This is a genomic window from Pseudomonas sp. TE4620 (assembly GCF_056279045.1).
The window spans coordinates 4,078,772-4,135,200 of record NZ_JBWBQO010000001.1 but is presented as its reverse complement, the minus strand read 5'-3'; the positions used below and the strand labels follow the sequence as shown (position 1 = coordinate 4,135,200).

Sequence of the window (56,429 nt, the reverse complement as noted above, 5' to 3'; positions counted from 1 at the left end):
ATCTCGCCGGCGCTGCCCGGGGTGGTTACGCGGTAGTCGCAGTAAACGTCCATCTCGCTTAAGGTCGCTGGCGGCACTTCGTGGGCACGCACCGCATTGGTGCTGATGGAGGTGATCAGCGCGGGCTTGCTCAATTGGCGCGGGTCGAGCACCGGCGTGGCGCATGAGGTGCAGAGCATGATCACGTCGGCATCCAGCACCGCCTGCTCCAGGCTTTCGCTGAGCACCAGGCGCGGGTCGAGATTACTCAGGGCCTGACGCTGTTCGGTCGATTGCCGGCCCAGGCTTGGCGAGTACAGGCGGATGTCCTGCCATGGACGCAGGCTGCGGGCGTAATGCAGGTGGGCGCGGGCAATCGGGCCGCTGCCGATGATGGTCAGGCGCCGGGCCTCGCTGGCTGCCAGGGCATCGACGGCAACGGCGGTAGTGGCGGCGGTGCGCGCGGTGGTCAGTTCACCGGCATCGCACAGCAGCAGCGGCTGGCCGCTGTCCATGGACATCAGCAGGGTCCAGGCGGTGACCAGCGGTCCCTGCTCGCGGACGATATAGGGCGAGGTCTTGACCCCGTACACGCGCTGTTCGGCCAGCACGCCACCGTAGTTGATGAAGTCGCCTTTGCCGGCCGGGAATTCCACCAGTTGCTGGGGCGGTTGCACCGCTTGCCCGGCCGCCAGGTCACGGAACAGGTTGCGCAGGATCTGCGGAACATCCACCTGGGCGAGCAGTTGGCGAGCGTGCTGTTGATCGATGACGAGAGGCGCAGACATGCGAAGCTCCAAATGAACTATTTTGTCTATTATGGACTTTTAGTTTATTTGGGCAATATGCCGAGGTGTAAAAAGCATCGCGGGGCAAGCCCGCTCCTACAGGGTGGTGTAGGAGCGGGCTTGCCCCGCGATTGGTGTTACTGCACTCAGTGATGCTTGCGCGGTACCGGCTTGAGCAACTCGGTCGGCGGCATCTCGCAGCTGATCTTGCGCCCCAGCAGTTCTTCGATGGCTGGCAGCTGGTAGGAGTCATCCTCACCGGCGAAGCTGATCGACACGCCGCTGGTGCCGGCACGACCGGTACGACCAATGCGGTGCACGTAGTCGTCCGGGTCTTCCGGCAGGGTGAAGTTGATCACGTGGCTGATGCCGTCGATGTGGATACCGCGGCCAGCCACGTCAGTGGCTACCAGCACGGTGATGCGCCCTTCGCGAAAACTCTCGAGGGTCTTGATCCGCTTGTGCTGCGGCACGTCGCCCGACAGCTGGGCGGCGTTGACGCCATCGCGCACCAGGCGCTCTTCGATGCGTCGTACTTCGTCCTTGCGGTTGGCAAAGACCATCACCCGTTCCCACTTGTTCTCGGTCACCAGGTTGTACAGCAGCTTGTACTTGTCGCTGCCGGCCACGGCATAGACGTGCTGCTCGACGGTCTCGCTGGCGACGTTCTCCGGCTCGATCTCGACGATGGCAGGGTCGGTGGTCCACTGCTTGGCCAGGTTCATCACGTCTTCGGTGAAGGTTGCCGAGAACAGCAGGGTCTGGCGCTCGCTCTTGGGCGGGGTCTGGCGGATGATCTGCCGCACCTGGGGGATGAAGCCCATGTCGAGCATGCGGTCGGCTTCGTCCAGTACCAGCACCTCGACCATGTCCAGGTGTGCTTCGCCGCGCTGGTTGAAGTCCAGCAGGCGGCCCGGGGTGGCGACCAGGATGTCGCAGTGGCGGGCTTCGAGGGCCTTGAGCTGCTTGTCGAAGTCCATGCCGCCGACGAAGGTCATGACGTTGAGGCCGGTGTATTTGGTCAGCGCCGCGGCGTCCTTGGCGATCTGCACCACCAGCTCGCGGGTCGGGGCGATGATCAGCGCCCGTGGCTCGCCCATGTAGCGCTCTTTCGGCGGCGGGGTCTGCTGCAGCTGGGTGATGATCGAAATCAGGAAGGCTGCGGTCTTGCCGGTACCGGTCTGGGCCCGGCCAATGGCGTCTTTGCCACGCAGGGTGTAGCCCAGCACCTGGGCCTGGATTGGCGTGCAGTACGGGAACCCTAGGTCGTGGATCGCATGCATCAGCTCGGGCGAGAGCTTGAAGTCATGGAAGCGGGTCTTGCCTTCCTGCGGCTCGACGGCGAAGTCTTCGAGCTTCCAGGTGGAGGCGGCGGGCTTTGGCTTGCGCTCACGGCGCGGCTTGGCCTCGGCCGGTTTTTCGGCGCGTGCCGGGGCAGGGTCCACGGCTTCGGTCTTGAGCGGTGCCGACGGGGCAGGGGCCTGGGGTGCTGCGGGCGGCTGCTTCACGGGGGCAGCGGTTTCGGTGGCGAGTTGCTCAACCTCGCTCTTGCCGAACATCTTCTTGAGTGCTTTGAGCACGGTCATCTCATCAATTGGTTAAGGAATGTACGCCGGGCAGTGTAATGCAAGAATCGGGCGCGGCGTAGTGGATTGCACTGACAACTACAGGGAACGCTTCTTTTAGCGCAGGCGCTCGGCCAGCCAGTTGGAGATATCGCGAATTTCTTCCTGCAGCACTTCGTGCTCCATCGGGTACTCGGCCCACTTGGCGCTGACGCCCCAGTTCTTCAGGTGCTCGTAGGCGCTGCGCCCCATGGCCGGTAGCACGACCAGGTCGTACACACCGTGCAGGCACAGGGCCGGGGTGCGTTGCTGGCAGGCGCTCAGTTCGCGTGCCTCGGTGAAAGTCGGGGCATAGGTCGAAAGCGCCAGTACGCCGCCCAGGGCTTCTTGCCACTTTATATAGGCAGTGTGCAGCACCACGGCGCCGCCCTGGGAGAAGCCGGCGAGGATGATCCGCGACAGGGCCACGCCCTTGGCCTGCTCGGCCTTGATCAGTTCGATCACCTGTTCCGCCGATTCGTGCAATTGGTCTTCATCGATGGCCCGCGCCGGGCTCATGGCCTTGATGTCGTACCAGCTGGGCATGGCGTAGCCGCCGTTGATGGTCACCGGACGGGTGGGTGCCTGGGGCATGACGAAGCGGGTGGTCAGCAGAACTTCCTGCAGGGCCTCAGCCACCGGCATGAAGTCGTAACGATCGGCCCCCAGGCCGTGCAACCAGATCACACAGGCGTCTGCGGTTTTTTGTGGTTCGAGAATCAGCGGGTGGGTCATGACTGCTCCGAAAGTGTGCGCGCGCTCTTGTTTGCGTGCATGAAATGAAGGCGCGTCGGGTAAATCCGGGAAAAACCTGTCGCAAGGTTGCAAGTTTTCCTATTGACGTTAACTGAAACGCTTTAGCCCTTCAGTGTGGTACGCGCTTTGCTATGAAACTCCAGATGCGAGGTTACACGTTTTGGACGGTAACACCCGTTAGCGGTCCCCAAGGCTGTCACAGAACAGCGCATTGCGCCAATTGACCCAAAAACAAGCCAACACGGGTCGGATGCGCCTCATAAGGGTGCGGTGCAATCCCGGCTCACACAACAAGAGCAAAACTGGAGGTTTGAATGAAGATGTTGAAATCCACACTGGCAGTGGTTACCGCTGCTACCGCGTTGGGTATCAGCGGTTTCGCACAGGCAGGTGCGACCCTGGACGCAGTACAGAAGAAGGGATTCGTTCAATGTGGCGTCAGTGACGGCTTGCCGGGCTTCTCGGTACCGGATGCCAAGGGCAACATCGTCGGTATCGACGCCGACGTCTGCCGCGCGGTCGCCGCTGCGGTGTTCGGCGACGCCAAGAAGGTCAAGTTCAGCCAGCTCAACGCCAAGGAGCGCTTCACCGCGCTGCAATCGGGCGAAGTCGACGTGCTGTCGCGCAATACCACCTGGACCAGCTCGCGCGACGCCGGCATGGGCCTGGTGTTCGCCGGTGTTACCTACTACGACGGCATCGGTTTTCTGGTCAACAAGAAGCTCGGCGTTTCCAGCGCCAAGGAACTGGACGGTGCAACCATCTGCATCCAGGCCGGTACCACCACCGAACTCAACGTCTCCGACTACTTTCGCGCCAACGGCCTGAAATACACCCCGATCACCTTCGACACCTCCGACGAGAGCGCCAAGTCGCTGGAATCCGGCCGTTGCGACGTGCTCACCTCGGACAAGTCGCAGCTCTACGCACAACGCTCCAAGCTGGCCGCCCCGGCCGATTACGTGGTGCTGCCAGAGACCATCTCCAAGGAGCCACTGGGCCCGGTGGTGCGCAAAGGCGATGAAGAGTGGTTCAGCATCGTCAAGTGGACCCTGTTCGCCATGCTCAACGCCGAAGAGATGGGCATCAGCTCGAAAAACGTCGAAGCCGAAGCCAAGGCCACCAAGAACCCTGACGTGGCCCGCATGCTCGGCGCCGACGGCGAGTACGGCAAAGACCTGAAACTGCCGAAGGACTGGGTAGTGCAGATCGTCAAGCAGGTCGGCAACTACGGCGAAGTCTTCGAGAAAAACCTGGGCAAGGAAACCCCACTGCAAATCGACCGCGGTCTGAACGCCCTGTGGAACAACGGCGGCATCCAGTACGCGCCACCGGTGCGCTGACGGTTGCGGCCTGCGGCGGCATCCGGCCGCCGCAGGCTGTTCGGTTCCCTTCCTTGCGGGGCATTACATGCAAAATAATATCGGCGCACCCAAGGGACTATCCCTGAGCGATCCACGTGTGCGTGCGTGGCTGTTCCAGATTATCACCGTGGTCGCGGTGGTCGGTCTGGGCTGGTACCTGTTTCACAATACCCAGACCAACCTGCAACACCGCGGGATCACTTCGGGCTTCGACTTTCTCGAACGCAGTGCCGGTTTCGGCATCGCCCAGCACCTGATCCCCTATACCGAACAGGACAGTTATGCGCGGGTGTTCGTTATCGGCCTGCTCAACACCCTGCTGGTAACCTTCATCGGCATCATCCTCGCGACCCTGCTGGGCTTCATCATCGGTGTGGCACGACTGTCACCGAACTGGATGATCAGCAAGCTGGCCACTGTGTATGTCGAGACTTTCCGTAACATCCCACCGCTGCTGCAGATCCTGTTCTGGTACTTCGCGGTGTTCCTGACCCTGCCGGGACCGCGGGGTAGCATCAATCTCAACGACACCTTCTTTATCAGCAACCGGGGCCTGAACATGCCCGGTGCTGCCATGGCCGATGGATTCTGGCCATTCGTCGTCGCCGTCGCACTGGCAATCCTCGCCATTGTGGTAATGGTGCGCCTGGCCAACCGGCGCTTTGAGGCCACCGGCGAGCCGTTCCACAAGTTCTGGGTTGGCCTGTTCCTGTTCTTCGGCATTCCGGCGTTGTGCGTGCTGCTGTTCGGCGCGCCGGTGCACTGGGAGATGCCGCAGCTCAAGGGCTTCAACTTCGTCGGCGGCTGGGTATTGATCCCGGAACTGCTGGCGCTGACCCTGGCACTGACCATCTATACCGCAGCGTTCATCGCCGAAATCGTGCGTTCCGGCATCCGTTCGGTGAGCTACGGCCAGACCGAGGCGGCTCGCTCCCTGGGCCTGCGCGAAGGGCCGACGCTGCGCAAGGTGATCATTCCCCAGGCGCTGCGGGTGATCATCCCGCCGCTGACCAGCCAGTACCTGAACCTGGCGAAGAACTCTTCGCTGGCGGCCGGTATCGGCTACCCGGAAATGGTCTCGCTGTTCGCCGGTACCGTGCTTAACCAGACCGGCCAGGCCATCGAGGTGATCGCCATCACCATGAGCGTCTATCTGGCCATCAGCATCAGCATTTCCCTGCTGATGAACTGGTACAACAAGCGCATTGCGCTGATCGAGCGGTGAGGACAAGCGCATGAGTACCCATGTTTTCAAACCTGATATGCCGCCACCGGTCAAAGCCGTCGGCGTAATGGCCTGGATGCGCGCCAACCTGTTCTCCAGTTGGCTCAACACCCTGCTGACGCTGTTTGCCGTGTACCTGGTGTGGCTGATCGTGCCGCCGCTGCTGCAGTGGTCGATCTTCGACGCCAACTGGGTGGGCACCACCCGCGCCGACTGCACCAAGGAGGGCGCCTGCTGGGTGTTCATCCAGCAGCGCTTCGGCCAGTTCATGTACGGTTACTACCCGAGCGAGCTGCGCTGGCGTGTCGATTTGACCGTCTGGCTGGCGGTCATCGGCGCCGCGCCGTTGTTCATCTCGCGCTTCCCGCGCAAGGCGGTTTACGGCCTGGGCTTTCTGGTGCTGTACCCGATCATCGCCTACACCCTGCTGCACGGCGGCTACCTGGGCCTGGCCACGGTACCGACCAACCAGTGGGGCGGGCTGATGCTGACCCTGGTGATCGCCACCGTGGGCATCGTCGGGGCCTTGCCGCTGGGCATCCTGCTGGCGCTGGGGCGGCGTTCGAACATGCCGGCGGTGAAGGTGGTCTGCGTGACCTTCATCGAGTTCTGGCGCGGCGTGCCGCTGATTACCGTGCTGTTCATGTCCTCGGTGATGCTGCCGTTGTTCCTGCCTGAGGGCATGAGCTTCGACAAGCTGCTGCGGGCCATGATCGGGGTGATCCTGTTCCAGTCGGCGTACATCGCCGAAGTGGTGCGCGGCGGCCTGCAGGCTATTCCCAAGGGCCAGTACGAAGCCGCTGCGGCGATGGGCCTGGGCTACTGGCGCTCGATGGGCCTGGTGATTCTGCCGCAAGCCCTGAAGCTGGTAATCCCCGGCATCGTCAACACCTTCATTGCCCTGTTCAAGGACACCAGCCTTGTGATCATCATCGGCCTCTTCGACCTGCTCAACAGCGTCAAGCAGGCCGCTGCCGACCCGACCTGGCTGGGCATGGCGACCGAGGGCTATGTATTTGCCGCCCTGGTTTTCTGGATTTTCTGTTTCGGTATGTCCCGCTACTCCATGCATCTGGAGCGCAAGCTGGACACAGGCCACAAGCGTTAGGAGTGTTCCCATGAGTGAAGCGATCAAACAGCCTGTGAGCCCTGAAGGCATTATTCAGATGCAGGGCGTGAACAAGTGGTACGGCCAGTTCCACGTGCTCAAGGACATCAACCTGAACGTGCGCCAGGGCGAGCGTATCGTGCTGTGCGGGCCGTCGGGCTCGGGCAAGTCGACCACCATCCGCTGCCTCAACCGTCTTGAGGAGCACCAGCAAGGGCGCATCGTCGTCGATGGCGTGGAGCTGACCAACGACCTCAAGCAGATCGAAGCGATCCGCCGCGAAGTCGGCATGGTGTTCCAGCACTTCAACCTGTTCCCGCACCTGACCATCCTGCAGAACTGCACCCTGGCGCCGATGTGGGTGCGCAAGATGCCCAAGCGCAAGGCCGAGGAAATTGCCATGCACTATCTGGAGCGGGTGCGAATTCCGGAGCAGGCCAACAAGTTTCCCGGGCAGCTATCGGGTGGCCAGCAACAACGGGTAGCGATTGCCCGGGCGCTGTGCATGAAGCCGAAGATCATGCTGTTCGACGAACCGACCTCGGCGCTCGACCCTGAGATGGTCAAGGAAGTGCTCGATACCATGGTTGGCCTTGCCGAAGACGGCATGACCATGCTCTGCGTGACCCACGAAATGGGCTTTGCCCGCACCGTGGCGAACCGGGTGATCTTCATGGATAAAGGCGAGATTGTAGAGCAGGCGGCGCCGGACGATTTCTTCGACCGGCCGCAGAATGAGCGGACCAAGCTGTTCTTGAGCCAGATTCTGCACTGACCCCATCGCGGGGCAAGCCCGCTCCCACAGGTAAACCACAAAACCTGTGGGAGCGGGCTTGCCCCGCGATGCTGTTAACCCATCAGTTTTCTTCTTTGGCTGCCGGTGCCGGCGGTGGACGCAAGCCGATCTCGGCGGTCAGCTTGAGCTCCTTGCCGTTGCGCATGACCTGGATCGCCACCTTGTCATTGGGCTTGATCCGCGCCACCTGGTTCATCGAGCGGCGGCCATCGCCGGCCGGTTCGCCGTTGATGCTGAGGATCACGTCACCCAGCTCCAGGCCGGCCTTCTGTGCCGGGCCATCACGGAAAATCCCTGCCACGACAATGCCCGGGCGTCCCTGCATGCCGAACGACTCGGCCAGCTCCTGGCTCAGCGGCTGCACCTCGATCCCCAACCAGCCCCGAATCACCTGGCCGTGCTCGATGATCGACTTCATCACCTCCAGAGCGAGCTTGGTCGGGATGGCAAAGCCGATGCCTTGCGAGCCGCCGGATTTGGAGAAGATCGCCGTGTTGATGCCGGTGAGGTTGCCATTGGCGTCGACCAGCGCACCACCGGAGTTGCCCGGGTTGATTGCGGCGTCGGTCTGGATGAAGTCTTCGTAGTTGTTCAGGCCCAGCTGGTTGCGGCCGGTGGCGCTGATGATGCCCATGGTCACGGTCTGGCCGACACCGAAGGGGTTGCCGATGGCCAGGGCGACGTCGCCGATATGGATGTTGTCGGAGCGGCCGATGGTGATCGACGGCAGGTTCTTCAGGTCGATCTTCAGCACCGCGAGGTCGGTTTCCGGGTCGCTGCCGATCACCCGTGCCAGGGTTTCGCGGCCGTCCTTGAGCGCCACCACGATCTGGTCGGCACCGGAGGTCACGTGGTTGTTGGTCAGCAGGTAGCCTTCCGGGCTCATGATCACTGCCGACCCCAGGCTCGACTCCCAGCGGCGCTGCTTGGGCAGGTTGTCGCCAAAGAAGCGGCGGAACTGCGGGTCTTCGAACAGCGGGTGGGCGGTCTTGTTGACCACCTTGGTGGTGTACAGGTTGGCCACCGCGGGGGCGGCGATGCTCACGGCGTCGGCGTAGGACACCGGCCCCTGCATGATCCGCGTGGTTTGCGGGGCTTGCTGCAGGTTGACGTCCTGGCTGGGCAGGCCGACCCACTGCGGAAAGCGCTGGATGACCAACAGGGCGATCAGCACGCCGACCAGCAGCGGCCAGCCAAAGTAACGCAAAGCCTTGAACATTGAACGAATCCTGGGAGTTGGCAGAGGGCCGATGACAGCTGGGAGCGTAAACGCGCGCGATCATACTGCGCTGCGGCTTGTGCAGGAACTGTTAAATCGTCACGAAAACCAACAATGCCAGCCCCCAGGCAACTGCCGTCGGTTTCCCCAAACCCGGCGACGGCCCATAATGCCGCTCATTATACGGGGCCTTGGGCCGCGCTGAACTGCGAAATTGAGGAGTCTTTCCATGGCTGTTGCCTTGAGTACCCTGGTCGAGGAAGCCGAACGCTACCTCGGTAGCGCCAAAATCCAGGACTACTGCCCCAACGGCCTGCAGGTCGAGGGCCGCCCGCAAGTGACCCGCATCGTCAGTGGTGTGACCGCAAGCCAGGCGTTGCTCGACGCTGCAGTCGAAGCCGACGCCGACCTGGTACTGGTGCACCACGGCTATTTCTGGAAGGGCGAGAACCCGTGCATCACCGGCATGAAGCAGCGCCGGCTGAAAACCCTGCTGAAAAACGACCTGAGCCTGTTGTCCTACCACCTGCCGCTGGACCTGCACGCGGAAGTGGGCAACAACGTGCAGCTGGCGCGCCAGCTCGACATCACTGTCGAAGGCCCGCTGGACCCGCAGAACCCGCGCATTGTCGGATTGGTCGGCTCGCTCGCCGAACCCATGTCGGCGCGCGATTTTGCCCGCAAGGTGCAGGAGGTGATGGGCCGTGAGCCGCTGTTGATCGAAGGCGAGCAGATCATCCGCCGGGTCGGCTGGTGTACCGGCGGCGGCCAGGGCTATATCGACCAGGCGATTGCTGCCGGTGTCGACCTGTTCCTGAGCGGCGAAGCCTCCGAGCAGACCTTCCACAGCGCCCGCGAGAACGGCATCAGCTTCATCGCCGCCGGCCACCACGCCACCGAGCGTTACGGCGTGCAGGCGCTGGGCGATTACCTGGCCCGACGGTTTGCCCTGGAACACCTGTTCATCGACTGCCCGAACCCTATATAAAGCTAAAACGGCAGGGCATATTCTTATACTGTTTCGTTCTAGTTGGCTGCCTAAATAGAATCGGGCGCTGTGATAAAGTGGCCCGCTCGAACACGGCCCGCTGGCCGTCCATAAGATCGTATTTCCGTGAGTAGCCATGGTCGACAAACTGACGCATTTGAAACAGTTGGAGGCGGAAAGCATCCACATCATTCGTGAGGTGGCCGCCGAGTTCGATAACCCGGTGATGCTGTACTCGATTGGCAAGGACTCGGCCGTGATGCTGCACCTGGCGCGCAAGGCCTTCTTCCCGGGCAAGCTGCCGTTTCCGGTGATGCACGTCGACACCCAGTGGAAATTCCAGGAGATGTACAGCTTCCGCGACAAGATGGTCGAGGAAATGGGCCTGGAGCTGATCACCCACGTCAACCCGGACGGCGTCGCCCAGGGCATCAACCCGTTCACCCACGGCAGTGCCAAGCACACCGACATCATGAAGACCGAGGGCCTCAAGCAGGCGCTCGACAAGTACGGCTTCGATGCCGCCTTCGGTGGCGCGCGCCGCGACGAAGAGAAGTCGCGAGCCAAGGAGCGGGTCTACTCGTTCCGTGACAGCAAGCACCGCTGGGACCCGAAGAACCAGCGTCCGGAGCTGTGGAACGTCTACAACGGCAAGGTCAACAAGGGCGAATCGATTCGCGTGTTCCCGCTGTCGAACTGGACCGAGCTGGACATCTGGCAGTACATCTACCTCGAAGGCATCCCGATCGTGCCGCTGTACTTCGCCGCCGAGCGTGAAGTGATCGAGAAGAACGGCACCCTGATCATGATCGACGACGCGCGCATCCTCGAGCACCTCTCGGAGGAAGAAAAGGCCCGTATCGTCAAGAAGAAGGTGCGTTTCCGTACCCTTGGCTGCTACCCGTTGACGGGCGCGGTGGAGTCGGAGGCCGAAAGCCTCACCGACATCATTCAGGAAATGCTCCTGACGCGCACTTCCGAGCGCCAGGGCCGGGTCATCGACCACGATGGCGCTGGCTCCATGGAAGACAAAAAACGTCAAGGGTACTTCTAAGCTTCAAGTTACAAGCGGCAAGCTGCAAGTTAGAAGCAAAGTGCGTAGCTTCTGGGTTTTGTCGGCTGCCGCCCCATTGTGGGTGCGTGAAAGTGCTTAACAATGGACTTTGAGAAGCTTGCTGTTTGGCAGAGAAGCAAAGATTTGGCGGTAGCGATTTACACGCAGCAGAGGGTGTGCCGGGATCTTGGATTCAAGGATCAGATCACCCGGGCGGCACTTTCCGTTCCGTCGAATATCGCCGAAGGCATGGAGCGCAGAACGGCAAAAGAAAAGGTTCGCTATCTGTGTATTGCCAAGGCGTCCTGCGGTGAGTTGCGTACGCAGATCATCATCGGGGGAGAGGTAGGCTATCTGCCAAAGCCTTTGTCGAATGAGTGGATTACAGAGACTCGTGAGCTTTCAAGAATGCTGAGCGGGTTGATCAACAAAATTTCTGACTAGTTGTATGCCGACAAGCTTGCCGCTTGAAGCTTACAGCTTGGAGCTTGAATGTAATGAGCCACCAATCTGATCTGATCAGCGAGGACATCCTCGCTTACCTGGCCCAGCACGAACGTAAAGAGCTGCTGCGCTTCCTTACCTGCGGTAACGTCGACGACGGCAAGAGCACGCTGATCGGGCGCCTGCTGCACGACTCGAAGATGATCTACGAAGACCATCTGGAAGCCATCACCCGCGACTCGAAGAAAGTCGGCACCACCGGTGACGACATCGACCTGGCGCTGCTGGTCGACGGCCTGCAGGCCGAGCGCGAGCAAGGCATCACCATCGATGTGGCCTACCGCTACTTCTCCACCGCCAAGCGCAAATTCATCATCGCCGACACCCCGGGCCACGAGCAGTACACCCGCAACATGGCCACCGGTGCGTCGACCTGCGACCTGGCGATCATCCTGGTCGATGCCCGCTACGGTGTGCAGACCCAGACCCGCCGGCACAGCTACATTGCCTCGTTGCTGGGCATCAAGCACATCGTCGTCGCGGTCAACAAGATGGACCTCAAAGGCTTTGACGAGGGCGTGTTCGAGAGCATCAAGGCCGACTACCTGAAGTTCGCCGAAGCCATCAACATGAGCCCGAGCAGCCTGCACTTCGTGCCGATGTCGGCGCTCAAGGGCGACAACGTGGTCAACCGCAGCGAGCGTTCGCCGTGGTACACGGGCCCGGCACTGATGGAAATCCTCGAAACCGTCGAAGTCGCGGCCGACCGCAACTTCACCGACCTGCGCTTCCCGGTGCAGTACGTCAACCGGCCGAACCTGAACTTCCGCGGCTTCGCCGGTACCCTGGCCAGCGGCGTGGTGCACAAGGGCGATGAAATCGTCGTGCTGCCGTCGGGCAAGAGCAGCCGGGTCAAGTCCATCGTCACCTTCGAAGGCGAGCTGGAAAACGCCGGCCCCGGCCAGGCCGTGACCCTGACCATGGAAGACGAGATCGACATCTCCCGTGGCGACCTGCTGGTGCATGCCGACAACGTCCCGCCGGTGACCGACCAGTTCGACGCCATGCTGGTATGGATGGCTGAAGAGCCGATGCTGCCGGGCAAAAAATACGACATCAAGCGCGCCACCAGCTATGTGCCGGGCTCGATTGCCAGCATCGCCCACAAGGTCGATGTCAACACCCTGGAGCAGGGCGCCGCCAGTGCCCTGCAGCTCAACGAGATCGGCAAGGTCAAGGTCAGCCTCGATGCGCCGATCGCGCTGGACGGCTATGACAGCAACCGCACCACCGGTGCCTTTATTGTCATCGACCGCCTGACCAACGGCACCGTCGGTGCCGGCATGATCATCGCGCCACCGGTTGTGCCCCATGGCAGCGTTGGCCAGCACGGCAAACTGGCCCACGTGGACACCGCAGAACGTGCCCTGCGTTTCGGTCAGCAGCCAGCCACCGTGCTGTTCAGCGGCCTCTCGGGCGCGGGCAAGAGCACCCTGGCCTATGCCGTGGAGCGCAAGCTGTTCGACATGGGCCGTGCGGTGTATGTGCTCGATGGCCAGAACCTGCGCCACGACCTGAACAAAGGCTTGCCGCAGGACCGCGCCGGGCGCACCGAGAACTGGCGCCGTGCCGCGCACGTTGCGCGTCAGTTCAACGAAGCCGGCCTGCTGACCCTGGCCGCCTTCGTCGCCCCGGACGCCGAAGGCCGCGAACAGGCCAAGGCGCTGATCGGCAAGGAACGCCTGCTCACGGTCTACGTCCAGGCTTCGCCTCTGGCGTGCCGCGAGCGCGACCCGCAGGGCCTGTATGCCGCCGGCGGCGACAACATCCCGGGCGAGAGCTTCCCGTATGACGTACCGCTGGATGCGGACCTGGTGATCGACACCCAGAACGTCAGCCTGGAAGACGGCGTCAAGCAGGTGCTGGAGCTGCTGCGCAAGCGTGGCGCGATCTAAGCGCTGGCGCTGAACAAGAAGCCCCACTTCGGTGGGGCTTTTTGTTGGCCGAATTCACCGCACGGCAGGAGCGGGCTTGCCCCGCGAAGGGCCCTCATTCAGCCCACCTTCAGTCCAGGCCTGCCGTTGGCTACTCGCCACTCCAGGATCTGCTTCATAATTTTCTGCGGCGTTGGCTCCTGACCGCCAGCCGGGTAAAAAATCAGGTCCGAGCCCTCTGGATGTTGCGTCACAGCGATGAAGTGCTCAAGCAAGGTGTCCTGATAGAGCTCGGTGCCAGCGGCCTCGGCAGGTTGTCCAGGTCATACAGTGCACCGCCCTCGCTCGTTGGCACGATATGGCGCATTTCATAAGAACGGCGATTCTTGACCGTTTCTGAAAATGGCGCGCGGGGTGGGAGTTGGAGTCAGGATTTTCTGAGCAGCAAGAAATTTGCTTCCTACAGGGCGATGCAGTGGGAAAATCGCGGGGCAAGCCCGCTCCCACATTGTAGGAACGGGATTTGAATTCAGATGTGCTTTTCCGAAACCGGAATCACCCGCTTCTCCTTCACTGCCTTGAACGAGAAGCTCGAGTAAATCTCTTTCACCCCGGGCAAGGTCTGCAGCACTTCGCGGGCAAACTCACCGAATGACTCAAGGTCGCGGGCAAGGATTTCCAGCAGGAAGTCATAACGCCCGGAGATGTTGTGGCAGGCGACGATTTCGGGGATTTCCATCAGCCGCTGCTCGAAGGCGCGGGCCATTTCCTTGCTGTGCGAGTCCATCATGATGCTGACGAAAGCGGTTACGCCAAAGCCCAGCGACTTGGGCGAGAGGATGGCCTGGTAGCCGATGATGTAGCCGGCTTCTTCCAGTAGCTTGATCCGTCGCCAGCACGGCGAGGTGGTCAGTGCGACCTGGTCGGCCAGCTCGGAAACCGTCAAGCGCGCGTTGTCTTGCAAGGCCGCGAGCAACGCTCGATCGGTGCGATCGATGGTTGTAGGCATGTTTTACCCTCCGTGGTCTGAAATCGTTGTTTTTATGTCAATAACCTTCCGCAAGGACGGCTACATTTGGAAAAAAATCAGCACCTCAGTGGCATAAGCTTATAACAAACCACTAGAGGCTGTTTGCCATGAGCGGCTCCAATAAAAATTCAGGTTTTGCCACCCGCGCCATTCACCACGGTTACGATCCACTGGAACACAGTGGTGCCCTGGTGCCACCGATCTACCAGACCGCGACCTTTGCTTTTCCGACCGTCGAGTACGGCGCTGCCTGCTTCGCCGGTGAACAGGCCGGACATTTCTACAGCCGGATTTCCAACCCTACCCTGGCCTTGCTGGAACAACGCATGGCCTCGCTCGAAGGCGGCGAAGCTGGCCTGGCGCTGGCCTCGGGGATGGGCGCGATTACCGCGACCCTGTGGACCCTGCTGCGCCCCGGCGACGAGGTGCTGGTGGGGCGCACCCTGTACGGCTGCACCTTTGCCTTTTTACACCATGGTATCGGCGAGTTCGGGGTCAAGGTCCGGCATGTCGACATGAGCGACCTGCAGGCTGTCGCCGCGGCGATCAACGGCAATACCCGGGTTATTTATTTCGAAACCCCGGCCAACCCCAATATGCAGATGACCGATATCGCTGCCGTGGCCGCGCTTGCGCACCAGCACGATATCAGCGTGGTGGTCGACAACACCTACTGCACGCCGTACCTGCAGCGACCCCTGGAGCTGGGCGCCGACCTGGTGGTGCATTCGGCGACCAAGTACCTCAGTGGCCATGGCGATATCACTGCCGGCCTGGTGGTGGGGCGCAAGGCGCTGGTGGACAGGATTCGCCTGGAAGGCTTGAAGGACATGACCGGTGCAGTGATGTCGCCCCATGACGCCGCCTTGCTGATGCGCGGGATGAAAACCCTGAACTTGCGCATGGAGCGCCACTGCAGCAATGCCCAGGCCATTGCCGAATACCTCGAGCAACAGCCGGAAGTTGAAATGCTCAATTACCCCGGCCTGCCCGGCTTTGCTCAATATGAGCTGGCCCAGCGGCAGATGCGTTTGCCGGGCGGCATGATCGCCTTTGAACTCAAGGGCGGCATCACTGCCGGCAGGCGTTTCATGAATGCCCTGCAGTTGTTCAGCCGTGCCGTCAGCCTTGGCGATGCCGAATCGCTGGCCCAACACCCGGCAAGCATGACCCACTCCAGCTATACCCCAGAGGAGCGTGCGCAGTACGGCATTTCCGAAGGGCTGGTACGCCTGTCGGTGGGCCTGGAGGACATCGACGACCTGCTGGCGGATATTCAACAAGCGCTCAAGGCCTGCGCCTAACCTTTCACGGACGAGGTCAATGCAATGGTGGCAATGATGAACCTTGTGCCTGGCGAAGGTGTGCCGCGGCGCCCGGGCGATCCACAGCAGGACAGCGATCCGGGGGAAACCGCCGAATGGCTGGACGCACTGGATTCGACCCTGCTGCACTGCGGCCCGGAGCGTGCGCGGTTTCTGCTGCAGCAACTGCAAACCCATGCCCGCGAGTTGGGCCTGGAGCGCGGGGCCCAGGCCTTTTCGGCCTATCGCAATAGCTTGTCGGTGGAGCAGCAGGGCGTCTATCCGGGTGATCTGGAGCTCGATGAGCGCATCACCAGCATCCTGCGCTGGAACGCCCTGGCCATGGTCATGCGGGCCAACCACGCTTATGGCGACCTCGGCGGGCACATCGCCAGTTATGCCTCGGCCGCAGAGATTTTCGAAGTCGGTTTCCAGCACTTTTTTCGCGGTGAGGCCGGTGGCGAGCAACGCAGCGCTGACCTGGTGTTCTTCCAGCCGCATTCGGCGCCGGGCATTTATGCCCGGGCCTTCCTTGAAGGACGTTTGAGCGAAGAGCAACTGGCCAGCTATCGCCAGGAAGTGGCTGGCAAGGGCCTGTGCTCCTACCCACATCCGTGGCTGATGCCGGACTTCTGGCAGTTTCCGACAGGATCCATGGGCATCGGCCCACTCAACGCGATCTACCAGGCGCGGTTCATGCGCTACCTGCACAACCGCCAGTTGCTCGATACCAGTGCCCGGCACGTCTGGGGGGTGTTTGGCGATGGCGAGATGGACGAGCCGGAGTCGATTGCCGGCCTGACCCTGGCCGCCCGCGAGCAACTGGACAACCTGACCTTCGTGGTCAACTGCAACCTGCAGCGCCTGGACGGCCCGGTGCGCGGCAACGGCCAGATCATCCAGGAACTGGAGGCGCTGTTCAGTGGCGCCGGCTGGAACGTGATCAAGGTGCTCTGGGGCTCGGAGTGGGACGCATTGTTCGCTCGTGACACCGAGCACGTGCTGTTGCGCCAGTTGGCGGCGACCCCGGACGGGCAGTTCCAGAACCTTGGGGCCAAAGATGGCGCCTACAACCTCGAGCACTTTTTCAACCAGCAACCGGCCTTGCAAAAGCTGGTGGAGCACATGAGCTCGGCCGAGATCAATGCGTTGAAACGCGGTGGCCACGATTTTCGCAAACTGTACGCCGCCTTCGCCGCCGCCAAGGCCTGCAAGGGCCGGCCAACGGTTATTCTGGCCAAGACCAAGAAGGGCTACGGCATGAGCGCCGCCGGTGAATCGCGAATGACCGCGCACCAGGCCAAGAAGCTCGACGTGCAGGCCTTGCTGGCCTTTCGTGATCGTTTTCATTTGCCGCTGTCGGACGCGCAGGTCGAACAGTTGCAGTTCTATCGACCGGACCAAGACAGCGCAGAAATGCGCTACCTGCGCGAGCGGCGGGAAGCTCTGGGTGGGCCGCTGCCTGCTCGGCGCAGCGACGTACGCCCGGTGCCGGTGCCAGCGCTGGAAGCCATGGGCGGCTTCGCCCTGCAGGCCGACGGCAAGGAAATGTCCACCACCATGGCCGCCGTGCGCATGCTCAGCGCCTGGCTCAAGGCGCCGCAGCTGGGGCCGCGGGTGGTGCCGATAGTCGCCGACGAGGCGCGCACCTTCGGCATGGCCAGCCTGTTCCGGCAGATCGGCATCTACTCGCCCCAGGGGCAATGCTACGAGCCGGAAGACGCAGGGTCGTTGCTGTCCTACAAGGAAGCGCGCGATGGCCAGTTGCTGGAGGAAGGTATTACCGAAGCCGGGGCGATTTCTTCCTGGGTGGCGGCGGCAACGTCCTACGCGGTGCATGGCGAACCGATGCTGCCGGTGTACATCTATTACTCGATGTTCGGCTTTCAACGCGTCGGTGACCTGATCTGGGCCGCCGCCGACCAGCGCGCCCGTGGCCTGCTGCTGGGCGCCACTGCCGGGCGCACCACGTTGGGCGGAGAAGGGCTGCAGCATCAGGACGGTTCAAGCCTGGTGATGGCCTCGATGGTGCCCAACTGCCGGGCCTGGGAGCCGTGCTTTGCTGGCGAGCTGGCGGTGATCCTCGAGTACGCGGCGCGGCGCATGCTCACTGAACAGTGCGATGAATTTCATTATGTCGCGGTGATGAACGAAAACTATCCACAGCCGTCCCTGCCGGCGCAGGTGCATGAAGAGGTTTTGCGCGGCATGTACCGTTATGTCGAACAGCAGCTGCCGGCTGCCCAGGGGCGGGTGCGCCTGCTGGGCTCCGGGGCGATTCTGCGCGAGGTGATTGCTGCCAGTGAACTGCTGGCCAGCGACTGGCAGGTTGCCAGTGAAGTGTTCAGTGTCACCAGCTTCAGCGAGCTGGCGCGTGAGGCGCGGGATGTAGATCGCGCCGGCCGGTTGGGGCAGGGCAGTGCTGATCTGAGCCATGTGCAGCGCTGCCTGGACGGTGACGCGCCGGTGATTGCCGCAACCGATTACGTGCGGGCCTGGCCACAATTGATTGCTGAATATGTACAGGCACCTTATGTGACGCTTGGCACTGATGGCTTTGGCCGAAGCGATACCCGCCAGCAGCTGCGGCGCTTCTTCGAGGTCGATCGCTTCAGTATCGTTCTGGCAAGCCTGCACAGCCTGGTGCGCCAGGGTGGAGTTGAGCGGCGGGTGCTGGATGAGGCGCGGGAGAAGTACGGCTACCGGGAGGGGGAGGCGCCTTGGTATTGCTGAGGCTCATCACGGGGCAAGCCCGCTCCTGCAGGCTGCAACAGCAGCCATAATAAAAAACCCCGCCAGTTGGCGGGGTTTGCATTTTTAACGCTTGAGCCCGTAATGCTCATCGAGCATGCCCGGTGCGTTGGGCGCTTTCGGTGCGTAGTCGCGCGGCACCTCGGTGTCCTTCGGCGGGGTCAGGCGATCACGCGCAGGCTGCACGGCTTCGGAGTGCAGGGCGGCCAGCAGGCGCTGGCGGGTGAGTTCGTCCAGGGCCAGGCGGTTGGCGCCCTCGGCCAGGTGATCCTGGACGTCCTGGTAACTTTGGGTCAGCTTTTTGACCAGCGCAGCCGTACTGTTGAAGTGAGTAACCACCTCATTCTGGTAGCTGTCGAAACGTTCCTGGATATCATCCAGCTGACGCTGGGTGCTGCTCGGTGCGGCATTGGGCAGCAGGCGGGCGACCAGGAAACCAACGACGACACCCACGACGAGGGCCAGGGTCGGCAACAACCAAACTAAGAGCGAGAGTTCCACGAGTCCTTCCTCTATAAACGGCTTTGCTTTACGTTAACGGCTCGGACCTGCGCTGTATACCGCGAACGATCGCAAATATCTCAGACAGAATCATTCAGCTAGACGAGTCGACCCTTTCCGAGGTCACGGAGTTTATCCTTGCTTATCCGCGAAACCCCCGTATTCATCGATGGCCCGGTCGGCCAACTGGAAGCCTTGTACCTTGATGTTGCCGACGCCCGTGGCGTGGTGTTGCTGTGTCACCCTAACCCGGTGCAGGGCGGGACCATGACCAACAAGGTGGTGTCGATGCTGCAGCGCACCGCCCGCGATGCCGGTTACATCACCTTGCGATTCAACTACCGTGGTGTCGGTGCCAGCGCCGGTAACCATGACATGGGCAGCGGCGAAGTGGACGATGCTCAGGCGGCAGCAAGCTGGCTGCTGGAACAACATCCACAGCTGCCCCTGACCCTGATGGGTTTTTCATTCGGCGGCTTTGTTGCGGCCAGCCTCGGCGGGCGTCTGGAAGCAAACGGTATCGAATTGAAGCACCTGTTCATGGTTGCGCCAGCGGTGATGCGCCTGCAGGATCACGACACCTTGCCACAAGGCTGCGCGCTGAGCGTGATCCAGCCGCAAACCGACGAAGTGATCGATCCGCAGATCGTCTACGCTTGGTCCGGCGCACTGCCACGCCCCCATGAGCTGCTGAAAGTGGCAGAATGCGGACACTTTTTCCATGGCAAGCTCACCGACCTCAAGGAACTGGTGCTGCCACGCCTTTCGAACTGATACAAGCCTGATAAGCGATTACCCATGACTACGCGCATCCTTACCGGTATCACCACCACGGGCACGCCTCACCTGGGCAACTACGCCGGTGCCATCCGCCCGGCGATCCTCGCCAGCCGTGAGCCGGGTGTCGACTCGTTCTATTTTCTGGCCGACTACCACGCCCTGATCAAATGCGACGACCCGCAGCGCATCCAGCGCTCGCGCCTGGAAATCGCCGCGACCTGGCTGGCCGGTGGCCTGGACCCGGAGCGAGTGACTTTCTATCGTCAGTCCGACATCCCCGAGATTCCCGAGCTGACCTGGCTGCTGACCTGCGTTGCGGCCAAGGGCCTGCTCAACCGCGCGCACGCCTACAAGGCGTCGGTGGACAAGAACGTTGAGAACGGCGAAGACCCGGATGCCGGCATCAGCATGGGCCTGTACAGCTACCCGGTACTGATGGCCGCCGACATCCTGATGTTCAACGCCAACAAGGTGCCAGTCGGCCGTGACCAGATCCAGCACGTGGAAATGGCCCGCGACATCGGCCAGCGCTTCAACCACCTGTTCGGCCAGGGCAAGGAATTCTTCGCCATGCCCGAAGCGCTGATCGAAGAAAGCGTCGCCACCCTGCCGGGTCTGGACGGGCGCAAGATGTCCAAGAGCTACGACAACACCATCCCGTTGTTCACCAGCGCCAAGGACATGAAGGATGCCATCTCGCGCATCGTCACCGACTCCCGCGCCCCGGGCGAAGCCAAGGATCCGGACAATGCGCACCTGTTCACCCTGTTCCAGGCCTTCGCCACTGCCTCCCAGGCCGATGAGTTTCGCAGCGAACTGCTCCAGGGCCTGGGTTGGGGCGAAGCCAAGCAGCGCCTGTTCCAGTTGCTCGATGGCCAGCTGAGCGAGCCGCGCGAGCGTTATCACCAGTTGATCAGCCGCCCGGCCGACCTTGAGGACATCCTCCTGGCCGGCGCGCAAAAAGCCCGCAAGGTGGCCACGCCGTTCCTTGAGGAGCTGCGCGAAGCGGTCGGCCTGCGCTCGTTCCGTAACGTCGAGCAGGCCACTGCCCAGGTCAAGAAGAAGGCGGCCAAGACCGCGCGCTTTGTCAGCTTCCGCGAAGACGACGGCAGCTTCCGCTTCCGCCTGCTGGCGGCCGATGGCGAGCAACTGCTGTTGTCGCGCAACTTCGCCGACGGCAAGACCGCAGGTGCTGTGAGCAAGCAATTGCAACAGGGCGGCGAGCTTGACGTGCGCCACGAAGGCCTGGGCTTCAGCCTGTGGCTGGAAGGTGAGTGCGTTGGCGACGGCCCGCAGTTTGCCGACGGCGCCGCCCGCGACAGCGCCATCGAAACCCTGCGCGCGGCCCTGGTGCCCCAGCAGGACTGAACGGCTTATCGGAAGTCTGATTGCCATTATCCCGGGCCGTCGCTACAGTGACGGCCCGTTTTTGTTACCTTGCTAACGAATTATGACGCCCCTAGAACGATATCAAGCAGATCTGAAACGTCCCGAATTCTTCCATGACGCGGCGCAGGAAACTGCAGTGCGTCATCTGCAGCGCCTGTACGACGATCTGATCGCGGCGCAGAACAACAAGCCGGGTGTGTTCGGCAAGTTGTTCGGCAAGAAGGACCAGGCACCGGTCAAGGGCTTGTACTTCTGGGGTGGGGTAGGCCGCGGCAAGACCTACCTGGTCGATACCTTCTTTGAAGCGCTGCCGTTCAAGCAGAAGGTGCGCACGCACTTCCACCGCTTCATGAAGCGCGTCCACGAGGAAATGAAAACCCTCAAGGGCGAGAAGAACCCGCTGACCATCATCGCCAAGCGCTTCTCCGACGAGGCCCGGGTGATCTGCTTCGACGAGTTCTTCGTCTCCGACATTACCGATGCGATGATCCTCGGCACTCTGATGGAGGAGCTGTTCAAGAACGGCGTGACCCTGGTGGCCACCTCCAACATCGTCCCTGACGGCCTGTACAAGGACGGCCTGCAGCGCGCACGCTTCCTGCCGGCGATTGCCCTGATCAAGCAGAACACCGAGATCGTCAACGTCGACAGCGGCGTCGACTATCGCCTGCGGCACCTGGAACAAGCCGAGCTGTTCCACTTCCCGCTCGACGAAGCGGCCCACGAAAGCCTGCGCAAAAGCTTCAAGGCACTGACCCCGGAGTGCACCCAGGCGGTCGAGAACGATGTGCTGGTGATCGAGAACCGCGAAATCCGCGCCCTGCGTACCTGTGACGACGTGGCCTGGTTCGAATTCCGCGAACTGTGCGACGGCCCGCGCAGCCAGAACGACTACATCGAACTGGGCAAGATCTTCCATGCCGTGCTGCTCAGCGGCGTCGAGCAGATGAGCGTCGCCACCGACGACATCGCCCGACGCTTCATCAACATGGTCGACGAGTTCTATGACCGCAACGTCAAGCTGATCATCTCGGCCGAGGTTGAACTCAAGGACCTGTACACCGGTGGTCGGCTGACCTTCGAGTTCCAGCGCACCCTGAGCCGCCTGCTGGAAATGCAGTCCCACGAATTCCTGTCGCGGGCGCATAAGCCTTAAAAGCAGCTGCAAGTTTCAAGCTTCAAGCTGCAAGCAGGATCAAGAGCCGACCGCGTGCTGCTTTTGATCCTGCTCTTGCTCTTGCTCTTGCTCTTGCTCTTGCTTGCCGCTTGAAGCTTGAGGCTTGAAGCTGAGGAGGCCTTTCAGGCCTCCTGCATAAACTGCTGCCGATACTGATTCGGCGACAACTCTGTGTGCTGCCTGAACAACCGGGCAAAGAAACTCGCATCGTCATAACCAACTTCATAGCTGATGGTCTTGATGCTTTTGCGTGTGCCCGACAGCAAGCCCTTGGCCGTTTCGATCCGCAGCCGTTGCAGGTAGTGCAGCGGCTTGTCGCCGGTGGCGCTCTGGAAGCGGCGCATGAAGTTGCGGATGCTCATGCCGTGGTTGCGGGCCACGTCCTCGAAGCGGAACTTGTCGGCGAAATGCTCTTCGAGCCAGTGCTGGATCTGCAGGATGATCAGGTCCTGGTGCAGTTTCTGCCCGCCAAAGCCCATGCGCCCCGGGGTGTAGTTGCGCTGTACTTCGTAGAGGATGTCACGGGCCACCGCTTGCGCAACGTTTGCCCCGCAGAAACGCTCGATCAGGTAGATGTACAGGTCGCAGGCCGAGGTGGTGCCGCCGGCGCAATAGAGGTTGTCGGCGTCGGTCAGGTGCTTGTCCTGGTTGAGGCTGACCTTGGGGAAGCGCTCTTCGAACTGGCTGAAGAAGCGCCAGTAGGTGGTCGCCTCCTTGCCGTCGAGCAACCCGGCTTCGGCCAGCCAGAACACGCCGCTGGCCTCGCCGCAGAGCACGGCGCCGCGGGCGTGTTGCTCGCGTAGCCAGGGCAATACTTGCGGGTAGCGCTGGCAGAGGGCATCGAAATCGTCCCAGAACGCCGGCAGGATGATGATGTCGGCCTGCTCCAGGCCGCTGTCGACCGGCAGCATCACTTCGCTGAAGCTGCGCACAGGCTGGCCGTCAGGGCTCACCAGGCGGGTTTCGAACATCGGCTGCAGGCCCAGGCCCAACTGCTTGCTGTAGCGCAGGCTGGCGAGATGGAAGAAATCCTTGGCCTGCATCAGGGTCGATGCGAAGACATTGTCGATGGCCAGGATACTGACGCGCCGCAAGGACGCCGTGGGTTGGGTAAACATCATTTTCTTTATTCTTATAGGGTAGAGTGGTCAATCACCGGCTGGATCGTCTTATTTTTTGGCGATTGTGTCTACCCTCGGTTCCCACCTTGTTGATGGGAACCGGGATTGCGTCTCAGGGCGCGGGGTTGGGCTGGTCCTGATGGATGGCCTCGATGGCCGCCAGCAGCTCGTCGCTGAGCTTGAGGTCGGCGCTTGCCAGGTTGCTGTCCAGTTGCTCGAGGGTGGTGGCACCGATGATGTTGCTGGTCACGAACGGCTGGCGGGTGACGAAGGCCAGGGCCATTTGCGCCGGGTCCAGGCCATGGTCGCGGGCCAGCTTCACGTAGCGGCTGCAGGCAGCCACGGTTTGCGGGTTGGAGTAGCGCGAGAAGCGGCTGAACAGGGTCAGGCGGCCCGCGGCCGGGCGTGCGCCGTTTTCGTACTTGCCCGAGAGCATGCCGAAAGCCAGGGGCGAGTAGGCCAGCAGGCCGCACTGTTCGCGGATGGCGATTTCCGCCAGGCCCACTTCGAAGCTGCGGTTGAGCAGGTTGTAGGGGTTCTGGATCGACACCGCGCGGCTCCAGCCGCGGCTTTCGGCCAGTTGCAGGAACTTCATGGTGCCCCACGGGGTTTCGTTGGACAGGCCGATGTGGCGGATCTTGCCGGCCTTGACCTGCTCGTCGAGCACTTCGAGGGTTTCTTCCAGCGGGGTGAACAGGTCTTGCGGCGCATGCTGGTAACCCAGCTTGCCGAAGAAGTTGGTGCTGCGCTCTGGCCAGTGCAACTGGTAGAGGTCGATCCAGTCGGTCTGCAGGCGCTTGAGGCTGTCGTCCAGGGCGGCGACGATGTGCTGGCGGTTGTGCTTGAGCAGGCCGTCGCGGATATGGTTGATGCCGTTGCCGGGGCCGGCCACCTTGCTGGCCAGGATCCACTGGGCGCGATCGCCGCGCTGCTTGAACCAGTTACCGATCATGCGCTCGGTGGCGGCGTAGGTTTCCGGGCGGGGAGGGACGGGGTACATCTCGGCGGTATCGATGAAATTGATCCCGGCGGCCTTGGCCCGTTCGATCTGGGCGAAGGCCTGGGTCTGGTCGTTCTGCTCGCCCCAGGTCATGCTGCCAAGGCACAGGGCGCTGACGTTGAGGTCGGTTCGGCCCAGCTGGCGATAGTCCATTCGACTGCTTCCTGTCTAAAAGAAGCATAAAAGCAGGTTGAATTTTTTTTCGCAATCTGGATAATTCAGCCCCTCTCCGTGCAGCGGGAGTGATGCCCCGCTCCATAGAAGAACCCTGCCGAATATTGGACGCGCTGACCCGAGCCCCCGATAGCGTCCGTGTGCGGCTGTGTCCTTGACTTGTCAAGGTGCGCACTATCCAGTAAGATCTGCCGTCTTATTTTCGCTGGGCGGCCCCTGAGGCTATAAAGAATGAAAACTTTTACTGCTAAACCGGAAACAGTAAAGCGCGACTGGTTCGTCGTTGACGCTGCTGGCAAGACCCTGGGTCGTCTGGCCACTGAGATCGCGAGCCGTCTGCGTGGCAAGCACAAGCCAGAGTACACTCCTCACGTTGACACCGGCGACTACATCGTCGTCATCAACGCCGAGCAGGTTCGTGTCACTGGTGCCAAGACTTCGGACAAAATGTACTACTCCCACTCCGGCTTCCCGGGCGGTATCAAGGAAATCAACTTCGAGAAGTTGATCGCCAAGGCCCCAGAGCGCGTGATCGAGACCGCGGTTAAAGGCATGCTGCCTAAGAACCCACTGGGTCGCGACATGTACCGTAAGCTGAAAGTCTATGCGGGCGCTACTCACCCTCATACTGCTCAGCAGCCCCAAGAACTGAAGATTTAACGGAATAGTTCATTATGTCGGCGACTCAAAATTACGGCACTGGCCGTCGCAAGACCGCAACCGCTCGCGTTTTCCTGCGTCCAGGTACCGGTAACATCTCCATCAACAACCGTTCTCTGGACGTGTTCTTCGGTCGTGAAACCGCGCGCATGGTAGTACGCCAGCCGCTGGAACTGACCGAGACCACCGAAAAGTTCGACATCTACGTCACCGTTATCGGTGGTGGTGTCAGCGGCCAGGCCGGTGCAATCCGTCACGGTATCACCCGTGCACTGATGGACTACGACGAAACCCTGCGTGGCGCTCTGCGCAAAGCTGGCTACGTCACCCGCGACGCCCGTGAAGTCGAGCGTAAGAAAGTGGGTCTGCGTAAAGCACGTAAGCGTCCTCAGTACTCCAAGCGTTAATTTCGCTTCGGCGTTCAAAAAAAGCCCGGTTCCTGGTGGAACCGGGCTTTTTTTATGTCTTGAATAACTATGCTGTTGTTTACTGTGACAACTTGCCGCATAGACGCAAGTCAAGAGTTACAAGGGATAGCGGGGTGGCACAAGGCTAATCACCTTGTCAGAGAAGGGTCTTTTCATTACCATGCGGCAAATTTTTAGCAGTTCAGAAATTACTTAGTAGATGCCTGTTGCAACAGGCCATAAAGCTGATGGGAGAGGACTGAATGAGCAATGACGGCGTCAATGCAGGCCGGCGTCGCTTCCTCGTAGCAGCCACGTCCGTGGTGGGTGCTGCAGGAGCGGTGGGGGCTGCGGTCCCGTTCGTAGGGTCATGGTTCCCCAGTGCCAAGGCGAAAGCCGCGGGTGCACCGGTGAAGGTCAATATCGCCAAGGTAGAGCCTGGTCAGCAGATGATTGCTGAGTGGCGCGGCCAACCGGTGTTCATCGTCCGTCGTACCGAGGAGATCCTCGGTAACCTCAAGAAGATCACCGGCGACCTCTCCGACCCAGAGTCCAAGGCTTCGGTTCAACCCACTTACGTCGATCCGTCGAACCGCTCGATCAAGCCGGAAATCCTCGTGCTGGTCGGCCTGTGCACCCACCTGGGCTGCTCGCCGACCTTCCGTCCGGAAGTGGCACCTGTCGACCTGGGTCCGAAGTGGGTCGGTGGCTACTTCTGCCCGTGCCACGGCTCCCACTACGACCTGGCTGGCCGCGTCTACAAATCCCAGCCGGCGCCGCTCAATCTGCCAGTGCCGCCGCACTCTTATGAGTCGGACGACATCATTGTCGTCGGCGTCGATCAGGAGAACGCGTGATGAGTAAGTTCATGGATTGGGTTGACGCCCGCTTCCCCGCGACCAAGATGTGGGAAGACCATCTCAGCAAGTATTACGCACCGAAGAACTTCAACTTCTTCTATTTCTTCGGCTCCCTGGCCCTGCTGGTCCTGGTCAACCAGATCGTCACCGGCGTGTGGCTGACCATGAGCTTCACCCCTTCGGCCGAAGAGGCGTTCGCCTCGGTCGAATACATCATGCGTGACGTCGAATACGGCTGGATCCTGCGCTACCTGCACTCCACCGGCGCCTCGGCGTTCTTCATCGTCGTCTACCTGCACATGTTCCGCGGCCTGCTGTACGGCTCGTACCAGAAGCCTCGCGAACTGGTCTGGGTGTTCGGCATGCTGATCTACCTGGCGCTGATGGCCGAAGCGTTCATGGGCTACCTGCTGCCATGGGGCCAGATGTCCTACTGGGGTGCCCAGGTGATCATCTCGCTGTTCGGCGCCATTCCGGTGATCGGCGATGACCTGACCCAGTGGATCCGCGGTGACTACCTGATCTCCGGCATCACCCTGAACCGCTTCTTCGCCCTGCACGTGGTGGCCCTGCCGATCGTCATTCTCGGCCTGGTGGTGCTGCATATCCTGGCGCTGCACGAAGTCGGTTCGAACAACCCTGACGGTGTTGACATCAAGAAGCACAAGGACGAGAACGGCGTGCCGCTGGACGGTATCGCGTTCCACCCTTACTACACCGTGAAGGATATCGTCGGCGTCGTCGTGTTCCTCTTCGTGTTCTGCGCCATCGTGTTTTTCTTCCCGGAAATGGGCGGTTACTTCCTGGAAAAACCGAACTTCGAACAGGCCAACGCCTTCAAGACCCCTGAGCACATTGCCCCGGTCTGGTACTTCACTCCGTTCTACGCGATCTTGCGCGCCGTTCCGGACAAGCTGCTCGGTGTAATTGCCATGGGCGCCGCGATCGCCGTGCTGTTCGTCCTGCCGTGGCTGGATCGCAGCCCGGTCAAGTCCATGCGCTACAAGGGCTGGATGAGCAAGGTCTGGCTGCTGGTGTTCTGCATCTCGTTCGTGATCCTCGGTGTGCTCGGCGTTCTGGCGCCTACCCCGGGCCGTACGCTGCTGTCGCAGGTATGCACCTTCCTGTATTTCGCCTACTTCCTTCTGATGCCGTTCTACACCCGGCTCGAGAAGACCAAACCGGTTCCGGAAAGGGTGACTGGCTGATGAAAAAGCTATTTGCAGTATTGATTCTGGCAGTGATGCCCGCGTTCACCTTCGCCGCCGAACACGGCCTGGAGCTGGACAAGGTCGATATCGACCTGACCGACAAGGCCGCCATGCAGGACGGCGCACGCACCTTCGCCAACTATTGCATGGGTTGCCATAGCGCCAAGTTCCAGCGTTACGAGCGCGTGGCTGACGACCTGGGCATTCCTCACGAGCTGATGCTCGAGAAGCTGGTGTTCACCGGCGCCAAGATTGGCGACCACATGAAGATCGGCATGAAGCCTGAAGATGCCAAGACCTGGTTCGGTGCTGCGCCGCCTGACCTGACCCTGGTTGCCCGGGTCCGTGGTACCGACTGGCTGTACAGCTACCTGCGTAGTTTCTATGAGGACAAGTCGCGTCCGTACGGGGTGAACAACAAGGTTTTCCCCAACGTCGGCATGCCTAACGTGCTGGTTGGCCTGCAGGGCAACCAGGTGATTGGCTGCAAGCAAGTGCAGACCGTGGTCGATGGCAAGAAGCAATACGACCCGCTGACCGGCTCGCCTTTGACTCATGAAGCATGCGACCAGCTGACCGTGGAGCCGAAATCCGGTACCCTGACGCCAGAGCAGTTCGACGAGAAGGTCAAGAACCTGGTGACCTTCCTGGCCTACTCGGCTAACCCGGTCAAACTGGAAAGCCAGCGCATCGGTACCTATGTGCTGCTGTATCTGGCCTTCTTCTTCGTATTCGCTTATCTGCTCAAGCGCGAATACTGGAAGGACGTGCACTGATCACGCAGTAGTTTCTGGTAGTTGAACGCGCCCTGGGGCGCCTCTGGAATCACAGGGGCGCTCGCAGGGCGCGTTTGCATTTGCAGCATTTATAAATTCATACGCGAGGAGGACCACTATGGGCGTGACCAACCGGTTAGCCTGCTACTCCGACCCCGCTGACCATTATTCTCATCGGGTGCGCATCGTTCTCGCCGAGAAGGGTGTCAGTGTCGAGATCATCAACGTCGATCCTGGTCGCCTTCCGCCCAAGCTGGTTGAAGTGAACCCCTATGGCAGCGTGCCAACCCTGGTCGATCGCGACCTGGCGTTGTACGAGTCGACCGTGGTGATGGAATACCTCGATGAACGTTACCCGCACCCGCCATTGTTGCCGGTGTATCCGGTGGCGCGGGCCAACAGTCGCCTGCTGATCCACCGTATCCAGCGCGACTGGTGTGCGCTGGTCGACCTGATACTCGACCCGCGCAGCAAGGAGCCGGCACGGGTACAGGCGCGCAAGGAGCTGCGCGAGAGCCTGACCGGAGTGTCGCCGTTGTTTGCAGACAAGCCTTGTTTCTTGAGTGAGGAGCAAAGTCTGGTCGATTGTTGTCTATTGCCCATACTCTGGCGTTTGCCGGTGTTGGGTATCGAACTGCCGCGGCCGGCCAAGCCGTTGCTCGACTACATGGAGCGACAGTTTGCCCGCGAAGCCTTCCAGGCAAGCCTGTCCGCTGCTGAACGTGAAATGCGCTAGGTTTTAAGGAGCTGTCGATGAACTCCAGTCGCCCCTATTTGGTACGTGCACTCTATGAGTGGATCGTGGACAACGACTGCACACCGCATATGCTGGTCAACGCCGAATACCCGGCCGTCCAGGTACCCCAGAGCTTCGCCAGTGACGGCCAGATCGTCCTCAACATCTCACCCAGTGCCGTACGTCACCTGCACATGGATAACGAGGCTGTGAGCTTCGAGGGCCGCTTTGGCGGCGTTGCTCACACCCTGTTCGTGCCTGCCGGTGCCATCCTCGGTATTTATGCCCGGGAAAACGGCCAGGGTATGGTCTTCGAACTCGAGCCGCCGCTGCTCGATGATGAAGATGAAGAAGACGACAGCGTCGAGCCGGATGACGACGGTCCGCCTGCCGGCGGCCAGCCGCCGCGGCCAAGCGGGCGTCCGAGCTTGAAGGTGGTCAAGTAACAAAAAAGGCGATCCGCATGGATCGCCTTTTTTGTGTCTGCCGGCCTGGATTACAGGTCGGTGATGGTGCGGACCTGGTCCTTGTTGACCTTGATCACCTTGCCATCGAGCTGCTTGAACTCGTAGAAGCCGGCTGCGCGGTCGTAGTGCGGCGCGTCGACTGCCTGGAATTCGCGGCCGTCGTTGAGGGTGATCTGGGTTGGGGTGGAGCAGCCGGCCAGGGTGGCGAAGGCGCCAATCAGCAAGGTTGGCAGCAGGCCGTTTTTCATGGGGACTTCCTAAGGATGGTTGGATCGCGGGGCGCTTGCCCCGCGATGGGTTTATCAGTCGATGTATTCGAACAGCTTGACGATCTTCTGCACGCCCGACACGCCCTGCACCAGGTTGGTGGCGCGCGAGGCTTCCTGCTGGGTCAGCAGGCCGAGCATGTAGACGATGCCGTTTTCGGTGATGACCTTGATGCGCGAACCGGGAATGTTGCTGTCGGTGAGCATCTGGGTCTTGATCTTGGTGGTCAGCCAGGCGTCGTTGTTGCGCGCCAGGATCGAGGAGGGCGGCAGCACCTGCAGCTCGTTATGCACCTTTTTCACCCGCTGGACCTGGCCGGCAGCCTGTTCGGCCAGGCCCTTGAGGTCGGCGCGCGGGGTTTGCCCGGCGAGCAGGACGATGCCGTTGAAGCTGCTGACGACAATGTGCGAGTTCTTGTCCAGGTCAGGGCTGGCCTTGGCGACGTTCACCGCGACTTTGGTTTCGATCAGCGAGTCATCGATCTTGCTGCCGAAGGTGCGGGTGCCGCGGTCGTCCTCGATCGGCTTGTCGCGGGTGGCGGTGAGCACCGAGCTGCAACCGGTGAGGCTCAGGCACAGGGTCAGGGCCATCAGGCCGAGGCGGTTAGGGGTCATTCTTCACTCCCGAACAGTTGGCTGTCGATCAGGTCGCAGAGGCAGTGGATCGCCAGCAGGTGGACTTCCTGGATACGTGCGGTGACGTTGGCCGGTACGCGGATCTCGACGTCTTCAGGCAGCAGCAGCGAGGCCATGCCGCCGCCATCGCGCCCGGTCAGAGCTACGACAATCATTTCGCGATCATGTGCGGCCTGGATCGCCTGAATAATGTTCGCCGAGTTACCGCTGGTCGAAATCGCCAGCAGCACATCGCCGGGCTGGCCCAGGGCGCGGATCTGCTTGGAGAATATTTCGTTGTAGCTGTAGTCGTTGGCGATCGAGGTGATGGTCGAGCTGTCGGTGGTCAGGGCGATGGCCGGCAGGCTCGGGCGCTCACGCTCGAAGCGGTTGAGCAGTTCGGAAGAAAAGTGCTGGGCATCGCCGGCCGAGCCGCCGTTGCCGCAGGCAAGCATCTTGCCCTCGTTGAGCAGCGCATTGACCATGACCTGACTGGCTTGCTCGATGTGTGGTGCAAGGACTTCCATCGCCTGTTGCTTGGTGTTGATGCTGGCCTGAAAAAGCTGGCGAATTCGGGATTGCATGTCCATCAGTGTGACCTTAAGTAGGGCGGCTGGCCGGGCGCGTCGGGAGTATACAAAAAAGGTCCCGGCACATGACTGTGCAGCCCGTGAAGCAAAGAGCAAAAAAGTTGTAGGGGTAATGGCGCAGGGCAGTGGCGGGTTCAGCACTCGAAGGCATTTTTCAGCCAGTCCAGCGGTGGGCCCGAATGGCCTCTGCCTTGCAAGGCGATGACATCGAAACGGCAGGGGTGGTTGGCCCAGCGTGTTTCCTTTTGCAGAAAAGACTCGGCGGCTAGCACCAGTTTGTCCTGCTTGCGCCCGTCGATACTGGCGAGCGCACCGCCAAAATCCGCGTGCAGCCGGTAGCGGACTTCGACGAATACTACTGTATCGCTGTCGAGCATGACCAGATCAAGCTCGCCGCGTTTGCATCGCCAGTTCTGCGCCAGCAGCCGCAGGCCTTGCCCTTGAAGGTATTCAAGGGCTTGCCGTTCGGCGGCCTGGCCGGCCTGTTGGCGCGAACTGTCGGGCATCAGCGTGGGGTGTCGGGCAGGCGTTTGATTTGGCCGCCGGTGAACTCGGCCCACGGCAGTTGCCGCTCGATGCGCTGGTTCTCGTTCATGCTCAGGCTGCCGGACAGGCCGTCAATGCGGTTTTCCGGCAGCGCGCGCAGCTGGCCCAGGCGTGGTGCCAGGCTGAAGGCGTCGATGCCCATGGCGTACAGGCGGCCGAGGCTGCCGGCCGCTTGTGGCCACTGACGTTCTACCTGCTGGCGCAACGGGTTGCCGCTGTCGAGCAGCCATGGAGTATCGCAAAAGCGCACGCCGGTGAGGTCGCGGTACTGGTTGACGTCGCCGCTGGCGCTGTAAACGTGCGAGGTGGCATACACCGGTACGTCGCCAGCGTACTGGAAGTTCAGGGTCGGCTTGATCTGCTGGCCTTGCTGCGGGGTGGCGGCAAGGAAGATGAAGTCGATGTCCTGGCGGCGCGATGGCTGGGCCGATACGGCGCCGCCGACGGTGCTTTGCAGGCTCTTGGCGCGGCCTTCGCTCTGGCGCAGCTGGAACAGCTCGGCGATCTGCTGGGCCAGGGCTACCGGCTGGTCGATGTGCTGGGCGGCCAGCAGGCTGCCACCGTTGGCTTCCCAGTCCTGGCGGAAGGCCTTGAGCACGCGGTCGCCCCATTCGCCTTTCGGCACCAGGGCGACGGCGCGCACCATGCCGTCGGCGCGGGCGCGGCGCGACACTTCACGGGCTTCGTCTTCGGCGGCGAGGCCGAACTGATACAGCTGCTCCGGGCCTTTCTGGCCGGCGTCGCTGTAGTTCAGGGCGAGGGTGGTGATCGGCAATTGCGGGTAGGCGGCGAGCTTTTTCACCAGCGGTTTTTCCAGCGGGCCAACCACCAGTTGCACGCCAGAGGCCTGGGCCTGGCGGTAGAAGTCGTCCAGCGAGGTCAGTCGCGAGCTGTCGAAGACTTCGATGGTCGGCGGCTTCTGGCCGGCTTGCTGGGCCTGGAAGTGCGCGGCCATGAAACCGTCACGCAGGGCGCGGGCAACGCCGGCCAGCTGGCCTTCCTGTGGCAGCAGCAGGGCGATTTTGGTCAGCGGCTGGCTGGTCAGCTCCATCAGCTTGATCAGCGACGGTGGCAGCTGGGCGGCGGCCGGGTGATCGGCGTGCTGGGCGCGCCAGGCGTCGATGGCGGCTTGTTGCTGCTCGACGGTGCCGGCGCCTTTTACCGCCAGGGCCAGGCTGGCCCAGCCGGCCATGGTGTCGGTGCCGCTGCTGAGGTTATTGAGCTGATCGCGCGGGGTGGCGGCCACCAGGTTCCAGATCGCGTCGTTGTTGGCGTTGGCAGCATCGCCCTTGAGCAGCGGCGTCAGTTGCGCGCGCTCCTGGGCGGCGGCCAGTGGCTGGCCGTTGGCTTCCAGCACTGCGGCATGCACGCTGCGGGTACGGATCTGTTGATCTTCCGGCAGCTCGTTGAGGCGCGCCAGGCTTGGGTGGCTCAAGGCGGTCAGGGCCATTTTCGGCTGGTTGCGGCTCATGGCCAGTTCTGCCGCCAGGGTGCTGGCGAAGATCTGCTGGGCCGGTTTGAGCTGCTCCAGCGGCACCTGCTCGAGGATGCGCGCGGCGCGGGCATTGTCCTTTTGCTTGTAGGCCAGGTCGGCGGCGCTCAGGCGCAACAGTGCAGCTTGCTCCGGCGTCTTGCTGGTGGTGGCCTGTTCAAGCAGTTGCTCGATGCTGGCATCCGGTGTGCGCGGCAGTTCGCCGAGGCTCGACGAGGGCGAGCTGGCGCAGGCTGCCAGCAGGGCGGCGAGGCAAAGGGCTGTGAACAGCCGCAGGCAAGCGATCATGTAAGGGTCCTGTTACTCGATCAAATTAACTGGCAATTGTACCCAAGCGCTGGCCGGGGCGCGATCTTGCTGGCGTTAATCCTTCAATATAGGTGCTGGAACGCCGCTTTGCGGCAATCCTGATTGCCCAATGTTGCCGACTCTCGGGCTACAATGGCGCTTTGATCATGACGACAGGTGTGTGCAGTGACTGATGTTCCAGGGGCTTCCCAATCCACTTCGGGCACGCTTTATGTGGTGGCCACGCCGATCGGCAACCTGGATGACATGAGTGCCCGGGCACTGAAAATACTCGGTGATGTGGCGCTGATCGCCGCCGAAGACACCCGTCACTCCATTCGTCTGATGCAACACTTTGGTATCAACACGCCGCTGGCGGCCTGCCACGAGCACAACGAGCGTGATGAGGGCAGTCGTTTTATCACCCGTTTGCTGGCGGGCGACAATGTCGCGCTGATTTCCGACGCCGGTACGCCGCTGATTTCCGATCCTGGCTATCACTTGGTACGCCAGGCCCGCGCCGCCGGCATCGCCGTGGTGCCGGTGCCCGGTGCCTGCGCGCTGATCGCGGCGCTGTCGGCCGCTGGCCTGCCGTCGGACCGGTTCATCTTCGAAGGCTTCCTGCCAGCCAAGGCTGTAGGACGTCGCGCGCGCCTGAGTCAGGTAAAGGAAGAGCCGCGCACGTTGATCTTCTACGAAGCACCACACCGGATTCTCGAGTGCTTGCAGGACATGGAAGAGGTATTCGGTGGCGAGCGCCCGGCGTTGCTGGCCCGCGAGCTGACCAAAACCTTCGAGACCCTCAAGGGTTTGCCGCTGGCCGAGCTGCGCGCCTTCGTCGAGGCTGACAGCAATCAGCAGCGTGGCGAGTGTGTGGTGCTGGTGGCGGGCTATACCGCGCCGGAAGATGAGCAGGCGGTCAGCAGCGAGGCAATGCGTATTCTCGACCTGCTGCTGGCGGAAATGCCGCTCAAGCGCGCCGCTGCGCTGGCGGCGGAAATCACCGGGGTGCGCAAAAACCTGCTGTACCAGGCGGCACTGGAAAAACAGAAAGCCCACTGATGTTATAGTGCTATTATCAGTTTTATCGCTTGTTCTTGGCGCCCGCTACCGTTAACCTTTGCGGCGGAGAGTCGATTGGACAGTCGCTGCCTTCTATTGTTCCGCAATAGAGGGGGGAGGAAAGTCCGGGCTCCATAGGGCAGAGTGCCAGGTAATGCCTGGGGGGCGCGAGCCTACGGAAAGTGCCACAGAAAATAACCGCCTAAGCACTTCGGTGCCGGTAAGGGTGAAAAGGTGCGGTAAGAGCGCACCGCATGACTGGCAACAGTTCATGGCTAGGTAAACCCCACTCGGAGCAAGACCAAATAGGGTTCCATATGGCGCGGCCCGCGTTGGAACCGGGTAGGTTGCTAAAGGCGTCCAGTGATGGCCGTCGTAGAGGAATGACTGTCCTCGACAGAACCCGGCTTACAGATCGACTCTCCACCTCTTCCCCTCCTGCTTGAATCGATAGCAGATGCGTGCTGGTAATACCGAAAAAATCTTACTCTTAATAAATTACTTTAACTTCGCTCTCTATCCGTCTGAGTGGGTTTGAGTTTTTTCGTCAAAATCCCTTCCGAATTGTCCTTCTATCTTCTCTGTGCGCGCTAAATCTCCGATCTGTAAGGGATTTCCTTATAAGCGTGCCTTGACGGTGTGGTAGGCGGATTCCTATAGTGTGCGCAAGTGGCAGAAAGTGGCATGAAGTGGGTTTTCTGACACAAAAACGCTAACATTGTGGGGAATCGCAGCCGTGTTCCGCGGAGCCAACGCCATCAACCTCGACGCAAAGGGCCGTCTCGCAATGCCGAGCCGGTACCGTGACGAGCTCGATTCGCGTAGTTCCGGGCAGTTGATCGTGACCATCGATGCGGTTGATCCCTGTTTATGTGTGTACCCGCTCGATGAGTGGGAGCTGATTGAAGCCAAGTTGCGCGCCTTGCCGTCATTGCGTGAAGAGAACCGCCGCCTGCAGCGTTTGCTGATCGGCAATGCGGTGGATCTTGAGCTTGATGGCAGTGGGCGTTTCCTGGTGCCGCCGCGTTTGCGCGAGTACGCCAAGCTCGACAAGAAGGCAATGCTGGTGGGGCAACTGAACAAATTTCAGCTGTGGGACGAGGATGCCTGGAACGCGGTTTCGGCAGCCGACCTCGCAGCTATCCAACAACCGGGCGCCATGCCTGATGAACTGCGTGATTTGATCCTGTGACTATAGATAGCGGCTTTAACCACATCACCGTACTGCTTGACGAAGCCGTCGAGGCTCTCGCCGTACGCGCCGATGGCTGCTATCTGGATGGCACCTTCGGGCGCGGCGGGCATAGCCGGTTAGTCCTCAGCAAGCTCGGGCCGCAGGGCCGGCTGCTGGGTTTTGACAAGGACCCACAAGCGATTGCCACCGGGCAAGCGCTGGCGGCCGAAGACGGCCGCTTTGTCATTGTGCAGCGCAGTTTTGCCGAGCTGGGCGCCGAAGTTGCCGAGCGCGGCCTGGCCGGCAAGGTCAGCGGCATCCTGCTCGACCTGGGCGTCTCGTCGCCACAGCTGGACGACCCTGAGCGCGGCTTCAGCTTCCTCAACGACGGCCCGCTGGACATGCGCATGGACCCGACTCGCGGCGTCAGCGCTGCAGAGTTCATCGCCACTGCGCCGGAAGAAGAAATCGCCCGGGTGTTCAAGGAATACGGCGAAGAGCGCTTTGCCAAGCGCATGGCCCGTGCCGTGGTGCTGCGCCGTGAAGAAACTCCGTTTACCCGCACCGCCGACCTTGCCGAAGTGCTCAAGGTTGCCAACCCGGCCTGGGAAAAGGGCAAGAACCCGGCAACCCGTGCCTTCCAGGGCCTGCGCATCCACGTCAACAACGAACTCGGTGACCTTGAGGCCGGCCTTGAGGCTGCGCTCGAAGCGCTGGAAGTCGGCGGGCGCCTGGTGGTGATCAGCTTCCATTCGCTGGAAGACCGCATCGTCAAACTGTTCATGCGCAAGCTGGTCAAGGGTGAGGCCGACAACCTGCCGCGCAACCTGCCGGTCCAGCACAAGCACTTCGAGCCGAAGATCAAGGTCCACGGCAAGGCCCAGTTCGCTTCCGAAGCCGAGCTCAAGGCCAACCCACGTTCGCGTAGCGCGGTCATGCGCGTCGCCGAGAAACTGCGGTGAGCCGTTTGTTCGCCAAGCCTTTGCCAGGCGGAAGCTTCCTGATGCTTCTGCTGTTCATTGGCGTGCTCGTTTCTTCGGTGGCGGTGTCCTACAGCGCGCACTGGAACCGTCAGTTGCTCAACACCCTGTACGGCGAACTCAGCGAGCGCGACAAGGCCCAGGCCGAGTGGGGCCGACTGATTCTCGAGCAGAGCACCTGGACGGCCCACAGCCGTATCGAGAACCTTGCCAGCGAACAGCTGAAAATGCGTATTCCGGCCGCTGACGAAGTACGGATGGTGGCGCCATGATGAAACTTGAAGGCGCACTCTACCCATGGCGGTTCCGCGTGGTCATCGCCCTGCTGGCACTGATGGTCGGCGCGATTGCCTGGCGCATCATCGACCTGCAGGTGGTCGACCGTGACTTCCTCAAGGGCCAGGGCGATGCCCGCAGCCTGCGACATATTCCTATTCCTGCGCACCGCGGGCTGATCACCGACCGTAATGGCGAGCCGCTGGCCGTCAGTACCCCGGTGACCACCCTGTGGGCCAACCCGAAAGAAATGCAGGCTGCCAAGGACCGCTGGCCGGCCCTGGCTGCCGCGCTCAAGCAGAACCCGCAGCAACTGGCAGCGCGCCTGGAACAGCAGGCCAGCAAGGAGTTCATCTACCTGGTCCGCGGCCTGACCCCGGAGCAGGGCCAGGTGGTGCTCGATCTTAAAGTCCCCGGTGTCTATGGCATCGAGGAATTCCGTCGTTTCTACCCGGCCGGCGATGTCGCCGCGCACATGGTCGGCTTTACCGACCTCGACGACCATGGCCGCGAAGGCGTGGAGCTGGCCTACGATGAATGGCTGGCCGGCGTGCCCGGCAAGCGACAGGTGATCAAGGACCGGCGCGGCCGGCTGATCAAGGACATCCAGGTAACCAAAAACGCCAAGGCCGGAAAGACCTTGGCGTTGTCGATCGACCTGCGCCTGCAATACCTGGCCACCCGCGAGTTGCGCAACGCCATTGCCGAACAGGAAGCCAAGGCCGGCAGCCTGGTGATCCTCGACGTCAAGACCGGCGAAGTGCTGGCCATGGTCAACCAGCCGACCTACAACCCCAACAACCGTCGCAGCATGTTCCCGGCGGCCATGCGTAACCGGGCGATCATCGACGTGTTCGAGCCAGGTTCGACGGTCAAGCCGCTGTCCATGAGCGCGGCCCTGCAGAGCGGGCGCTGGAAGCCGACCGACAAGGTCGAGGTCTACCCGGGCACCCTGCAACTGGGCCGCTACACCATTCGCGACGTATCGCGCAGCGAAGGGCCGATCCTTGACCTGACCGGCATCCTGATCAACTCCAGTAACGTCGGCATGAGCAAGATCGCCTTCGATATCGGTGGCGAATCGATCTACCGGGTCATGTCCCAGCTGGGGCTTGGCCAGTACACCGGCCTGGGCTTCCCGGGCGAGCGCGTCGGCAACCTGCCCAACCACCGCGAGTGGCGCAAGGCCGAGACCGCGACCCTGTCCTACGGCTACGGCCTGTCGGTGACCGCGCTGCAACTGGTGCATGCCTACGCGGCGCTGGCCAACGACGGCAAGATGGTGCCGCTGAGCATCCTCAAGGTCGACAAGGCGCCGGAGTCTACCCAGGTCGTGCCCAAGGAAGTCGCCGAGACCATCCAGGGCATGGTCCAGCAGGTTATCGAGGCGCCGCGCGGGGTGTTCCGCGCCCAGGTGCCGTTCTACCACGTGGGTGGCAAGTCGGGCACCGCGCGTAAAGCCACTATCGGTTCCAAGGGTTACACCGAGAATTCGTACCGTTCGCTGTTCGCCGGCTTCGGGCCGATGAGCGACCCGCGCTATGCCGTGGTCGTGGTCATCGATGAGCCGAGCAAGGGCGGCTACTTCGGTGGCCTGGTATCGGCGCCGGTGTTCAGCAAAGTCATGTCCGGCACCCTGCGCCTGATGAACATTCCGCCGGACAACCTGCCGCCGGCAACACCTACGCAGCAAGTCAACGCTGCACCGGTCAAGGGAGGACGCGGTTGATGACAATGCCATTGAGCAAGCTTTTTACCCAGGCCAGCCGCGATCCGTCGATCCGCGAACTGACCCTGGACAGCCGCAACGTGCGCCCGGGCGACCTGTTCCTGGCGGTGCCGGGTACGCGCATGGATGGCCGTGAACACATTGCCGACGCGCTCAAGCGCGGTGCGGCGGCGGTCGCCTATGAAGCCGAAGGCGCTACCGTGCTGCCGATCGCCGAGGTGCCGTTGATCCCGGTCAAGGGCCTGGCCGCGCAACTGTCGGACATCGCCGGGCGTTTCTACGGCGAGCCGAGCCGCCTGCTCGACCTGGTCGGCGTCACCGGCACCAACGGCAAGACCAGCGTCACCCAGCTGGTAGCCCAGGCGCTGGACCAGCTCGGCCAGCACTGTGGCCTGATCGGCACCCTCGGGACCGGTTTCTATGGCGCCCTGCAAAGCGGTCGCCTGACCACGCCGGACCCGATCGCCGTGCAGGCAACCCTGAGTGACCTGAAAAAGGCCGGGGCCAAGGCCGTGGCCATGGAAGTCTCTTCCCATGCCCTGGACCAGGGCCGGGTCGCGGCTCTGGCATTCGATATTGCGGTGATGACCAACCTGTCCCGTGATCACCTCGACTACCACGGCAGCATGCAGGCTTACGAAGACGCCAAGGCGCGCCTGTTCGCCTGGCCGAACCTGCGTTGCCGGGTGGTCAACCTCGATGACGATTTTGGCCGGCGCCTGGCAGCCGGGCAGGGCGAGTCGCGCCTGATCAGCTACAGCCTCAAGGATCCGGCCGCGTCGCTGTACTGCCGCGAAGCGCATTTCGATGATGATGGCGTGCGCGCCGTGATCGTCACCGCCCAGGGTGAGCACGCGCTGCGCAGCCGCCTGCTCGGGCGCTTCAACCTGAGCAACATGCTCGCGGCGGTCGGCACCTTGCTGGCGCTGGATTTCCCGCTGGACGAAATTCTCAAGGTTACCCCGGCGCTGGAAGGCCCGGTCGGGCGCATGCAGCGCCTGGGCGGCGGCAGCAAGCCGCTGGTGGTGGTCGATTACGCGCATACCCCCGATGCCCTGGAGCAGGTGCTGCAAGCGTTGCGCCCGCACGCCAAGGGCCAGTTGCTGTGCCTGTTCGGTTGCGGCGGCGATCGCGATCGCGGCAAGCGGCCGCTGATGGCCGAAGTTGCCGAGCGCCTGGCTGACCGCGTGCTGGTTACCGACGACAACCCGCGCACTGAAGACCCGCAGCAGATCTTCGCCGACATCCGCCCGGGTTTTGCCCAGGCCGATGCGGTCGAATTCGTTGCCGGCCGCGGTGCCGCCATCGCTCAGCTGATTGCCAGCGCCGGCGTTGACGATGTCATCGTCCTGGCCGGCAAGGGGCATGAGGATTATCAGGAAATCAACGGCGAGCGCCACGACTTCTCCGACCTGGTTGAAGCCGAGAAGGCCCTGGCCGTGTGGGAGGCTGCCCATGCTTAAGCCATTGTCCCTCAGCCAGCTGGCGGCGCCGCTCAACGGCCGCCTGCACGGTCAGGATGCAACCTTCAATGGCGTCAGCATCGACAGCCGTGCCATCACCACCGGGCAGCTTTTCGTTGCCCTGGCCGGGCCGCGTTTTGACGGCCACGATTACTTGAACGACGTTGCTGGCAAAGGCGCGGTCGCCGCCCTGGTGCAGCGCGAAGTGCCGGGCAGCAGCCTGGCGCAGTTGGTGGTTGCCGATACCCGCCTGGCCCTGGGCCAGCTCGGCGCGTTGAACCGCGCCGCTTTCGACAAGCCGGTCGCCGCCATTACCGGCTCCAGCGGCAAGACCACGGTCAAGGAGATGCTTGCCAGCATCCTGCGCACCCGTGGCCCGGTGCTGGCCACCCGTGGCAACCTCAACAACGATTTTGGCGCACCGCTGACCCTGCTCGAACTGGCTCCGGAACACACCGCGGCGGTGATCGAGCTGGGCGCCTCGCGCATCGGCGAAATTGCCTACACCGTCGGCCTGACCAAGCCACAGGTCGCGTTGATCAACAATGCCGGAACTGCTCATGTCGGCGAGTTCGGCGGGCCAGAGAAGATTGTCGAAGCCAAGGGCGAGATCCTCGAAGGTCTGGGTCAGGATGGCGTGGCCGTATTGAACCTTGATGACAAGGCCTTCGCCATCTGGAAAAAGCGCGCGGGCAATCGCCCACTGCTGACCTTCGCCCTGAACAACGCCGACGCCGATTTCCACGCTGCCAACATCGCCCACGACCCGCGCGGTTGCCCGTCGTTCGACCTGCACAGCCCGCTGGGCGTGGCGCGGGTCCAGCTCAACCTGCTGGGCACCCACAACGTGGCCAACGCACTGGCGGCCGCCGCTGCCGCGCATGCCTTTGGTCTGACCCTGGACGGTATCGTCCAGGGCCTCAATGCCGTGCAACCGGTCAAGGGCCGCACTGTGGTGCAGATGACGGCCAACGGTGTGCGGGTGATTGATGACACTTACAACGCAAACCCCACCTCGATGTGCGCTGCCGTTGATATACTCGCCGGCTTTTCCGGCCGCACCGTCCTGGTGCTCGGGGATATCGGCGAATTGGGCCAGTGGGCTGAGGAAGGGCATCGGCAGGTAGGCGAGTACGCCAAAGACAAGGTTTCGGCACTCTATGCGGTGGGCACCAACATGGCCCACGCGGTAGCTGCGTTCGGCACCAATGCCCGACATTTCGCTAATCAAGCTGACCTGATCGACGCCGTTCGCGCCGCCGAACAGGCCACCAACACCACTATTTTGATCAAGGGTTCGCGCAGCGCTGCGATGGAGAACGTCGTGGCGGCTTTGTGCGGTTCCAGCGGGGAGAAACATTAATGCTGCTGCTGCTGGCTGAGTATCTGCAACAGTTCTACAAAGGCTTCGCGGTCTTTCAGTACCTGTCCCTGCGCGGGATTCTGGGTGTACTGACCGCGTTGTCGCTGGCCCTGTGGCTGGGCCCATGGATGATTCGTACCCTGCAGATTCGCCAGATCGGTCAAGCCGTTCGTAACGACGGCCCGCAATCGCACCTGTCCAAATCCGGCACCCCGACCATGGGTGGCGCACTGATCCTGTCGGCCATCGGCATCAGCACCCTGCTGTGGGCCGACCTGACCAACCGTTATGTCTGGGTGGTGCTGATCGTCACCCTGCTGTTCGGCGCTATCGGCTGGGTCGATGACTACCGCAAGGTGATCGAGAAGAACTCGCGCGGCCTGCCGAGTCGCTGGAAGTATTTCTGGCAGTCGGTGTTCGGCCTGGGCGCGGCGATCTTCCTTTACATGACCGCGCCGACCAGCGTCGAAACCACCCTGATCGTGCCGATGCTCAAGGATGTCACCATCCCGTTGGGTATCGGTTTCGTCGTCCTGACCTACTTCGTCATCGTTGGCTCCAGCAACGCGGTGAACCTCACCGACGGCCTCGATGGCCTGGCGATCATGCCAACAGTCATGGTCGGCGGCGCCCTGGGCATCTTCTGCTACCTGTCGGGTAACGTGAAATTCGCTGAATACCTGCTGATCCCTTATGTACCGGGCGCAGGCGAACTGATCGTGTTCTGTGGCGCGCTGATCGGTGCCGGCCTGGGCTTTTTGTGGTTCAACACCTATCCGGCCCAGGTGTTCATGGGCGACGTCGGTGCCCTGGCACTGGGCGCCGCACTGGGCACGATCGCGGTGATCGTGCGCCAGGAAATCGTCCTGTTCATCATGGGCGGTGTGTTCGTCATGGAGACCCTGTCGGTGGTGATTCAGGTGGCCTCCTTCAAGTTGACCGGCAAGCGCGTGTTCCGCATGGCGCCGATCCACCACCACTTTGAACTCAAGGGTTGGCCCGAGCCTCGGGTGATCGTCCGCTTCTGGATCATCACCGTGATTCTGGTGCTGATCGGCCTTGCCACCCTGAAACTGAGGTAGAAACGCGTGTCCTTGATCGCTTCTGACCACTTCCGCATCGTTGTCGGCCTCGGCAAGAGCGGCATGTCCCTGGTTCGCTTCCTGGCGAACCGGGGCATTGCCTTTGCGGTTGCCGACACCCGTGACAACCCGCCGGAACTGGACACCCTGCGCCGTGATTTCCCGCAGGTGGAAGTGCGCTGTGGCGAGCTGGACGTCGAGTTTCTCTGCCGCGCCGACGAGCTGTATGTCAGCCCCGGCCTGGCCCTTGCCACCCCGGCCCTGCAACAGGCCGCTGCCCGCGGCGTGAAGCTGTCGGGCGATATCGAACTGTTCGCCCGCAACGCCAAGGCGCCGATCATTGCCATCAGCGGCTCCAACGCCAAAAGCACCGTCACCACCCTGGTTGGCGAAATGGCCGCCGCGGCAGGCAAACGTGTGGCGGTCGGCGGCAACCTCGGTACCCCGGCGCTGGATTTGCTCAGCGACGACGTCGAGCTGTACGTGATGGAGCTGTCGAGCTTTCAGTTGGAGACCACCGACCAGCTCAACGCCGAAGTGGCCACCGTGCTCAACGTCAGCGAAGACCACATGGACCGCTACAGCGGCCTGCCGGCCTATCATCTGGCCAAGCACCGGATCTTCCGTGGTGCGCGCCAGGTGGTGGTCAACCGCCAGGATGCCCTGAGCCGGCCTCTGTTGTCTGAAGGCCAACCGGTATGGACCTTTGGTCTGAACGCCCCCGACTTCAAAGCCTTCGGTCTGCGCGAAGAGAGCGGCGAGAAGTACCTGGCGTTCGAATTCCAGAATCTGATGCCGGTGCGCGAGCTGAAGATTCGCGGCGCCCACAACCAGTCCAACGCCCTGGCGGCCCTGGCCCTGGGCCATGCGGTCGGTTTGCCGATGGACGCCATGCTCTCCAGCCTGCGCACCTTCGCAGGCCTTGCCCACCGTTGCCAGTGGATCCGCGAGCGTAACGGCGTGAACTGGTATGACGACTCCAAGGCGACCAACGTCGGTGCCGCCCTGGCGGCGATCGAAGGCCTGGGCGCCGATATCGACGGCAAGCTGGTGCTGGTCGCCGGCGGCGATGGCAAAGGTGCCGACTTCAGCGCCCTGCGCGCACCGGTTGCAGCCAACTGCCGCGCCGTTGTGCTGCTTGGCCGCGATGCCGAGCGCCTGGCGCAAGCCCTGGGCGACGACGTGCCGCAGATCCGGGTGAACACCCTCGATGAAGCCGTGCAGCAATGCGCCGAACTGGCCCAGCCTGGCGATGCCGTGCTGTTGTCGCCGGCCTGCGCGAGCCTGGACATGTTCAAAAACTTCGAAGAGCGTGGGCGCCTGTTCGCCCAGGCCGCAGGAGGGCTGGCATGATCTTCGGCATCATCAAGCCTTATCCATCGCCGCTGATCAGCGGTCGCGGCATCGACCTCGATTTCGCCATGCTCGCCGGTTGCCTGGCGCTGCTCGGCCTCGGCCTGGTGATGATCACCTCGGCGTCCTCGGAAGTCGCCGCGGCGCAGTCGGGCAACCCGCTGTATCACATGTTTCGCCACCTGGTGTACGTGGCCATCGGCGTCTTTGCCTGCATCGTCACCATGATGGTGCCGATCGCCACCTGGCAGAAGATGGGCTTCACCATGCTGGTCGGCGCCTTCGGCCTGCTGGTGCTGGTACTGGTGCCGGGCATCGGCCGCGAAGTGAACGGCTCGATGCGCTGGATCGGCTTCAGCTTCTTCAACGTCCAGCCCTCGGAAATCGCCAAGGTCTTCGTGGTCATTTACCTGGCCGGTTACCTGGTGCGTCGCCAGCAGGAAGTGCGCGAAAGCTGGATGGGCTTCTTCAAGCCGTTCATCGTGCTGTTGCCAATGGCCGGCCTGCTGCTGATGGAGCCGGACTTCGGTGCCACGGTGGTCATGATGGGCGCGGCGGCAGCGATGCTGTTCCTTGGTGGCGTCGGTCTGTTCCGTTTCAGCTTGATGGTGGTGCTGGCGGTGGCGGCGGTGTTCATCCTGGTCCAGGCCCAGCCCTACCGGATGGCACGTTTGATTACCTTTACCGACCCCTGGTCGGATCAGTTCGGCTCCGGCTACCAGCTGACCCAGGCGCTGATCGCCTTCGGTCGCGGCGAGTGGCTGGGTGTCGGCCTGGGCAACAGCGTGCAGAAGCAGTTCTACCTGCCCGAAGCGCACACCGACTTCGTCTTCTCGGTGCTTGCCGAAGAACTGGGCGTGGTCGGCTCGCTGGTCACCGTGGCGCTGTTTGTGTTTGTCACTGTGCGCGCGCTGTACATCGGCCTGTGGGCTGAAAAAGCCAAGCAGTTCTTTGCCGCCTACATGGCTTTCGGCCTGGCCTTCCTGTGGATTGGTCAGTTCCTGATCAACATCGGCGTGAACGTCGGCCTGCTGCCGACCAAGGGTCTGACCCTGCCGTTCCTCAGTTACGGCGGTAGCTCGCTGGTGATCTGCTGCGCCTGCGTCGGCTTGCTGCTGCGGATCGAGTGGGAGAGCCGCACGCACCTGGGCAGTGAAGAACACGAATTCGATGAAAGCGATTTTGCCGAGGAGCCGAATCATGGCCGCTAACGGCAAGAACGTATTGATCATGGCCGGCGGCACCGGGGGCCACGTGTTCCCGGCGCTGGCCTGCGCCCGTGAGTTCCAGGCGCGCGGCTTCAGCGTGCACTGGCTGGGCACCCCTCGCGGTATCGAGAACGAGCTGGTGCCCCAGGCAGGCCTGCAATTGCACCTGATCCAGGTCACCGGCCTGCGCGGCAAGAGCAAGCTGTCGTTGCTCAAGGCGCCGTTCACCCTGGTCAAGGCGGTGCTGCAGGCGCGGCGGATCATTCGTCAGCTCAAGCCGGTGTGCGTGGTCGGCTTCGGTGGCTACGTGACCGGCCCCGGTGGCGTAGCCGCCAAGCTCTGCGGCGTGCCGGTGGTGATTCACGAGCAGAACGCCCGCGCCGGTACCGCCAATCGGCTGCTGGTGCCCTTGGCTGGCCGAGTCTGCGAAGCTTTCCCCGACACCTTCGCGGCGTCGGACAAACTGCGCACCACCGGAAACCCGGTGCGCAGCGAACTGTTCATGGAAACCCTGCGCGAGCCCCTGGGCGCGCGCAGGCCTCGCTTGCTGGTACTCGGCGGAAGCCTGGGTGCCGAACCGCTGAACAAGCTGCTGCCCCAGGCCCTGGCCCAGGTGCCTCAGGAGATTCGTCCCGAGGTGTTCCACCAGGCTGGCAAGCAGCACGACCAGATTACCGCCGAGCGTTATCGCCAGGCGGGTGTCGAGGCTCAGGTAGAGCCGTTCATCAAGGACATGGCCCATGCCTATGGCTGGGCTGATCTGGTGGTCTGCCGCGCGGGTGCGCTGACTGTCAGCGAGCTGGCTGCGGCCGGCTTGCCCTCGATGCTGGTGCCCTTGCCCCATGCCATCGACGACCACCAGACCCACAACGCCCATTATCTGGCCCGTGAAGGCGCTGCCTTCCTGATGCCACAAGCGACAACTGGCGCAGCGCAACTCGCTGAACGCCTGAACGAGGTGCTGATGCAACCGGAAAAACTCACCACCATGGCCGCCACTGCCCGGCGCCTGGCCAAGCCCGCTGCCACCCGCACCGTGGTCGATATCTGTCTGGAGGTGGCCCATGGTTGAGAATCAAAAAGCCATGCCACAACCGGAAATGCGCCGTATCCGTCGCATCCACTTCGTCGGTATCGGCGGCGTGGGCATGTGCGGTATTGCCGAAGTGCTGCTGAACCTGGGTTACCAGGTGTCGGGCTCCGACCTCAAGACCTCGCCGGTCACCGAGCGTCTGGAATCCTTCGGTGCGCAGATCTTCATCGGTCACCGTGCCGAGAACGCCGCCAGCGCCGATGTGCTGGTGGTCTCGAGCGCCATCAACACCGCCAACCCGGAAGTCGCCACCGCCCTTGAGCGGCGCATTCCGGTGGTGCCGCGGGCCGAGATGCTCGCCGAGCTGATGCGCTACCGCCACGGCATCGCCGTTGCCGGTACCCATGGCAAGACCACCACCACCAGCCTGCTGGCCTCGGTGTTCGCCGCCGGTGGCCTGGACCCGACCTTCGTCATCGGTGGCCGCCTCAATGCAGCCGGCACCAATGCCCAGCTCGGCACCAGCCGCTACCTGATCGCCGAAGCCGATGAAAGCGACGCCAGCTTCCTGCACCTGCAGCCGCTGGTGGCGGTGGTCACCAACATCGACGCCGACCATATGGCGACCTACGAAGGCGACTTCAACAAACTGAAGAAAACCTTCGTCGAGTTCCTCCACAACCTGCCGTTCTACGGGCTGGCGGTGATGTGCCTGGACGATCCGGTGGTGCGCGAGATCCTCCCGCAGGTCAAGCGGCCGGCGGTCACCTATGGCTTCAGCGAAGAAGCCGACGTGCGCGCGATCAATGTCCGCCAGTCGGGCATGCAGACCCACTTCACCGTGCTGCGCCGCGATCGCGAGCCGCTGGACGTGTCGGTCAACATGCCGGGCAATCACAACGTGCTCAACGCCCTGGCGACCATCGCCATTGCCACCGACGAGGGCATCAGCGATGAAGCCATTGTCCAGGGCCTTTCGGGGTTCCAGGGGGTAGGGCGGCGCTTCCAGGTCTACGGCGAACTGCCGGTAGAGGGCGGCAGCGTGATGCTGGTCGACGACTACGGCCACCACCCGACCGAAGTCGCGGCGGTGATCAAGGCCGTGCGCGGTGGCTGGCCTGAGCGGCGCCTGGTGATGGTTTACCAGCCGCACCGTTACAGCCGCACCCGCGACCTCTACGACGATTTCGTCCAGGTCCTGGCCGACGCCAACGTACTGTTGCTGATGGAAGTCTACCCGGCCGGCGAAGAGCCGATCCCCGGTGCCGACAGCCGTCAGCTGTGCCACAGCATCCGCCAGCGCGGCCAGCTCGACCCGATCTACATCGAGCGCGGCATCGAGCTGGCGCCGCTGGTCAAGCCGCTGCTGCGCGCTGGCGACATCCTGCTGTGCCAAGGTGCCGGTGACATCGGTGGCCTGGCCCCGCAATTACTCAAGAGTCCGTTGTTCGCTGGTGCTGTTGCCAGTCAGGGGAAGTCGAAATGACTGATAACGCATACGCCACTTTGCACTCGACCATCGACCCGAAAGCCTTCGGCCGCGTTGCCGTGCTGTACGGCGGCAAGAGCGCCGAGCGCGAGGTTTCGCTGAAGTCCGGCGCCGCAGTCATCCAGGCGCTGACCAGCGCCGGTGTCGATGTGGTCGCCATCGACGTCGGTGACGATCTGCTGCAGCGCCTGCTGAGCGAGAAGATCGACCGCGCCTTCATCATCCTCCACGGCCGTGGCGGTGAAGACGGCAGCATGCAGGGCTTGCTGGAGTGCCTGGGCATCCCCTATACCGGCAGCGGCATCCTCGCTTCGGCACTGGCCATGGACAAGCTGCGGACCAAGCAGGTGTGGCACAGCCTGGGGATTCCGACCCCTCGTCACGCCGTACTGAGCAGCGAAGCCGACTGTATTTCTGCAGGTGCGGAACTGGGCTTCCCTTTGATCGTCAAACCGGCCCATGAAGGTTCCAGTATCGGTATGGCGAAAGTGCAGGGTGTCGACGAATTGATCGCCGCCTGGAAGGACGCCGCTACCTACGATTCGCAAGTGTTGGTCGAACAATGGATTCATGGTCCGGAGTTCACCGTCGCGACCCTGCGTGGCCAGGTGTTGCCGCCGATTGCCCTGGGCACGCCGCACACCTTCTATGACTACGACGCCAAGTACATTGCCAACGATACCCAGTACCGCATCCCGTGCGGCCTGGACGCGGCCAAGGAACAAGAGCTGATCGACCTGACTGCCCGTGCCTGCGACGCCATCGGCATCGCCGGCTGGGGCCGCCTGGACGTGATGCAGGACGAGCAGGGGCGTTTCTGGCTGCTCGAGGTCAACACCGCACCAGGCATGACTGATCACAGCCTGGTCCCGATGGCGGCACGCGCGGCCGGCCTGGACTTCCAGCAGTTGGTGCTGGCGATCCTGGCGGCAAGCGTCGAGGCGCGAGGTTAAGCCCATGCAAGGCGCGATGTTACGTCATCAGCAACCCGCCCCCGGCCGTAACAAGCCGGTGCCGCGTGGTGCCAGCCGGATGGTGGCCAAGGAGCCACTGTCGGCGCGCCTTCCCAAGGCCAACTTCAGCGTGTTCAAGCGCCTGCTGTGGCCGGTGCTGCTGGTCGTCGCAGGTTTTGGCGCCTACGAAGGTGCCCAGCGCCTGATGCCATACGCCGATCGGCCGATTACCAAGATCGCCGTGCAGGGCGACCTCAGCTACATCAGCCAGCAGGCGGTGCAGCAACGGATCGCCCCCTACGTAGCGGCGAGCTTCTTCACCGTCGACCTGGCGAGCATGCGCGCGGAACTGGAGCAGATGCCCTGGATCGCCCACGCCGAAGTGCGCCGGGTGTGGCCGGATGAAGTGGTGATCCGCCTGGAAGAACAGTTGCCGGTCGCGCGCTGGGGTGACGAAGCCTTGCTCAATAACCAGGGCCAGGCCTTTACCCCGCGTGAACTGGCCAACTACGAGCACCTGCCGCAGCTGTTCGGGCCGCAGCGGGCGCAGCAAAAAGTAATGCAGCAATATCAGGTCCTGAGCCAGATGTTGCGGCCGATGGGCTTTTCGATTGCCCGGCTGGAGTTGCGCGAGCGCGGCAGCTGGTTCCTGACCACCGGTGCCGGTAGCGCCGGGCCAGGTATCGAACTGCTGCTGGGACGCGATCATCTGGTGGAAAAGATGCGCCGCTTCATTGCCATTTACGACAAGACACTCAAAGAACAGATCACGAACATCGCCCGCATCGATCTGCGTTATGCCAATGGCCTGGCTGTTGGCTGGCGGGAACCGAATGCACCGACGACGGCCCAACCCGCCGTTGCGAAGAATTAGAGAGAGGCAGGACCCATGGCAAATGCGCATAGCGGCAAAATGATCGTCGGGCTGGATATCGGCACCTCCAAGGTCGTGGCACTGGTGGGCGAAGTCGCCGCCGACGGCACCCTGGAAATCGTCGGTATCGGCACCCACCCATCGCGCGGGCTGAAGAAGGGCGTGGTGGTCAATATCGAGTCCACCGTGCAGTCGATCCAGCGTGCAGTCGAAGAGGCCCAGCTGATGGCTGGCTGCCGGATCCACTCGGCGTTCGTCGGTGTTGCCGGCAATCACATCCGCAGCCTGAACTCCCACGGCATCGTCGCCATCCGCGACCGTGAAGTCAGCGCCGCCGACCTTGAGCGCGTGCTCGACGCCGCCCAGGCCGTGGCCATTCCGGCCGACCAGCGGGTCCTGCACACCCTGCCGCAGGACTACGTGATCGACAACCAGGAAGGCGTGCGCGAGCCACTGGGGATGTCCGGCGTGCGTCTGGAAGCCAAGGTCCACGTGGTCACCTGCGCCGTCAATGCCGCGCAGAACATCGAAAAGTGCGTGCGTCGCTGCGGCCTGGAAATCGACGACATCATCCTCGAGCAACTGGCCTCGGCTTACTCGGTGCTGACCGATGACGAGAAAGAGCTCGGCGTGTGCCTGGTCGACATCGGTGGCGGCACCACCGACATCGCCATCTTCACTGAAGGCGCAATCCGTCACACCGCGGTGATCCCGATTGCCGGCGACCAGGTGACCAACGACATCGCCATGGCCCTGCGTACCCCGACCCAATACGCCGAAGAGATCAAGATCCGTTACGCCTGCGCCCTGGCCAAGCTGGCCGGCGCCGGTGAAACCATCAAGGTGCCGAGCGTCGGCGACCGTCCGCCGCGCGAACTGTCGCGCCAGGCCCTGGCCGAAGTGGTCGAGCCGCGTTACGACGAGCTCTTCACCCTGATCCAGGCCGAACTGCGTCGCAGCGGCTACGAAGACCTGGTACCGGCGGGCATCGTCCTGACCGGCGGTACCTCGAAAATGGAAGGCGCGGTAGAACTTGCCGAGGAAATCTTCCACATGCCGGTACGCCTGGGCGTGCCGCACAGTGTTCGCGGCCTTAGCGATGTGGTGCGCAACCCGATTTATTCCACCGGTGTGGGCCTTTTGACCTACGGCCTGCAGAAGCAGTCCGACGGCTTGACCCTGACCGGTATCAGCAGCAGCAACAACGGCTATGGCGATGAACCGAAGGCTCCAGCGTTCGAACGCTTCAAACGCTGGGTCCAGGGCAACTTTTAAAGTTTCAAAGCAGTAGTAGTAGGCGCAAAAACTAGAGAACTGTAAGGAGAGGGAAAATGTTCGAGCTCGTAGACAACGTCCCGCAAAGTCCGGTCATCAAAGTGATCGGCGTCGGTGGCGGCGGTGGCAACGCCGTCAATCACATGGTCAAGAGCAACATCGAAGGCGTCGAATTCATCTGCGCCAACACCGATGCTCAAGCGCTGAAAAACATCGGCGCGCGCACCATCCTGCAACTGGGTACCGGCGTGACCAAGGGCCTGGGTGCCGGGGCCAATCCGGAAGTCGGCCGCCAGGCCGCGCTGGAAGACCGTGAGCGCATCGCTGAAGTGCTGCAAGGCACCAACATGGTGTTCATCACCACCGGCATGGGCGGCGGTACCGGTACCGGTGCGGCGCCAATCATCGCCGAAGTGGCCAAGGAACTGGGCATCCTCACCGTTGCCGTGGTGACCCGGCCGTTCCCGTTCGAAGGCCGCAAGCGCATGCAGATTGCCGACGAGGGCATCCGTGCACTGGCTGACAGCGTCGACTCGCTGATCACCATCCCCAACGAGAAGCTGCTGACCATCCTCGGCAAGGACGCCAGCCTGCTGTCGGCGTTCGCCAAGGCTGACGACGTACTGGCCGGTGCCGTTCGCGGTATCTCCGACATCATCAAGCGCCCGGGCATGATCAACGTCGACTTCGCCGACGTGCGTACCGTGATGAGCGAGATGGGCATGGCCATGATGGGTACCGGCTGTGCCAGCGGTCCTAACCGTGCACGTGAAGCGACCGAGGCAGCCATCCGCAACCCGCTGCTCGAAGACGTCAACCTGCAGGGCGCTCGCGGCATCCTGGTGAACATCACCGCAGGTCCTGACCTGTCGCTGGGTGAGTACTCGGACGTCGGTAGCATCATCGAGGCCTTCGCATCCGATCACGCCATGGTCAAGGTCGGTACCGTTATCGATCCGGACATGCGCGACGAGCTGCACGTTACTGTGGTTGCCACTGGCCTGGGTGCGAAAATCGAGAAGCCGGTCAAGGTTATCGACAACACCATGCAGACCGCTGCGGCGCAGACCCCGGCTCCGGCCCCTGTACGCAACGAGTCGTCGGTTAACTACCGTGACCTGGAGCGTCCGACCGTGATGCGCAACCAGGCCCACGCCGGTGCTGCGGCTGCTGCAAAACTTAATCCGCAAGACGATCTGGACTACCTGGACATCCCGGCATTCCTGCGTCGTCAGGCCGATTAATGAAATTTATCAGGGGTATAAGGGTGATTGGTGTTCAGCAAAGGCCGGGTCTGGTATTATCCTCAGCCTTTGTTGATACCAGTTCGCAATTTGCGCTGAAGCGGCCAATGCCATGATTAAACAACGCACCCTGAAGAATATTATCCGTGCCACAGGTGTCGGCCTGCACTCCGGGGAAAAGGTTTACCTGACCCTCAAACCTGCACCTGTGGATACCGGCATCGTATTTCGCCGTGCCGACCTCGACCCCGTGGTGGAAATTCCCGCCCGCGCGGCCAACGTCGGCGAGACCACCATGTCGACGACACTGGTCAACGGCGATACCAAGGTAGACACGGTTGAGCACTTGCTCTCGGCCATGGCTGGCCTGGGCATCGATAACGCCTACGTCGAGCTCTCCGCGTCCGAAGTGCCGATCATGGACGGTAGCGCTGGGCCCTTTGTATTCCTGATTCAATCTGCCGGCCTGGAAGAACAGGACGCAGCCAAGAAGTTCATCCGCATCCTGCGCGAAGTGACAGTGGAAGACGGCGACAAGCGCGCTACTTTCCTGCCATTCGACGGGTTCAAGGTGAGTTTCGAGATCGATTTCGATCACCCGGTGTTCCGCAACCGGACCCAAAGCGCCAGCGTGGACTTTTCCAGCACCTCGTTTGTGAAGGAAGTCAGCCGCGCCCGTACCTTCGGGTTCATGAGTGACATCGAGTACCTGCGCAAGCACAACCTCGCACTCGGTGGCAGTGTGGAAAACGCCATCGTGGTCGACAAGGACGGCGTGCTCAACGAAGACGGTCTTCGCTACGAAGACGAATTCGTCAAGCACAAGATCCTCGACGCCATCGGCGACCTCTACCTGCTGGGCAACAGCCTGATCGGCGAGTTCAAGGGCTACAAGTCCGGACACGCGCTGAACAACCAGCTGCTGCGCAAGCTGATCGAGGAAACAGACGCCTGGGAAGTGGTGACTTTCGAAGATGCCAGCACGGCACCGATCTCTTACATGCGTCCGGTTGCGGCAGTGTAAGTACGAACACTCTCTTCTTTAGTTTTTTTCGGCCACCTTCGGGTGGCCTTTTTTATGCCTGTTGCCCCTGTAGGAGCGGGCATGCCCCGCGATAGCAGGCGCATCGGGGGCAAGTCGAGTCATACCCTCAAGAGTCCGCCGCATCCTTATCCCGCGCATGGCTGGCCAACCGCTCCAGCGCCGCCCGCAGCTTCGGATCGCTGATGCCTTCAGCCGTCGCCTGAATACTTTCGGCCGCCCGGCTCGACAGGTCGGCGGTGTGCCCGGCCGCGCGGCTCTGGGTGGTCGGTGGCTGTACCTTGAACACAATCCGCGTCAGGCTGGCAAAGGCTTCCAGGGTCTGCAACTGGCGTTGCAGGCGTTTTTGCTGGTAACGCAGGCGGGTGGCCCAGTGGCCGTCGGTGACGATCAACAACAGCGTGCCCTCGCGCCAGGAAGCGAGGTGGCAATGTTCGCGGGCCGCCGGCTGCAGCTGGCTGTCGAGCAGCTTCTGCAGTTGCGCCAGGCGCTGGGCCTGGCTGAACAGGGCTTTGAGCGGCCGGGCTTCGCGCAGAAGGACAGCGGGAGCGCGGGCTGGCGAGGGGCAAAAAGCCATGAAGGGACACCTGAAGTTACAGAGCTGCCATCTTAGCAGATCGCCACAGGCAGGCCCTGTTTGCGCTGCGAGGGTAAAACTTCATGTTGCAATGGCTTGAAGTTGGCGAAAAAGGCCTTATTTTATACCATGCCCCGTCAAAGCGCTGTGCCAGCATCGTGGAAATCCGCCACTTTCCTCACCATCGTTTCCGGGTAGAATGCTCGTTCGCATGCGGCCATTAGGGCTGCACGGGCGACTTACGGGGCCGCCCTCCATCCCCACGTGTGGAAGATCCTGCCGATATGTTTGCGCCTTTGTTAAAAAAACTTTTTGGAAGCAAGAACGAGCGTGAAGTCAAACGCATGCTCAAGACGGTACAGATCGTCAATGCCTTCGAAGAGCAGATGGTGGCCCTCTCGGACGAGCAGCTGCGCGCCAAGACCGCAGCGTTCAAAGAGCGCCTGGCCAAAGGCGAGACCCTCGACCAGCTGTTGCCTGAAGCCTTCGCGGTCGCCCGTGAAGCGGGCAAGCGGGTCATGGGCATGCGTCACTTCGATGTGCAGCTGATCGGCGGCATGACCTTGCACGAAGGCATGATCGCAGAAATGCGTACCGGTGAAGGCAAGACCTTGGTCGCAACCCTGGGCGTGTACCTCAATGCCTTGTCGGGCAAAGGTGTGCACGTGGTCACGGTGAACGACTACCTGGCCCGCCGCGACGCCAACTGGATGCGTCCGCTGTACGAATTCCTCGGCCTGACCGTCGGTGTCGTCACACCGTTCCAGCCGCCGGAAGAGAAGCGCATTGCCTACGCCGCCGACATCACCTACGGCACCAACAACGAATTCGGTTTCGACTACCTGCGCGACAACATGGCCTTCAGCATGGAAGAGAAATTCCAGCGCGAGCTGAATTTCGCCGTGATCGACGAAGTCGACTCCATTCTCATCGATGAAGCCCGTACCCCGCTGATCATCTCCGGCCAGGCCGAAGACAGCTCCAAGCTGTACATCGAGATCAACAAGCTGATCCCGCGCCTCAAGCAGCACATCGAGGAAGTCGAGGGCCAGGTTACCCAGGAAGGCCACTACAGCATCGACGAGAAGAGCCGTCAGGTTGAACTCAACGAAGCCGGCCACCAGTTCATCGAAGAGATGCTCACCCAGGTCGGCCTGCTGGCCGAGGGCGAGAGCCTCTACTCGGCGCACAACCTGGGCCTGCTGACCCACGTCTACGCCGGCCTGCGCGCGCACAAGCTGTTCCATCGCAACATCGAGTACATCGTCCAGGACGGCCAGATCCTGCTGATCGACGAACACACCGGGCGTACCATGCCGGGCCGTCGTCTGTCCGAAGGCCTGCACCAGGCGATCGAAGCGAAAGAGAACCTGAACATTCAGGCCGAGAGCCAGACCCTGGCCTCGACCACCTTCCAGAACTACTTCCGCCTGTACAACAAACTGTCGGGCATGACCGGTACCGCCGACACCGAAGCGTTCGAGTTCCAGTCGATCTACGGCCTCAACGTGATGGTGATCCCGCCGAACAAGCCGTTGGCCCGTAAGGACTTCAACGACCTGGTGTACCTGACCGCCGACGAGAAGTACCAGGCGATCATCGCCGACATCAAGGAAAGCATGACCCAGGGCCGTCCGGTCCTGGTGGGCACCGCGACCATCGAAACCTCCGAGCACATGTCCAACTTGCTGCAGAAGGAAGGCATCGATCACAAGGTCCTGAACGCCAAGTACCACGAAAAAGAAGCCGAGATCATTGCCCAGGCCGGTCGCCCGGGTGCGCTGACCATCGCCACCAACATGGCCGGTCGCGGTACCGACATCCTCCTGGGCGGTAACTGGGAAGTCGAAGTCGCCGCCATGGACAGCCCGACCGCCGAGCAGGTCGCGCAGATCAAGGCCGACTGGCAGAAGCGTCACCAGCAGGTGATCGAGTCCGGTGGCCTGCACGTGATTGCTTCCGAGCGTCACGAATCGCGCCGTATCGACAACCAGCTGCGTGGCCGTTCCGGTCGTCAGGGTGACCCGGGTTCGAGCCGTTTCTACCTGTCGCTGGAAGACAGCCTGATGCGTATCTTCGCCTCTGACCGGGTGAAGAACTTCATGAAGGCCCTGGGCATGCAGTCCGGTGAAGCCATCGAACACCGCATGGTCACCAACGCCATCGAAAAAGCCCAGCGCAAGGTCGAAGGCCGCAACTTCGACATTCGCAAGCAGTTGCTCGAATTCGACGACGTCGCCAACGAACAGCGTAAAGTCATCTACCACATGCGTAACAGCCTGCTGGCAGCCGACAACATTGGCGACACCATCGCCGACTTCCGCCAGGAAGTGCTCGACGTCACCGTCGCCCAGCACATTCCGCCGCAATCGCTGCCCGAGCAGTGGGACGTGGCCGGCCTGGAAGCGGCCCTGGCCAGCGATTTCGGGGTCAAGCTGCCGATTCAGCAATGGCTCGACGAAGACGACCACCTGTACGAAGAAACCCTGCGTGCCAAGCTCATGACCGAGCTGCTGGCGGCCTACAACGAGAAGGAAGAGCAGGCCAGCGCCGAAGCCCTGCGTACCTTCGAGAAGCAGATCCTGCTGCGTGTGCTCGACGACCTGTGGAAAGACCACCTGTCGACCATGGACCATCTGCGCCACGGTATCCACCTGCGCGGCTATGCGCAGAAGAACCCGAAGCAGGAGTACAAGCGCGAGTCGTTCAACCTGTTCCAGGAGCTGCTCGATTCGATCAAGCGCGACACCATCCGCGTGCTCTCGCACGTTCAGGTGCGCCGCGAAGATCCGGTCGAGGAAGAGGCCCGTCTGCGCCGCGAAGCCGAAGAGCTGGCTGCGCGCATGCAGTTC

At 62.1% G+C, this 56,429-nt stretch carries 52 protein-coding genes, 1 other RNA gene and 1 pseudogene (2 of these 54 running past the window's edge); 39 read left to right on the top strand and 15 right to left on the bottom strand.

Annotated features, from left to right (window positions below; all coding sequences use genetic code 11):
• The 3 genes from ACZ9A3_RS19100 to ACZ9A3_RS19090 all read right to left on the bottom strand — a co-directional run.
• Nucleotides 1-767 carry the 5' portion of an ornithine cyclodeaminase family protein gene (locus ACZ9A3_RS19100; protein WP_045197264.1) on the bottom strand. It extends 184 nt beyond the left edge of the window, so only the first 767 of its 951 coding nucleotides appear in the window; its start codon is at nt 765-767; the stop codon falls past the left edge of the window.
• A 146-nt stretch (nt 768-913) separates the two neighbouring features.
• The gene (gene rhlB, locus ACZ9A3_RS19095) at nt 914-2,347 is read right to left on the bottom strand and encodes an ATP-dependent RNA helicase RhlB (protein ID WP_045197884.1); all 1,434 of its coding nucleotides are present in this window, start codon (nt 2,345-2,347) and stop codon (nt 914-916) included.
• A gap of 102 nt (nt 2,348-2,449) precedes the next feature.
• On the bottom strand, nt 2,450-3,106 hold the full coding sequence (locus ACZ9A3_RS19090; RefSeq protein ID WP_476253000.1) for an alpha/beta hydrolase: 657 nt from the start codon (nt 3,104-3,106) through the stop codon (nt 2,450-2,452).
• A gap of 335 nt (nt 3,107-3,441) precedes the next feature.
• On the opposite strand from ACZ9A3_RS19090, the gene ACZ9A3_RS19085 reads away from it, so the two are divergent.
• The 4 genes from ACZ9A3_RS19085 (at nt 3,442) to ACZ9A3_RS19070 (ending at nt 7,599) form a co-directional block, all read left to right on the top strand.
• Nucleotides 3,442-4,470, top strand: coding sequence for an amino acid ABC transporter substrate-binding protein (locus tag ACZ9A3_RS19085; protein ID WP_038998832.1), 1,029 nt, complete (start codon nt 3,442-3,444; stop codon nt 4,468-4,470).
• A 67-nt stretch (nt 4,471-4,537) separates the two neighbouring features.
• Complete coding sequence (locus ACZ9A3_RS19080) at nt 4,538-5,716, top strand: amino acid ABC transporter permease (RefSeq protein WP_045197267.1); 1,179 nt, start codon at nt 4,538-4,540, stop codon at nt 5,714-5,716.
• Nucleotides 5,717-5,726: 10 nt separating this feature from the next.
• Nucleotides 5,727-6,824, top strand: coding sequence for an amino acid ABC transporter permease (locus tag ACZ9A3_RS19075; protein ID WP_045197269.1), 1,098 nt, complete (start codon nt 5,727-5,729; stop codon nt 6,822-6,824).
• Between the two features lie 10 nt (nt 6,825-6,834).
• Nucleotides 6,835-7,599 (top strand): amino acid ABC transporter ATP-binding protein, encoded by a 765-nt coding sequence (locus tag ACZ9A3_RS19070; RefSeq protein WP_010220739.1) that lies wholly within the window; start codon nt 6,835-6,837, stop codon nt 7,597-7,599.
• An 82-nt stretch (nt 7,600-7,681) separates the two neighbouring features.
• Here ACZ9A3_RS19070 and algW read toward each other — a convergent pair whose 3' ends face one another.
• Entirely contained in the window at nt 7,682-8,839 is a 1,158-nt protein-coding gene (gene algW, locus ACZ9A3_RS19065; protein WP_010220741.1) for a Do family serine endopeptidase AlgW, read from the bottom strand.
• A 229-nt stretch (nt 8,840-9,068) separates the two neighbouring features.
• Here algW and ACZ9A3_RS19060 point away from each other — a divergent pair, with 229 nt between their 5' ends.
• The 4 genes from ACZ9A3_RS19060 (at nt 9,069) to cysN (ending at nt 13,280) form a co-directional block, all read left to right on the top strand.
• Nucleotides 9,069-9,827, top strand: a complete 759-nt coding sequence (locus tag ACZ9A3_RS19060) for a Nif3-like dinuclear metal center hexameric protein (protein WP_476252999.1) — start codon at nt 9,069-9,071, stop codon at nt 9,825-9,827.
• A gap of 136 nt (nt 9,828-9,963) precedes the next feature.
• A complete protein-coding gene (cysD, locus tag ACZ9A3_RS19055; protein ID WP_038998836.1) occupies nt 9,964-10,881 on the top strand; it encodes a sulfate adenylyltransferase subunit CysD in 918 nt (305 codons plus the stop codon).
• Between the two features lie 102 nt (nt 10,882-10,983).
• Nucleotides 10,984-11,325, top strand: a complete 342-nt coding sequence (locus tag ACZ9A3_RS19050) for a four helix bundle protein (RefSeq protein ID WP_093379777.1) — start codon at nt 10,984-10,986, stop codon at nt 11,323-11,325.
• A 53-nt stretch (nt 11,326-11,378) separates the two neighbouring features.
• The gene (gene cysN, locus ACZ9A3_RS19045) at nt 11,379-13,280 is read left to right on the top strand and encodes a sulfate adenylyltransferase subunit CysN (protein ID WP_045197276.1); all 1,902 of its coding nucleotides are present in this window, start codon (nt 11,379-11,381) and stop codon (nt 13,278-13,280) included.
• Between the two features lie 98 nt (nt 13,281-13,378).
• On the opposite strand, the pseudogene ACZ9A3_RS19040 reads toward cysN, so the two are convergent.
• Nucleotides 13,379-13,546 (bottom strand): annotated as a pseudogene (locus ACZ9A3_RS19040) (bacteriocin immunity protein); the annotation flags it as partial.
• Nucleotides 13,547-13,788: 242 nt separating this feature from the next.
• Entirely contained in the window at nt 13,789-14,268 is a 480-nt protein-coding gene (locus tag ACZ9A3_RS19035; protein WP_045197280.1) for an Lrp/AsnC family transcriptional regulator, read from the bottom strand.
• A 128-nt stretch (nt 14,269-14,396) separates the two neighbouring features.
• Here ACZ9A3_RS19035 and ACZ9A3_RS19030 point away from each other — a divergent pair, with 128 nt between their 5' ends.
• Entirely contained in the window at nt 14,397-15,593 is a 1,197-nt protein-coding gene (locus ACZ9A3_RS19030) for a methionine gamma-lyase (protein WP_476252998.1), read from the top strand.
• A 36-nt stretch (nt 15,594-15,629) separates the two neighbouring features.
• Nucleotides 15,630-18,326 carry an alpha-ketoglutarate dehydrogenase gene (mdeB, locus tag ACZ9A3_RS19025; RefSeq protein ID WP_176794219.1) on the top strand — a complete coding sequence of 899 codons (2,697 nt, stop codon included), beginning with the start codon at nt 15,630-15,632 and terminating at the stop codon, nt 18,324-18,326.
• A gap of 84 nt (nt 18,327-18,410) precedes the next feature.
• On the opposite strand, the gene ACZ9A3_RS19020 is transcribed toward mdeB, so the two are convergent.
• Nucleotides 18,411-18,845: a Z-ring associated ZapG family protein gene (locus ACZ9A3_RS19020; protein ID WP_038998843.1), complete on the bottom strand. Its 435-nt coding sequence runs from the start codon at nt 18,843-18,845 to the stop codon at nt 18,411-18,413.
• Between the two features lie 138 nt (nt 18,846-18,983).
• Here ACZ9A3_RS19020 and ACZ9A3_RS19015 point away from each other — a divergent pair, with 138 nt between their 5' ends.
• The 3 genes from ACZ9A3_RS19015 to zapE all read left to right on the top strand — a co-directional run bounded on the left by ACZ9A3_RS19015 (nt 18,984) and on the right by zapE (nt 22,170).
• Entirely contained in the window at nt 18,984-19,619 is a 636-nt protein-coding gene (locus ACZ9A3_RS19015) for an alpha/beta hydrolase (RefSeq protein WP_476252997.1), read from the top strand.
• Nucleotides 19,620-19,643: 24 nt separating this feature from the next.
• The gene (locus ACZ9A3_RS19010) at nt 19,644-20,993 is read left to right on the top strand and encodes a tryptophan--tRNA ligase (protein ID WP_045197286.1); all 1,350 of its coding nucleotides are present in this window, start codon (nt 19,644-19,646) and stop codon (nt 20,991-20,993) included.
• Nucleotides 20,994-21,075: 82 nt separating this feature from the next.
• Complete coding sequence (gene zapE / locus ACZ9A3_RS19005) at nt 21,076-22,170, top strand: cell division protein ZapE (RefSeq protein WP_045197288.1); 1,095 nt, start codon at nt 21,076-21,078, stop codon at nt 22,168-22,170.
• Between the two features lie 143 nt (nt 22,171-22,313).
• On the opposite strand, the gene ACZ9A3_RS19000 is transcribed toward zapE, so the two are convergent.
• On the bottom strand, nt 22,314-23,234 hold the full coding sequence (locus ACZ9A3_RS19000; protein WP_177329159.1) for a GlxA family transcriptional regulator: 921 nt from the start codon (nt 23,232-23,234) through the stop codon (nt 22,314-22,316).
• A 190-nt stretch (nt 23,235-23,424) separates the two neighbouring features.
• A complete protein-coding gene (locus tag ACZ9A3_RS18995) occupies nt 23,425-24,465 on the bottom strand; it encodes an NADP(H)-dependent aldo-keto reductase (protein WP_195884967.1) in 1,041 nt (346 codons plus the stop codon).
• A 252-nt stretch (nt 24,466-24,717) separates the two neighbouring features.
• Between ACZ9A3_RS18995 and rplM the strand changes: the two genes are divergently transcribed.
• The 7 genes from rplM (at nt 24,718) to ACZ9A3_RS18960 (ending at nt 29,582) form a co-directional block, all read left to right on the top strand.
• Nucleotides 24,718-25,146, top strand: coding sequence for a 50S ribosomal protein L13 (rplM, locus tag ACZ9A3_RS18990; protein ID WP_010220758.1), 429 nt, complete (start codon nt 24,718-24,720; stop codon nt 25,144-25,146).
• 14 nt (nt 25,147-25,160) lie between these two features.
• The gene (gene rpsI, locus ACZ9A3_RS18985; RefSeq protein ID WP_038998850.1) at nt 25,161-25,553 is read left to right on the top strand and encodes a 30S ribosomal protein S9; all 393 of its coding nucleotides are present in this window, start codon (nt 25,161-25,163) and stop codon (nt 25,551-25,553) included.
• 263 nt (nt 25,554-25,816) lie between these two features.
• On the top strand, nt 25,817-26,410 hold the full coding sequence (gene petA, locus ACZ9A3_RS18980; RefSeq protein ID WP_010220763.1) for a ubiquinol-cytochrome c reductase iron-sulfur subunit: 594 nt from the start codon (nt 25,817-25,819) through the stop codon (nt 26,408-26,410).
• The gene (locus ACZ9A3_RS18975) at nt 26,410-27,621 is read left to right on the top strand and encodes a cytochrome b (protein ID WP_045197292.1); all 1,212 of its coding nucleotides are present in this window, start codon (nt 26,410-26,412) and stop codon (nt 27,619-27,621) included. Before petA ends, ACZ9A3_RS18975 begins: the two co-directional genes overlap by 1 nt.
• Nucleotides 27,621-28,400 (top strand): cytochrome c1, encoded by a 780-nt coding sequence (locus ACZ9A3_RS18970; RefSeq protein WP_010220765.1) that lies wholly within the window; start codon nt 27,621-27,623, stop codon nt 28,398-28,400. Before ACZ9A3_RS18975 ends, ACZ9A3_RS18970 begins: the two co-directional genes overlap by 1 nt.
• Nucleotides 28,401-28,518: 118 nt before the next feature.
• Nucleotides 28,519-29,136: a glutathione S-transferase N-terminal domain-containing protein gene (locus tag ACZ9A3_RS18965; RefSeq protein ID WP_010220766.1), complete on the top strand. Its 618-nt coding sequence runs from the start codon at nt 28,519-28,521 to the stop codon at nt 29,134-29,136.
• Between the two features lie 17 nt (nt 29,137-29,153).
• Complete coding sequence (locus ACZ9A3_RS18960) at nt 29,154-29,582, top strand: ClpXP protease specificity-enhancing factor (RefSeq protein ID WP_045197293.1); 429 nt, start codon at nt 29,154-29,156, stop codon at nt 29,580-29,582.
• A 50-nt stretch (nt 29,583-29,632) separates the two neighbouring features.
• Here ACZ9A3_RS18960 and ACZ9A3_RS18955 read toward each other — a convergent pair whose 3' ends face one another.
• The 5 genes from ACZ9A3_RS18955 to ACZ9A3_RS18935 all read right to left on the bottom strand — a co-directional run bounded on the left by ACZ9A3_RS18955 (nt 29,633) and on the right by ACZ9A3_RS18935 (nt 33,400).
• Nucleotides 29,633-29,851, bottom strand: a complete 219-nt coding sequence (locus ACZ9A3_RS18955) for a YgdI/YgdR family lipoprotein (protein WP_045197295.1) — start codon at nt 29,849-29,851, stop codon at nt 29,633-29,635.
• A gap of 54 nt (nt 29,852-29,905) precedes the next feature.
• Nucleotides 29,906-30,484: a BON domain-containing protein gene (locus ACZ9A3_RS18950; protein WP_045197297.1), complete on the bottom strand. Its 579-nt coding sequence runs from the start codon at nt 30,482-30,484 to the stop codon at nt 29,906-29,908.
• Complete coding sequence (locus ACZ9A3_RS18945) at nt 30,481-31,074, bottom strand: phosphoheptose isomerase (protein WP_026001179.1); 594 nt, start codon at nt 31,072-31,074, stop codon at nt 30,481-30,483. The genes ACZ9A3_RS18950 and ACZ9A3_RS18945 overlap by 4 nt, the downstream gene beginning before the upstream one ends.
• Before the next feature lie 134 nt (nt 31,075-31,208).
• Entirely contained in the window at nt 31,209-31,580 is a 372-nt protein-coding gene (locus tag ACZ9A3_RS18940; RefSeq protein ID WP_045197304.1) for a YraN family protein, read from the bottom strand.
• Nucleotides 31,580-33,400, bottom strand: coding sequence for a penicillin-binding protein activator (locus ACZ9A3_RS18935; protein ID WP_093379809.1), 1,821 nt, complete (start codon nt 33,398-33,400; stop codon nt 31,580-31,582). Before ACZ9A3_RS18935 ends, ACZ9A3_RS18940 begins: the two co-directional genes overlap by 1 nt.
• 186 nt (nt 33,401-33,586) lie before the next feature.
• Here ACZ9A3_RS18935 and rsmI point away from each other — a divergent pair, with 186 nt between their 5' ends.
• From rsmI to lpxC, 18 genes are all read left to right on the top strand, one after another.
• On the top strand, nt 33,587-34,462 hold the full coding sequence (rsmI, locus tag ACZ9A3_RS18930) for a 16S rRNA (cytidine(1402)-2'-O)-methyltransferase (protein WP_045197308.1): 876 nt from the start codon (nt 33,587-33,589) through the stop codon (nt 34,460-34,462).
• A gap of 67 nt (nt 34,463-34,529) precedes the next feature.
• An RNA gene (rnpB, locus tag ACZ9A3_RS18925) (RNase P RNA component class A) lies at nt 34,530-34,889 on the top strand.
• Nucleotides 34,890-35,198: 309 nt separating this feature from the next.
• Nucleotides 35,199-35,654, top strand: a complete 456-nt coding sequence (gene mraZ / locus ACZ9A3_RS18920; RefSeq protein WP_010220775.1) for a division/cell wall cluster transcriptional repressor MraZ — start codon at nt 35,199-35,201, stop codon at nt 35,652-35,654.
• Entirely contained in the window at nt 35,651-36,598 is a 948-nt protein-coding gene (rsmH, locus tag ACZ9A3_RS18915; RefSeq protein WP_371128635.1) for a 16S rRNA (cytosine(1402)-N(4))-methyltransferase RsmH, read from the top strand. Before mraZ ends, rsmH begins: the two co-directional genes overlap by 4 nt.
• Nucleotides 36,595-36,888 (top strand): cell division protein FtsL, encoded by a 294-nt coding sequence (gene ftsL / locus ACZ9A3_RS18910; protein ID WP_045197313.1) that lies wholly within the window; start codon nt 36,595-36,597, stop codon nt 36,886-36,888. The genes rsmH and ftsL overlap by 4 nt, the downstream gene beginning before the upstream one ends.
• Nucleotides 36,888-38,621 (top strand): peptidoglycan D,D-transpeptidase FtsI family protein, encoded by a 1,734-nt coding sequence (locus ACZ9A3_RS18905; RefSeq protein ID WP_176794319.1) that lies wholly within the window; start codon nt 36,888-36,890, stop codon nt 38,619-38,621. Before ftsL ends, ACZ9A3_RS18905 begins: the two co-directional genes overlap by 1 nt.
• The gene (locus ACZ9A3_RS18900) at nt 38,621-40,084 is read left to right on the top strand and encodes a UDP-N-acetylmuramoyl-L-alanyl-D-glutamate--2,6-diaminopimelate ligase (RefSeq protein WP_093379813.1); all 1,464 of its coding nucleotides are present in this window, start codon (nt 38,621-38,623) and stop codon (nt 40,082-40,084) included. The genes ACZ9A3_RS18905 and ACZ9A3_RS18900 overlap by 1 nt, the downstream gene beginning before the upstream one ends.
• A complete protein-coding gene (locus ACZ9A3_RS18895) occupies nt 40,077-41,447 on the top strand; it encodes a UDP-N-acetylmuramoyl-tripeptide--D-alanyl-D-alanine ligase (RefSeq protein ID WP_258594791.1) in 1,371 nt (456 codons plus the stop codon). The genes ACZ9A3_RS18900 and ACZ9A3_RS18895 overlap by 8 nt, the downstream gene beginning before the upstream one ends.
• Nucleotides 41,447-42,529 (top strand): phospho-N-acetylmuramoyl-pentapeptide-transferase, encoded by a 1,083-nt coding sequence (gene mraY, locus ACZ9A3_RS18890; protein ID WP_036996790.1) that lies wholly within the window; start codon nt 41,447-41,449, stop codon nt 42,527-42,529. The genes ACZ9A3_RS18895 and mraY overlap by 1 nt, the downstream gene beginning before the upstream one ends.
• Nucleotides 42,530-42,535: 6 nt before the next feature.
• On the top strand, nt 42,536-43,882 hold the full coding sequence (murD, locus tag ACZ9A3_RS18885; protein WP_045197331.1) for a UDP-N-acetylmuramoyl-L-alanine--D-glutamate ligase: 1,347 nt from the start codon (nt 42,536-42,538) through the stop codon (nt 43,880-43,882).
• Nucleotides 43,879-45,093 carry a putative lipid II flippase FtsW gene (gene ftsW / locus ACZ9A3_RS18880; RefSeq protein WP_045197333.1) on the top strand — a complete coding sequence of 405 codons (1,215 nt, stop codon included), beginning with the start codon at nt 43,879-43,881 and terminating at the stop codon, nt 45,091-45,093. The genes murD and ftsW overlap by 4 nt, the downstream gene beginning before the upstream one ends.
• A complete protein-coding gene (gene murG / locus ACZ9A3_RS18875) occupies nt 45,083-46,162 on the top strand; it encodes an undecaprenyldiphospho-muramoylpentapeptide beta-N-acetylglucosaminyltransferase (RefSeq protein ID WP_093379822.1) in 1,080 nt (359 codons plus the stop codon). The genes ftsW and murG overlap by 11 nt, the downstream gene beginning before the upstream one ends.
• A complete protein-coding gene (murC, locus tag ACZ9A3_RS18870) occupies nt 46,155-47,609 on the top strand; it encodes a UDP-N-acetylmuramate--L-alanine ligase (protein WP_045197336.1) in 1,455 nt (484 codons plus the stop codon). Before murG ends, murC begins: the two co-directional genes overlap by 8 nt.
• Nucleotides 47,606-48,565 carry a D-alanine--D-alanine ligase gene (locus ACZ9A3_RS18865; protein WP_258594788.1) on the top strand — a complete coding sequence of 320 codons (960 nt, stop codon included), beginning with the start codon at nt 47,606-47,608 and terminating at the stop codon, nt 48,563-48,565. The genes murC and ACZ9A3_RS18865 overlap by 4 nt, the downstream gene beginning before the upstream one ends.
• A 4-nt stretch (nt 48,566-48,569) precedes the next feature.
• Nucleotides 48,570-49,439: a cell division protein FtsQ/DivIB gene (locus tag ACZ9A3_RS18860; RefSeq protein ID WP_038998876.1), complete on the top strand. Its 870-nt coding sequence runs from the start codon at nt 48,570-48,572 to the stop codon at nt 49,437-49,439.
• A gap of 15 nt (nt 49,440-49,454) precedes the next feature.
• Nucleotides 49,455-50,714, top strand: coding sequence for a cell division protein FtsA (gene ftsA, locus ACZ9A3_RS18855; protein WP_010220793.1), 1,260 nt, complete (start codon nt 49,455-49,457; stop codon nt 50,712-50,714).
• A 56-nt stretch (nt 50,715-50,770) separates the two neighbouring features.
• Complete coding sequence (gene ftsZ, locus ACZ9A3_RS18850) at nt 50,771-51,958, top strand: cell division protein FtsZ (protein ID WP_045197340.1); 1,188 nt, start codon at nt 50,771-50,773, stop codon at nt 51,956-51,958.
• 112 nt (nt 51,959-52,070) lie between these two features.
• Nucleotides 52,071-52,982: a UDP-3-O-acyl-N-acetylglucosamine deacetylase gene (gene lpxC, locus ACZ9A3_RS18845; RefSeq protein ID WP_028943297.1), complete on the top strand. Its 912-nt coding sequence runs from the start codon at nt 52,071-52,073 to the stop codon at nt 52,980-52,982.
• Nucleotides 52,983-53,109: 127 nt separating this feature from the next.
• Here the strand turns inward: lpxC and ACZ9A3_RS18840 are convergent, their stop codons facing one another.
• A complete protein-coding gene (locus ACZ9A3_RS18840; protein ID WP_476252996.1) occupies nt 53,110-53,577 on the bottom strand; it encodes a DUF721 domain-containing protein in 468 nt (155 codons plus the stop codon).
• Nucleotides 53,578-53,861: 284 nt separating this feature from the next.
• Between ACZ9A3_RS18840 and secA the strand changes: the two genes are divergently transcribed.
• Nucleotides 53,862-56,429: the 5' portion of a preprotein translocase subunit SecA gene (secA, locus tag ACZ9A3_RS18835; RefSeq protein ID WP_045197346.1), read on the top strand. 165 nt of this gene lie beyond the right edge of the window; the window shows 2,568 of its 2,733 coding nt (coding positions 1-2,568); its start codon is at nt 53,862-53,864; its stop codon lies off the right edge, out of view.

Coding starts and splice junctions, on each gene's coding strand:
- ACZ9A3_RS19090 (WP_476253000.1), bottom strand. CDS start 3,106: ATGACCCACCCGCTGATTCTCGAACCACAAAAAACCGCAGACGCCTGT.
- ACZ9A3_RS19085 (WP_038998832.1), top strand. CDS start 3,442: ATGAAGATGTTGAAATCCACACTGGCAGTGGTTACCGCTGCTACCGCG.
- ACZ9A3_RS19080 (WP_045197267.1), top strand. CDS start 4,538: ATGCAAAATAATATCGGCGCACCCAAGGGACTATCCCTGAGCGATCCA.
- ACZ9A3_RS19075 (WP_045197269.1), top strand. CDS start 5,727: ATGAGTACCCATGTTTTCAAACCTGATATGCCGCCACCGGTCAAAGCC.
- ACZ9A3_RS19070 (WP_010220739.1), top strand. CDS start 6,835: ATGAGTGAAGCGATCAAACAGCCTGTGAGCCCTGAAGGCATTATTCAG.
- algW (WP_010220741.1), bottom strand. CDS start 8,839: ATGTTCAAGGCTTTGCGTTACTTTGGCTGGCCGCTGCTGGTCGGCGTG.
- ACZ9A3_RS19060 (WP_476252999.1), top strand. CDS start 9,069: ATGGCTGTTGCCTTGAGTACCCTGGTCGAGGAAGCCGAACGCTACCTC.
- cysD (WP_038998836.1), top strand. CDS start 9,964: ATGGTCGACAAACTGACGCATTTGAAACAGTTGGAGGCGGAAAGCATC.
- ACZ9A3_RS19050 (WP_093379777.1), top strand. CDS start 10,984: ATGGACTTTGAGAAGCTTGCTGTTTGGCAGAGAAGCAAAGATTTGGCG.
- cysN (WP_045197276.1), top strand. CDS start 11,379: ATGAGCCACCAATCTGATCTGATCAGCGAGGACATCCTCGCTTACCTG.
- ACZ9A3_RS19035 (WP_045197280.1), bottom strand. CDS start 14,268: ATGCCTACAACCATCGATCGCACCGATCGAGCGTTGCTCGCGGCCTTG.
- ACZ9A3_RS19030 (WP_476252998.1), top strand. CDS start 14,397: ATGAGCGGCTCCAATAAAAATTCAGGTTTTGCCACCCGCGCCATTCAC.
- mdeB (WP_176794219.1), top strand. CDS start 15,630: ATGAACCTTGTGCCTGGCGAAGGTGTGCCGCGGCGCCCGGGCGATCCA.
- ACZ9A3_RS19010 (WP_045197286.1), top strand. CDS start 19,644: ATGACTACGCGCATCCTTACCGGTATCACCACCACGGGCACGCCTCAC.
- zapE (WP_045197288.1), top strand. CDS start 21,076: ATGACGCCCCTAGAACGATATCAAGCAGATCTGAAACGTCCCGAATTC.
- ACZ9A3_RS19000 (WP_177329159.1), bottom strand. CDS start 23,234: ATGCAGGCCAAGGATTTCTTCCATCTCGCCAGCCTGCGCTACAGCAAG.
- ACZ9A3_RS18995 (WP_195884967.1), bottom strand. CDS start 24,465: ATGGACTATCGCCAGCTGGGCCGAACCGACCTCAACGTCAGCGCCCTG.
- rplM (WP_010220758.1), top strand. CDS start 24,718: ATGAAAACTTTTACTGCTAAACCGGAAACAGTAAAGCGCGACTGGTTC.
- rpsI (WP_038998850.1), top strand. CDS start 25,161: ATGTCGGCGACTCAAAATTACGGCACTGGCCGTCGCAAGACCGCAACC.
- petA (WP_010220763.1), top strand. CDS start 25,817: ATGAGCAATGACGGCGTCAATGCAGGCCGGCGTCGCTTCCTCGTAGCA.
- ACZ9A3_RS18975 (WP_045197292.1), top strand. CDS start 26,410: ATGAGTAAGTTCATGGATTGGGTTGACGCCCGCTTCCCCGCGACCAAG.
- ACZ9A3_RS18970 (WP_010220765.1), top strand. CDS start 27,621: ATGAAAAAGCTATTTGCAGTATTGATTCTGGCAGTGATGCCCGCGTTC.
- ACZ9A3_RS18965 (WP_010220766.1), top strand. CDS start 28,519: ATGGGCGTGACCAACCGGTTAGCCTGCTACTCCGACCCCGCTGACCAT.
- ACZ9A3_RS18960 (WP_045197293.1), top strand. CDS start 29,154: ATGAACTCCAGTCGCCCCTATTTGGTACGTGCACTCTATGAGTGGATC.
- ACZ9A3_RS18955 (WP_045197295.1), bottom strand. CDS start 29,851: ATGAAAAACGGCCTGCTGCCAACCTTGCTGATTGGCGCCTTCGCCACC.
- ACZ9A3_RS18950 (WP_045197297.1), bottom strand. CDS start 30,484: ATGACCCCTAACCGCCTCGGCCTGATGGCCCTGACCCTGTGCCTGAGC.
- ACZ9A3_RS18945 (WP_026001179.1), bottom strand. CDS start 31,074: ATGGACATGCAATCCCGAATTCGCCAGCTTTTTCAGGCCAGCATCAAC.
- ACZ9A3_RS18940 (WP_045197304.1), bottom strand. CDS start 31,580: ATGCCCGACAGTTCGCGCCAACAGGCCGGCCAGGCCGCCGAACGGCAA.
- ACZ9A3_RS18935 (WP_093379809.1), bottom strand. CDS start 33,400: ATGATCGCTTGCCTGCGGCTGTTCACAGCCCTTTGCCTCGCCGCCCTG.
- ACZ9A3_RS18905 (WP_176794319.1), top strand. CDS start 36,888: ATGAAACTTGAAGGCGCACTCTACCCATGGCGGTTCCGCGTGGTCATC.
- ACZ9A3_RS18900 (WP_093379813.1), top strand. CDS start 38,621: ATGACAATGCCATTGAGCAAGCTTTTTACCCAGGCCAGCCGCGATCCG.
- ACZ9A3_RS18895 (WP_258594791.1), top strand. CDS start 40,077: ATGCTTAAGCCATTGTCCCTCAGCCAGCTGGCGGCGCCGCTCAACGGC.
- mraY (WP_036996790.1), top strand. CDS start 41,447: ATGCTGCTGCTGCTGGCTGAGTATCTGCAACAGTTCTACAAAGGCTTC.
- ftsW (WP_045197333.1), top strand. CDS start 43,879: ATGATCTTCGGCATCATCAAGCCTTATCCATCGCCGCTGATCAGCGGT.
- murG (WP_093379822.1), top strand. CDS start 45,083: ATGGCCGCTAACGGCAAGAACGTATTGATCATGGCCGGCGGCACCGGG.
- murC (WP_045197336.1), top strand. CDS start 46,155: ATGGTTGAGAATCAAAAAGCCATGCCACAACCGGAAATGCGCCGTATC.
- ACZ9A3_RS18865 (WP_258594788.1), top strand. CDS start 47,606: ATGACTGATAACGCATACGCCACTTTGCACTCGACCATCGACCCGAAA.
- ACZ9A3_RS18860 (WP_038998876.1), top strand. CDS start 48,570: ATGCAAGGCGCGATGTTACGTCATCAGCAACCCGCCCCCGGCCGTAAC.
- ftsA (WP_010220793.1), top strand. CDS start 49,455: ATGGCAAATGCGCATAGCGGCAAAATGATCGTCGGGCTGGATATCGGC.
- ftsZ (WP_045197340.1), top strand. CDS start 50,771: ATGTTCGAGCTCGTAGACAACGTCCCGCAAAGTCCGGTCATCAAAGTG.
- lpxC (WP_028943297.1), top strand. CDS start 52,071: ATGATTAAACAACGCACCCTGAAGAATATTATCCGTGCCACAGGTGTC.
- ACZ9A3_RS18840 (WP_476252996.1), bottom strand. CDS start 53,577: ATGGCTTTTTGCCCCTCGCCAGCCCGCGCTCCCGCTGTCCTTCTGCGC.